At 72.7% G+C, this 47287-nt stretch carries 40 protein-coding genes (1 of these 40 only partly in view); 33 read left to right on the top strand and 7 right to left on the bottom strand.

The window, feature by feature from the left end:
- Nucleotides 1-70: 70 nt before the first annotated feature.
- Nucleotides 71-718 carry a TetR/AcrR family transcriptional regulator gene (locus IEY78_RS25610; protein ID WP_189102116.1) on the bottom strand — a complete coding sequence of 216 codons (648 nt, stop codon included), beginning with the start codon at nt 716-718 and terminating at the stop codon, nt 71-73.
- Between the two features lie 162 nt (nt 719-880).
- Between IEY78_RS25610 and IEY78_RS25605 the strand changes: the two genes are divergently transcribed.
- The 5 genes from IEY78_RS25605 to IEY78_RS25585 all read left to right on the top strand — a co-directional run bounded on the left by IEY78_RS25605 (nt 881) and on the right by IEY78_RS25585 (nt 6966).
- The gene (locus tag IEY78_RS25605; RefSeq protein WP_189102115.1) at nt 881-2107 is read left to right on the top strand and encodes an acyl-CoA dehydrogenase family protein; all 1227 of its coding nucleotides are present in this window, start codon (nt 881-883) and stop codon (nt 2105-2107) included.
- A 346-nt stretch (nt 2108-2453) separates the two neighbouring features.
- The gene (gcl, locus tag IEY78_RS25600) at nt 2454-4235 is read left to right on the top strand and encodes a glyoxylate carboligase (protein ID WP_189102114.1); all 1782 of its coding nucleotides are present in this window, start codon (nt 2454-2456) and stop codon (nt 4233-4235) included.
- Nucleotides 4236-4460: 225 nt separating this feature from the next.
- Nucleotides 4461-4688, top strand: a complete 228-nt coding sequence (locus IEY78_RS25595) for a hypothetical protein (protein ID WP_189102113.1) — start codon at nt 4461-4463, stop codon at nt 4686-4688.
- A 248-nt stretch (nt 4689-4936) separates the two neighbouring features.
- The gene (locus IEY78_RS25590; protein ID WP_189102112.1) at nt 4937-6460 is read left to right on the top strand and encodes an AlkA N-terminal domain-containing protein; all 1524 of its coding nucleotides are present in this window, start codon (nt 4937-4939) and stop codon (nt 6458-6460) included.
- Nucleotides 6457-6966 carry a methylated-DNA--[protein]-cysteine S-methyltransferase gene (locus tag IEY78_RS25585; RefSeq protein WP_189102111.1) on the top strand — a complete coding sequence of 170 codons (510 nt, stop codon included), beginning with the start codon at nt 6457-6459 and terminating at the stop codon, nt 6964-6966. Before IEY78_RS25590 ends, IEY78_RS25585 begins: the two co-directional genes overlap by 4 nt.
- A 60-nt stretch (nt 6967-7026) precedes the next feature.
- On the opposite strand, the gene IEY78_RS25580 is transcribed toward IEY78_RS25585, so the two are convergent.
- Both IEY78_RS25580 and IEY78_RS25575 read right to left on the bottom strand, forming a co-directional pair.
- Nucleotides 7027-7791 (bottom strand): SDR family NAD(P)-dependent oxidoreductase, encoded by a 765-nt coding sequence (locus IEY78_RS25580; RefSeq protein WP_189102109.1) that lies wholly within the window; start codon nt 7789-7791, stop codon nt 7027-7029.
- Between the two features lie 96 nt (nt 7792-7887).
- A complete protein-coding gene (locus tag IEY78_RS25575) occupies nt 7888-8853 on the bottom strand; it encodes a ScbA/BarX family gamma-butyrolactone biosynthesis protein (protein ID WP_268240326.1) in 966 nt (321 codons plus the stop codon).
- Nucleotides 8854-9039: 186 nt separating this feature from the next.
- Here IEY78_RS25575 and IEY78_RS25570 point away from each other — a divergent pair, with 186 nt between their 5' ends.
- The 17 genes from IEY78_RS25570 to hypE all read left to right on the top strand — a co-directional run bounded on the left by IEY78_RS25570 (nt 9040) and on the right by hypE (nt 27972).
- Nucleotides 9040-9714: a ScbR family autoregulator-binding transcription factor gene (locus IEY78_RS25570; protein ID WP_189102105.1), complete on the top strand. Its 675-nt coding sequence runs from the start codon at nt 9040-9042 to the stop codon at nt 9712-9714.
- A 730-nt stretch (nt 9715-10444) separates the two neighbouring features.
- Nucleotides 10445-12901 (top strand): MFS transporter, encoded by a 2457-nt coding sequence (locus IEY78_RS25565; protein WP_189102103.1) that lies wholly within the window; start codon nt 10445-10447, stop codon nt 12899-12901.
- Nucleotides 12902-13506: 605 nt separating this feature from the next.
- On the top strand, nt 13507-14229 hold the full coding sequence (locus IEY78_RS25560) for a DUF4232 domain-containing protein (protein ID WP_189102101.1): 723 nt from the start codon (nt 13507-13509) through the stop codon (nt 14227-14229).
- A gap of 279 nt (nt 14230-14508) precedes the next feature.
- The gene (locus IEY78_RS25555) at nt 14509-15597 is read left to right on the top strand and encodes an NADH-quinone oxidoreductase subunit B family protein (RefSeq protein WP_189102099.1); all 1089 of its coding nucleotides are present in this window, start codon (nt 14509-14511) and stop codon (nt 15595-15597) included.
- A gap of 101 nt (nt 15598-15698) precedes the next feature.
- Nucleotides 15699-17483 (top strand): nickel-dependent hydrogenase large subunit, encoded by a 1785-nt coding sequence (locus tag IEY78_RS25550; protein WP_189102097.1) that lies wholly within the window; start codon nt 15699-15701, stop codon nt 17481-17483.
- The gene (locus tag IEY78_RS25545) at nt 17480-18088 is read left to right on the top strand and encodes a NifU-related iron-sulfur-binding protein (protein ID WP_189102094.1); all 609 of its coding nucleotides are present in this window, start codon (nt 17480-17482) and stop codon (nt 18086-18088) included. Before IEY78_RS25550 ends, IEY78_RS25545 begins: the two co-directional genes overlap by 4 nt.
- Nucleotides 18085-18747 (top strand): DUF5947 family protein, encoded by a 663-nt coding sequence (locus IEY78_RS25540; RefSeq protein ID WP_373294244.1) that lies wholly within the window; start codon nt 18085-18087, stop codon nt 18745-18747. The genes IEY78_RS25545 and IEY78_RS25540 overlap by 4 nt, the downstream gene beginning before the upstream one ends.
- Nucleotides 18744-19451 (top strand): DUF6084 family protein, encoded by a 708-nt coding sequence (locus IEY78_RS25535; RefSeq protein ID WP_189102093.1) that lies wholly within the window; start codon nt 18744-18746, stop codon nt 19449-19451. Before IEY78_RS25540 ends, IEY78_RS25535 begins: the two co-directional genes overlap by 4 nt.
- Nucleotides 19448-20869 (top strand): hypothetical protein, encoded by a 1422-nt coding sequence (locus IEY78_RS25530; RefSeq protein WP_189102091.1) that lies wholly within the window; start codon nt 19448-19450, stop codon nt 20867-20869. Before IEY78_RS25535 ends, IEY78_RS25530 begins: the two co-directional genes overlap by 4 nt.
- Nucleotides 20866-21429, top strand: a complete 564-nt coding sequence (locus tag IEY78_RS25525; RefSeq protein WP_189102089.1) for a hydrogenase maturation protease — start codon at nt 20866-20868, stop codon at nt 21427-21429. The genes IEY78_RS25530 and IEY78_RS25525 overlap by 4 nt, the downstream gene beginning before the upstream one ends.
- The gene (locus tag IEY78_RS35190; RefSeq protein ID WP_372509262.1) at nt 21423-21527 is read left to right on the top strand and encodes a DUF6893 family small protein; all 105 of its coding nucleotides are present in this window, start codon (nt 21423-21425) and stop codon (nt 21525-21527) included. The genes IEY78_RS25525 and IEY78_RS35190 overlap by 7 nt, the downstream gene beginning before the upstream one ends.
- Nucleotides 21528-21653: 126 nt before the next feature.
- Nucleotides 21654-22034, top strand: a complete 381-nt coding sequence (locus tag IEY78_RS25520) for a hydrogenase maturation nickel metallochaperone HypA/HybF (protein WP_189102087.1) — start codon at nt 21654-21656, stop codon at nt 22032-22034.
- Between the two features lie 3 nt (nt 22035-22037).
- Entirely contained in the window at nt 22038-22931 is an 894-nt protein-coding gene (gene hypB, locus IEY78_RS25515; RefSeq protein WP_189102085.1) for a hydrogenase nickel incorporation protein HypB, read from the top strand.
- A complete protein-coding gene (gene hypF, locus IEY78_RS25510; RefSeq protein ID WP_189102083.1) occupies nt 22928-25354 on the top strand; it encodes a carbamoyltransferase HypF in 2427 nt (808 codons plus the stop codon). The genes hypB and hypF overlap by 4 nt, the downstream gene beginning before the upstream one ends.
- Nucleotides 25355-25404: 50 nt before the next feature.
- The gene (locus tag IEY78_RS25505) at nt 25405-25749 is read left to right on the top strand and encodes a HypC/HybG/HupF family hydrogenase formation chaperone (protein ID WP_189102082.1); all 345 of its coding nucleotides are present in this window, start codon (nt 25405-25407) and stop codon (nt 25747-25749) included.
- Entirely contained in the window at nt 25746-26870 is a 1125-nt protein-coding gene (hypD, locus tag IEY78_RS25500) for a hydrogenase formation protein HypD (protein ID WP_189102080.1), read from the top strand. Before IEY78_RS25505 ends, hypD begins: the two co-directional genes overlap by 4 nt.
- Nucleotides 26863-27972 carry a hydrogenase expression/formation protein HypE gene (gene hypE / locus IEY78_RS25495; RefSeq protein WP_373294243.1) on the top strand — a complete coding sequence of 370 codons (1110 nt, stop codon included), beginning with the start codon at nt 26863-26865 and terminating at the stop codon, nt 27970-27972. The genes hypD and hypE overlap by 8 nt, the downstream gene beginning before the upstream one ends.
- 64 nt (nt 27973-28036) lie before the next feature.
- Here the strand turns inward: hypE and efeB are convergent, their stop codons facing one another.
- Nucleotides 28037-29296: an iron uptake transporter deferrochelatase/peroxidase subunit gene (gene efeB, locus IEY78_RS25490; protein WP_189102078.1), complete on the bottom strand. Its 1260-nt coding sequence runs from the start codon at nt 29294-29296 to the stop codon at nt 28037-28039.
- Nucleotides 29297-29601: 305 nt separating this feature from the next.
- Here efeB and IEY78_RS34615 point away from each other — a divergent pair, with 305 nt between their 5' ends.
- The 4 genes from IEY78_RS34615 to IEY78_RS25470 all read left to right on the top strand — a co-directional run bounded on the left by IEY78_RS34615 (nt 29602) and on the right by IEY78_RS25470 (nt 34232).
- Entirely contained in the window at nt 29602-30048 is a 447-nt protein-coding gene (locus tag IEY78_RS34615) for an acyl-CoA carboxylase subunit epsilon (protein WP_268240324.1), read from the top strand.
- A 465-nt stretch (nt 30049-30513) separates the two neighbouring features.
- On the top strand, nt 30514-32160 hold the full coding sequence (locus tag IEY78_RS25480) for an APC family permease (RefSeq protein WP_373294242.1): 1647 nt from the start codon (nt 30514-30516) through the stop codon (nt 32158-32160).
- A gap of 191 nt (nt 32161-32351) precedes the next feature.
- Complete coding sequence (locus IEY78_RS25475) at nt 32352-33185, top strand: PP2C family protein-serine/threonine phosphatase (RefSeq protein ID WP_189102076.1); 834 nt, start codon at nt 32352-32354, stop codon at nt 33183-33185.
- Between the two features lie 63 nt (nt 33186-33248).
- Nucleotides 33249-34232, top strand: a complete 984-nt coding sequence (locus IEY78_RS25470) for an MASE1 domain-containing protein (protein ID WP_189102074.1) — start codon at nt 33249-33251, stop codon at nt 34230-34232.
- A 24-nt stretch (nt 34233-34256) separates the two neighbouring features.
- Here the strand turns inward: IEY78_RS25470 and IEY78_RS25465 are convergent, their stop codons facing one another.
- Nucleotides 34257-35318, bottom strand: a complete 1062-nt coding sequence (locus tag IEY78_RS25465; RefSeq protein WP_189102072.1) for an ATP-dependent DNA ligase — start codon at nt 35316-35318, stop codon at nt 34257-34259.
- A 102-nt stretch (nt 35319-35420) separates the two neighbouring features.
- On the opposite strand from IEY78_RS25465, the gene ligD reads away from it, so the two are divergent.
- The 4 genes from ligD to IEY78_RS25445 all read left to right on the top strand — a co-directional run bounded on the left by ligD (nt 35421) and on the right by IEY78_RS25445 (nt 39884).
- The gene (ligD, locus tag IEY78_RS25460) at nt 35421-36434 is read left to right on the top strand and encodes a non-homologous end-joining DNA ligase (protein WP_189102070.1); all 1014 of its coding nucleotides are present in this window, start codon (nt 35421-35423) and stop codon (nt 36432-36434) included.
- 167 nt (nt 36435-36601) lie between these two features.
- On the top strand, nt 36602-38221 hold the full coding sequence (locus tag IEY78_RS25455; protein ID WP_373294241.1) for an MFS transporter: 1620 nt from the start codon (nt 36602-36604) through the stop codon (nt 38219-38221).
- On the top strand, nt 38218-39444 hold the full coding sequence (locus IEY78_RS25450; RefSeq protein WP_189102067.1) for a PP2C family protein-serine/threonine phosphatase: 1227 nt from the start codon (nt 38218-38220) through the stop codon (nt 39442-39444). Before IEY78_RS25455 ends, IEY78_RS25450 begins: the two co-directional genes overlap by 4 nt.
- 155 nt (nt 39445-39599) lie before the next feature.
- A complete protein-coding gene (locus IEY78_RS25445) occupies nt 39600-39884 on the top strand; it encodes a hypothetical protein (protein WP_189102065.1) in 285 nt (94 codons plus the stop codon).
- A gap of 58 nt (nt 39885-39942) precedes the next feature.
- Here the strand turns inward: IEY78_RS25445 and IEY78_RS25440 are convergent, their stop codons facing one another.
- Nucleotides 39943-41493: an AMP-binding protein gene (locus IEY78_RS25440; RefSeq protein ID WP_189102063.1), complete on the bottom strand. Its 1551-nt coding sequence runs from the start codon at nt 41491-41493 to the stop codon at nt 39943-39945.
- Between the two features lie 423 nt (nt 41494-41916).
- On the opposite strand from IEY78_RS25440, the gene IEY78_RS25435 reads away from it, so the two are divergent.
- Together IEY78_RS25435 and IEY78_RS25430 are read left to right on the top strand one after the other, a co-directional pair.
- A complete protein-coding gene (locus tag IEY78_RS25435; protein ID WP_189102061.1) occupies nt 41917-44001 on the top strand; it encodes a SpoIIE family protein phosphatase in 2085 nt (694 codons plus the stop codon).
- Between the two features lie 313 nt (nt 44002-44314).
- Nucleotides 44315-45769 (top strand): APC family permease, encoded by a 1455-nt coding sequence (locus IEY78_RS25430; protein WP_229700167.1) that lies wholly within the window; start codon nt 44315-44317, stop codon nt 45767-45769.
- A 57-nt stretch (nt 45770-45826) separates the two neighbouring features.
- On the opposite strand, the gene IEY78_RS25425 is transcribed toward IEY78_RS25430, so the two are convergent.
- Nucleotides 45827-46165: a hypothetical protein gene (locus IEY78_RS25425; RefSeq protein ID WP_189102059.1), complete on the bottom strand. Its 339-nt coding sequence runs from the start codon at nt 46163-46165 to the stop codon at nt 45827-45829.
- Between the two features lie 450 nt (nt 46166-46615).
- On the opposite strand from IEY78_RS25425, the gene IEY78_RS25420 reads away from it, so the two are divergent.
- Nucleotides 46616-47287, top strand: the 5' portion of a protein-coding gene (locus tag IEY78_RS25420) for a SpoIIE family protein phosphatase (RefSeq protein ID WP_189102057.1). The gene runs 2037 nt beyond the window's last position; the window shows 672 of its 2709 coding nt (coding positions 1-672); it begins with the start codon at nt 46616-46618; the stop codon falls past the right edge of the window.

The following is a 47287-nucleotide window of genomic DNA, read 5'->3' as shown; positions in this document are numbered from 1 at the left end:
CCGTGGGCCGCGGCGGCGGGGGCCGCCGGCCGCTGAGCGACACCCGGCCCGCCCCCGCACGGGCCGCAGCTCAGAAGCCGGGGCCGCCCGCCCGGTCCTCGACCGCGGCCAGCTGACCCCAGAGCAGATCGGCCAGCTGTGTGACCAACTGCTCACGGGTGCACGGGCGTTCGCGCAGCCACCAGTCACCTGCGCCGTGCATCATGCCGACGATGCCGTGTCCCCAGACCCGTGCCGTCAGCTCGCCGCCCGGCCCCAGGTCCAGCCGGTCGGTGATCACCTTGGCCAGCTCCTCGCCGAGCCGGCGCAGCAGCGGGGCGGAGTGCCGTCCCACGTCGAAACCGGTCTCGGGCGCGGTGTCCCCCTCGGCGGGGTGCATCAGGAAGCGGTAGACCTGCGGCTGGCTCTCGATCGCGAGCAGGTAGGCGTCGAGGGTGGCCTCGACCCGGTCGCGGCGCAGGACGGGGGCGTCCAGCGCGGTGGCCAGATTGGCCAGCAGGGCGTCGGTGTGCCGCAGGGCGAGCGCGCGGTACAGCCCGCCCTTGTCCCCGAAGTGCCGGTAGAGGATCGGCTTGGTGATGCCGGCCTCGGCGGCGATGGCGTTCATCGAGGCATCCGGGCCGTCGCGCAGCACAATGCGCTCGGCGGCTTCCAACAGCTCCCGCCGCCTGTGCTCGGTCGTCGACTGCTGGCGGCCGCTGCGCTCGGTGCGTTCCATGGTCGTGCTCCCCACCCTTGTGAATCTGTGGCGCTGGCGCAACGTAACACCCGTTCTCCGCGGCGAATTCGTCCGCAGGGGGAGTTGACATCCCCTACTGGCGAGTAACACACTGCGGGTTACCGCTAGTAACATCGTACGGCGTGCAGCACTGGAGGGGACATGGCCGAGTTCACCATGGAGCTCAACGATGAGCAGAAGGAAGTCCGCGACTGGGTCCACGGCTTCGCCGCGGACGTCATGCGCCCCGCCGCCGCCGAATGGGACGAGCGCGAGGAGACTCCCTGGCCGGTGATCCAGGAGGCCGCCAAGATCGGTCTGTACTCGCTGGACTTCTACGCCCAGCAGTTCTTCGACCCCACGGGCCTGGGCATCCCCATGGCCCTGGAGGAGCTGTTCTGGGGAGACGCCGGGATCGGCCTGTCGATCGTGGGCACCGGACTCGCGGCCGTCGGCGTGCTCGCGAACGGCACCGAGGAGCAGATCGGCACCTGGGTCCCGCAGATGTACGGCGATGTGAACGACGTGAAGGTCGCCGCCTTCTGCTCGTCGGAACCGGACGCCGGCTCGGACGTCGCCTCGATGCGCACCCGCGCGGTCTACGACGCGGCCAAGGACGAGTGGGTGCTCAACGGCACCAAGACCTGGGCCACCAACGGCGGCATCGCCGACGTCCATGTCGTCGTCGCGGTCGTCGACGCCGAGCTGGGCTCCAAGGGCCACGCCTCCTTCATCGTGCCGCCGCGGACCCCCGGCCTCTCCCAGGGGCAGAAGTTCAAGAAGCACGGCATCCGTGCCTCGCACACCGCCGAGGTCGTCCTGGAGGACGTCCGCGTTCCCGGCCACTGCCTGCTCGGCGGCAAGGAGAAGCTCGACGAGCGCCTCGCCCGCGCCCGCGAGGCGGTCAAGAGCGACGGCGAGCGGGTGAAGAACGCCGCGATGGCCACCTTCGAGGCCTCGCGTCCGGCCGTCGGCGCGATGGCGGTCGGCACCGCCCGCGCCGCCTACGAAGAGGCCATGGAGTACGCCCGGACCCGCACGCAGTTCGGCCGCCCGATCATCGACAACCAGGGCGTGGCCTTCCAGCTCGCCGACATGCGCACCCAGATCGACGCGGCCCGGCTGCTGGTCTGGCGCGCCTCCTGGATGGCCGCGACCGGCAAGCCCTTCACGTCGGCCGAGGGCTCCATGTCCAAGCTCTTCGCCAGCGAGGTCGCCAAGAAGGTCACCGCCCAGGCCGTGCAGATCCTCGGCGGCAACGGCTTCACCCGCGAGTACCCGGTCGAGCGGATGCACCGCGACGCCGCGATCTACACCATCTTCGAGGGCACGAGCGAGATTCAGCGACTGGTGATCGCCCGGACGCTGGCGGGGGTGCCGATTCGCTGACATAGCGTCAATTTGTCGTGCCGCCGGTGCACTTGACCTCTGAGGGAGGTCGGGGGCGCCGGCGGTTTCGTGTGTGGGGGTGCTGTGCGTCCGCCTCCAGGGCGGTGGCGTCCACGGTCGCCGCTCAGCCGCGTAGCGGGCCTCTGCCCGTGCGCGGCTTTCGCGTTTTTGGTGCCGGTTCGGCGGCGCCGCTCGCCGGGTGCCTCTTGCGGGCCACCTCTTGACGGGCGGTACGCCTCGCTCTACGTTCCTTCCGTAAAGCAAAATATGTATTCCGCTATACGGAATTATGGACTCTGGCCCCGTGCCGGAGCGTGCCCGTGACAGGTCGATGCAGGAGTACGCGATGCCTCGAATGACAGCCGCCCGCGCCGCGGTGGAGATCCTCAAGCGGGAGGGCGTGCGCCACGCCTTCGGTGTGCCGGGCGCCGCGATCAACCCCTTCTACGCGGCGCTCAAGAGCGCCGGCGGGATCGACCACACCCTCGCGCGGCATGTCGAGGGCGCCTCGCACATGGCCGAGGGCTACACCCGGACCCACCCGGGCAACATCGGCGTCTGCATCGGCACTTCCGGCCCGGCCGGGACGGACATGATCACCGGCCTCTACTCCGCGATCGGCGACTCGATCCCGATCCTCTGCCTCACCGGCCAGGCCCCGACCGCGGTGATCCAGAAGGAGGACTTCCAGGCCGTCGACATCGCCGCGATCGCGGGGCCGGTCACCAAGGCCGCGACGACCGTGATGGAGGCCGCGCAGGTCCCCGGTGTCTTCCAGCAGGCGTTCCATCTGATGCGCTCCGGCCGCCCCGGCCCGGTCCTGATCGACCTGCCGATCGATGTCCAGCTGACCGAGATCGACTTCGACCCGGAGACGTATGAGCCGCTGCCGGCCTTCAAGCCGGCCGCGACCCGCGCCCAGATCGAGAAGGCCCTCGCGCTGCTCGCCGCGTCCGAGCGTCCGCTGATCGTCGCCGGCGGCGGGGTCATCAGCGCCGACGCATCCGAGCTGCTGGTCGAGTTCGCCGAGCTGACCGGTACGCCGGTCGTCCCCACCCTGATGGGCTGGGGCGTCCTCGCCGACGATCACGAGCTGCACGCCGGGATGGTCGGCCTGCAGACCTCGCACCGCTACGGCAACGCGAACTTCCTGGAGTCCGACTTCGTGCTGGGCATCGGCAATCGCTGGGCCAACCGCCATACCGGCAAGCTGGACGTCTACACCCGCGGCCGCACGTTCGTCCATGTCGACATCGAGCCGACCCAGATCGGCAAGATCTTCGCTCCGGACTACGGCATCGCCTCGGACGCCAGGGCCGCCCTGGAGCTGTTCGTCGAGGTGGCCAAGGAGCACAAGGCCGCTGGCGCGCTGCCCGACCGCGGAGCCTGGGCCGCCGCCACTCAGGAACGCAAGGCCCGGCTCCAGCGCCGTACGCACTTCGACGATATCCCGATGAAGCCGCAGCGCGTCTACGAGGAGATGAACAAGGCCTTCGGCCCGGAGACCCGCTATGTCACCACCATCGGCCTGTCCCAGATCGCCGGCGCGCAGATGCTGCACGTCTACCGGCCCCGCCACTGGATCAACTGCGGCCAGGCCGGGCCGCTCGGCTGGACCCTCCCGGCCGCGCTGGGGGTCGCCACCGCCGACCCGGCGACGCCGGTCGTCGCGCTCTCCGGTGACTACGACTTCCAGTTCATGCTCGAAGAGCTGGCGGTCGGCGCCCAGCACCGGATCCCGTACATCCACGTGCTGGTGAACAACGCCTATCTGGGGCTGATCCGCCAGGCCCAGCGCGCGCTCGACATCGAATTCCAGGTGAACCTGGAATTCGAGAACATCAACTCGCCGGAGCTGGGCGTCTACGGCGTGGATCACGTCAAGGTCGTCGAAGGGCTGGGCTGCAAGGCCATCCGGGTCACCGACCCGAGCGAACTGGGCGCCGCCTTCGAGGAGGCGAAGAAGCTGGCCGCCGAACACCGCGTCCCGGTCGTCGTCGAGGCCATCCTGGAGCGGGTCACCAATATCTCCATGGCGGCCGCGGAGATCGACAAGGTGAACGAGTGGGAAGAGATCGCGACCGAGCCCGGCCACGCCCCGACGGCGATCAAGCCGCTCAAGGTCTGACGGGGGGTCGGTCGGGTGCGGTGGGTGGGCCCGCGGCTCTGCCCCCTCCGCCGGAGTGACCGTCGTCACGTCACCCCCGTGGAACGCCCCTGCTCTGTTTACCGTTCAATTGAGTGTGGGCGCTGAAGAAGCGCTCACCCGCGAGCCCCGACCGGTCCCCCCGTCCGGCCGGGGCTTCCGCGTGTCCGGCGTGCGGGAGCGCGGAGCCCGGCGCAGGCTGGAGGCATGACCGAGCATCCGCCTGTCATCGTGCACCCCCCGACGCCGTCCGGCGGGCGGCGGGTGACCGTACGTGGGCAGATCGTCGGCCTGGCGCACGGCCGCGGCGATGTCGCCGAGTTTCTGCGCCGCGCGGGCGTGGCCGGGCAGGCCGAGGACATCGCGCTCGACGACCCCGGCCTCGTCGAATGGCGCGGTGGCTCACTGGACGACTGGCCGATGCCGCCCGCCTGAAGCGGCCGGTCACCGAGCACATCAGCGCGCCCGACATGCCTGCCATGTGCCGGGCGCTTCGTCGTCAATGGGCTTGCCGGCGACGGGCGTTGGCCGCGGATTCCGTGCCGCCGGCCCGTACCTGATCCGGTCCGTGCTCGGGAGCAGTCCCCACGCCTTGGCGGTCGGCGCACGCCCGCCCCGGCCCCCGGAGCGCCACGTCCGATTTCCGCCAGCGCCCCGCCCTGACCTGCGGCACAGTGGACACCGTGAGCAACGAGGACAGCAGGTACGAGGCGGTACGCAGCAGGGACGCCAGATTCGACGGCGCCTTCTTCTTCGCGGTGTCCACGACCGGCATCTACTGCCGGCCGAGCTGCCCGGCCACCACGCCCCGCCGCCGCAACGTCACCTTCTTCCCGACCTCCGCCGCCGCCCAGGGCTCGGGCTTCCGTGCCTGCCGGCGCTGCCGCCCCGACGCGGTCCCCGGTTCCGCGGAGTGGAATGCCCGCGCCGATGTCGTCGGGCGGGCGATGCGGCTGATCGGTGAAGGGGTGGTCGACCGGGAAGGGGTCAGCGGGCTCGCCGCCCGGCTCGGCTACAGCGCCCGGCAGGTGCAGCGGCAGCTGAACGCCGAGCTGGGCGCGGGCCCCGTCGCCCTGGCACGGGCCCAGCGCGCCCATACCGCCCGGGTCCTGCTGCAGACCACCGGCCTGCCGGCCGCCGACATCGCCTTCGCGGCCGGCTTCGCCAGCGTGCGCCAGTTCAACGACACCATCAAGGAGATCTACGCCCTCACCCCGAGCGAGCTGCGCGCCGCCCGCCCCGGGAGGACCACCCGGTACGGCCCGGTCGCCCCGAGCGTCACGGCGGGCACGCTGCCACTGCGGCTGGCCTTCCGCGGCCCGTATGCGGCGCGGCCGCTCTTCGACCACCTCCAGCGGCGTGCGCTCACCGGCATCGAGGAGGTCAGCGGCGAGCCCGGCGCCCGCACCTACCGGCGCACCCTGCGGCTGCCGCACGGCGCCGGAATCGCCGAGGTCGACGAGGTGACCGGCGACGGCTGGCTGAACTGCCGGCTGCGCCTGACCGAGCTGCGCGATCTGACCACCGCGAGCCAGCGGGTGCGTCGCCTCTTCGATCTGGACGCCGACCCGTACGCGGTGGCCGAGCGGCTCGGCCGGGACCCCGTCCTGGCGCCGCTGGTGGAGCGGTGTCCCGGCCTGCGGGCACCGGGCACCCCCGACCCGCACGAACTCGCCGTCCGCGCCGTGCTCGGCCAGCAGGTCTCGGTCGCGGCCGGCCGCACCCTCGGCGGCGCACTGGTCGCCGCCCGCGGCGAGCCGCTGCCGGAGCCGTCCGGTGCGCTCACCCACCTCTTCCCGCGGCCCGAGGACCTGTCACAGGCCCCGCTCACGGAGCTCGGCATGCCGGAGTCGCGGCGGGAGGCCCTGCGCACGCTCGGTGCCGCGCTCGCCGACGGCACCGTCACCCTGGACGCCGGAGCCGACCGGGACCGTACGGAGCAGGCACTGCTCGCCCTGCGCGGCGTCGGCCCGTGGACCGCCGCCTACATCCGGATGCGCGCGTTGGGGGACCCCGATGTCCTGCTGAGCGGCGATGCGGCCGTACGCGCCGGCATGCGGCGGGCCGGGATCCCGGCGGACGCCCTGGCGGCGCACGCCCATGATTGGCGCCCCTGGCGCTCGTACGCGATGCACCACTTCTGGAACACGCCGGCCACGGATCCGGCGACCGACCGACCATCCACTACGGAAGGCACAGGATCATGACGCTCTACACCACCCTCGACAGCCCGCTGGGCGAACTCCTGCTGGTGGGCGAGGAATCGGCCACCGCACCGGGCGGCACCGCGCTCGCCTCGCTGTCCCTGCCCGGCCAGAAGGGCGCCGCCACCGTCCAGGACGGCTGGACGCGCGACCCTGACGCCTTCGCCGCGATCGCCGAGCAGCTGCGCGCGTACTTCGACGGCACGCTGACCCGCTTCAGCATCGAACACCTCACCCGGGGCACGGACTTCCAGCAGCGGGTCTGGAAGGCCCTGGAGGCCGTGCCGTACGGCACCACGACCACCTACGGGGGGATCGCCGCCGAGATCGGTGCGGCGCGCGGCGCGGTGCGCGCCGTCGGCACCGCGATCGGCGCGAACCCGCTGCTCATCATCCGCCCCTGCCACCGCGTGATCGCCGCCGACGGATCCCTCTCCGGCTACGCGGCCGGCCCCGCGCCCAAGCGAACACTCCTCGGCATCGAGGGCGCCGCCCCGGACGCCGCCTGAGCTGAGGCTGGGCCGGCCGGCGCCCTGGCCGGACACTCTGCGAGACCGGCCCGAGACGCCTCAGAGCATGGAGCCACCGGTGACGTCGATGCGCTGGCCGGTGATCCAGCGGGAGTCGTCCGAGGCCAGGAACGCGGCGACGTCCGCGATGTCCGTCGGCCGGCCGATCCGGTTGAACACCGAATAGGCCGCCAGCGCGGCCCGGCCCTCGGGGGTGGCCCTGCGCGACGCGGTCACATCGGTCTCGACCCAGCCGGGGGCGAGGGTGTTGACGGTAATCCCGCGCGGGCCGAGGTCCTTGGCGAGGGCGAGCGTGAGGGTGTCCAACCCGCCCTTGGAGACGCTGTAGGCGATCTGCGCCGGGTGCGCCGTACTGGTCACCGCCGACGAGATGTTGATGACGCGCCCGCCGTCCCGCATCCGGCGCAGACCGTGCTGGGCGAGGAAGAACGGGGCCCTGATGTTGACCGCGAGGGTGCGGTCGAACTCCTCGTAGGTCACCTCGTCGATGCGCCCGGGAAAGTTGAGCGCCGCGTTGTTGACGAGGATGTCGAGGCCGGGTTCCGCACCGGCGGCCGCGAGTTCGGCGTCGAAGGCGGCGAAGAGGGCTTCGACGGCGCCCGGAGCGCCCAGTTCCGCTCCGACCATGAAGGCCCGCCCGCCCGCGCCGACGATGTTTTCGACGGTTTCCTTGGCCGCGGTGTCATTGCTGCCGTAGTGGACGGCGACCAGCGCGCCGTCCCCGGCGAGTCGCTGGGCGATGCCCCGGCCGATGCCCCGGCTGGCTCCCGTCACCAGTGCGGTCTTTCCCGTGAGGTCACCCATGATGTGAGGGCCTTTCGTGTACTGAGGAGAACGTGCTGCCGCCCACCGGGGGACGGGGGCGCGTGCGGCGGCCGTCGGCGCCGGCGGGCGGTCGTTTCAGGGGCGTGCGTCGAGCGCCGTGAGGGTGGAGTGGAACACCGGTTCGCCGTCCTGGGAGCCGGTGACCTGGACGGTCGTGGTGCGGGGGAGCGCGGACGGGACGCGTCGCGCCTCGATGACGCAGGGGGTGCCGTGTTCCGCGTAGCGGCGGAATTCCGTGCCGAAGGCGTACGGGATTAAGGCCTGGGGCGCGGCCAGCGTGCGGGCGGCCTGCTGCGCGGCGTCGAGCAGCAGCATGCCCGGGATGTGGTCATTGGCGGGGTTGACCATCGCGGCGTGGCCGGGCGGGATGCGCAGCTGCCACCGGGCGGGCCGGCCCGTGGGGGCAAGCAGGACATCGCTGTCGTGGGCGCTGCCGGTCAGCTGGTGCGGGATGGGCGTGGCGAGCGGGGCGGGGGCGTGGCGGGCGGTCAGCCGCGCACCGCGGATCCGGCGGTAGACGGCCGGGGAGGTGACGGTGACGTCGGAGTGGCCCGTCGCGACGATCCGGTCCGCCCTGCGGAGGGTCATGTCGAAGTGGCCGCTGGTGAGCGTGCCGGACCGGAAGCGCATCCGGCTGCAGCGGACCTCGACCGTCAACCTGGTCGGTCCCTCGCCAACCGCCAGATGTTCGGGATGAGTTGTGTACACCAGGTCACCGAGGATGAAATGGTGCCCGACCGGAACGCCCAGCTCGGTGTGGCACAGCAGCAGCCCGGCCTGGCGGATGGTCTCGCCGGTGAGAATGAGGTGGTGGCGGCCGTGCACCGGGGTGAAATACCCGTGGTCGTGGGGCCATCGGGCGGTCAGCGAGAAATGGGAGGCGTCCCGCCGGCGCCACGAGGTGACCAGAATGTCGTCGACGCGCGGGCGGTGCACGAACTCCCGGGGAACACAAGGGCCTCGGTGGTCTCCGGTTGCGGCATGGTTCCGGGCCAGGGGTGTCTGATGTGCCCTGGGTGGAACAGCGCCGCTGACGTGCATCGTGTCGCTCATGACTGCCCCCAGGCGTCTCAATGGGATGAGGTCCGGCGCTGTTAAGATACGTACCATCCGGTTTTATTTTCAATGCCGGGCGGCGAAACGGAGCAAGTAGCTGGCTCAGCGGCGACTTGAGCGGTAGCTAACTGATGCGGAACGTGAAAAACATCAAGAGACAGGAGGCGTCCTGTGGCACAACAGGACCGCGCTATCCGGACCCGGCGACTGATCCTGGAGGCGGCCGCTTCGGTCTTCGACGACCTCGGCTACGACCGTGCGACCATCGCCGAGGTCCTCGAGCGCGCCGGCGTGACAAAGGGCGCCTTGTATTTCCATTTCGCCTCGAAGGAACAGCTCGCCCTGGCCGTACTCGATGAGCATGTGACGGATATCGCCGTCGAGCCGCAGAAAATCAAACTCCAGGAATTCGTCGACGCGGGCCAGGTGCTGGCGTACCGGCTGCGCAGCGACCCGATCCAGCGCGGAGCGGCCCGATTGGCGGTCGAGCAGGGGTCCAACCACCTTGACCGCAAGCAGGGGATGATCGCGTGGACGCGGTTCGTCGAAACCCTGCTGAACCAGGCGAGGGATCGCGGTGAGGTGCTGGAGAGCGTCGCGGTCACCGAGACCGCCGAACTCTTCGTCGGCGCGTTCGCCGGTCTGCAGCTGATGTCGAACGCCCTGACCAACCAGGCCGATCTCAGTCACCGCCTGACGGTGTTCTTCCAACACACCCTTCCCAGCATCGCGGTGCCGGCCGTGCTCGCCAAGCTCAAGCTGGATCCGGAGCGCGGCGCGGAACTCGATGCCGCGCTGCAACGCAAGGGCCGCCCGGCCGTCGAGGCCGAGGTCGCGGTGAGTTGAGCAGCCGCGTCGACCGGTGCCGGCGGGGGCGGGGCGACAGGTGCGGACCGGGGTGATTCGGTTCAGGGCGGGCGGTTCGGGGCGTGTGGGGCGTGCGGCGCATTCAGGGGGCGGGAAAATACCGCGCAGTCGGTGTTGTGCGCCGGCTGTGTGGTCGAGTCGTGTGCGAAGTGTGCAGGTCGTTGGGGTATCGGCCGGAGTGGGAGGCGTCGCGGAAGAACCGCGGCGCCTTTCGCCGTTGACGGGTCTGCCAGTGGGCGCTGCCAACCGGAACGCGGGCGCGAGGTACGGCGATCGCTGTCCGGGCGGGACTGTCAGTGGTGTGCGGTTCACTGGTTGTGCGGGGTCGGTGGATTCCGCGTTCACGACGAGGCCGGGGGAGGCCCGATGAACGGGGCGGGGGAGAGTGCGGGGCGCTGCCGCGTGAGGCAGATCACGGCCCTGTGGGCGAGATTCCGGCCGGAGTGGCGGAATAGTGCTCCTGGATAACGCGTTCGTCATGCACGTATCAACGGCCTGACCGCACCGGCGTCCGAGGGCGCCCCCCACACCCCGCAGGCCCGCCGCCTACCCCTGCCCTCCCACCACCGCCACTCGCCCCTGCTCATCCTGCTCGCCTTACGCGATCCCGCCCGATCCTCCCGATCCGCCTCACCCTGCTCATCGTGCTCACTTCGCTCTGCCACGCCTGAAGACTCCGCGCCCCTCTGCCGCCCTGGAGGCCACCCGCATGACCCGGACGACGACGGACCAGCCAGCCGGAAGGACGGCGCCCCTCGCCGCAGCGCCCCCGATGCCCGACCGGGCCGCGGGCGGGCAGCGCAGAGCCGGCGGAGCCATCGTCCCGGTGCTCGCCTTCGCCGGCATCACCGTCGCGGTGATGCAGACGCTGCTCGTGCCGGTCATCAAGGACCTGCCGGTGCTCCTCAACACGGCACCCAGCAACGCCACGTGGGTCCTGACCGCCACGCTCCTCGCCGGTGCCGTCGCGACGCCGATCATGGGGCGCCTCGGTGACCTGAACGGCAAGCGGCGGATGCTGCTGGCCAGCCTCGCCATCATGGTCGTCGGCTCGCTCATCTGCGGATTCACCGACGACCTGGTCACCATGATCGTGGGCCGGGCGCTCCAGGGCTTCGCCATGGGCGCCATACCCCTCGGTATCGGCATCATGCGGGACGAACTGCCGCGGGAGCGGCTCGGCTCGGCGATGGGGCTGATGAGTTCCTCGATCGGGGTCGGCGGCGGACTCGCGCTGCCGGTCGCGGCCCTGGTCGCCCAACACGCCGACTGGCACACCCTGTTCTTCGGCGCCGCCGGGCTCGGCGTGCTGTCGATCGTGCTCACCCTCCTCGTCGTGCCGGAGACCGCGGTCCGTGCCCAGGGGCGGTTCGACGTGGCCGGTGCCCTCGGGCTGTCGGCCGGGCTGGTGGCCCTGCTGCTGCCCATCACCAAGGGCGGCGACTGGGGCTGGGGTTCGCCCACCACCCTCGGATTGTTCGGCCTCGCGGCGCTGATCCTGGTGCTGTGGGGCGTGATGGAGCTGCGCCTGCCCGATCCGCTGGTCGATCTGCGGACCACCGCCCGGCGCGAGGTTCTGCTGACCAACCTCGCCTCGATCACGGTCGGTGTGGCGTTCTACGCGGTCTCCCTGGTCATGCCGCAGCTGCTCCAGCTGCCCACGTCCACCGGATACGGGCTGGGCCAGTCGATGGTGGTGGCCGGGCTGTGCATGGCGCCGCTGGGGCTGACGATGATGTGCGTCGCCCCGCTGTACGCGCGGATCGCCGCCCGGCGCGGCCCCAAGGCCACACTGCTGCTGGGCATGCTGGTCATCGCGATCGGCTACGGCGCGGGCCTGGGCCTGATGAGCGCCGCCTGGCAGACCGTCATCATCGCGGTGGTCCTCGGCGCCGGAATCGGTCTGGCGTACTCCTCGCTGCCCGCACTGATCATCGGCGCCGTCGACCCGTCCGAGACCGGCGCGGCCAACGGCCTGAACACCCTGATGCGTTCGATCGGCACCTCGGTGTCCAGCGCGGTCATCGGCATGGTGCTGGCCCATATGTCCACGAGTGCGGGTCGGGTCACGATCCCGACGATGGCCGGCTTCCGGGTCTCCTTCCTGATCGCCACGGCCGCGGTCCTCGTCGGCGTCGCCCTGGCGTCCTTCCTGCCCTCGCAGGGGAAGACGTCCCGCCCGGCCCTGGTCGCGCAGGGCACGGACGGTACGGCGGACGTGGAGCACGAGGAGGCTCCGATCAGCCGGCGGCGTCCGGAGGGTGTGGCGACGGTGCCCCACGCGGGTGAACGGCAGGCCGCCCCCGTGGCCACTGGTTCGTCCGTGGCGGGTTCCTCCGGGGGTGGTTCCTCCGCGCCTGGTACGCCCGTGGATGTCGGGGTGGCCGAGCGCGTGGCCGGATTCCACGGCCGGGTGGCCGACGCGTCCGGCGCGCCGGTCCCGGGGGCGAGCGTCACCCTGATCGACCGTCAGGGCCGCCAGGCCGGTGTCACCACGGTCGGCGCCGACGGCCGTTATGCGCTCGACGCGTCCACGGCCGGCACCTACGTTCTGACCGCCGCCGCGCCCGGCCACACCCCGCACGCGGCCTCCGCCACCAGCCGCGGCGCGCAGGCCCGGCACCAGGTCGACCTGATCCTCACGGCTACCGGCCGGCTGCACGGCACCCTGTCCGGCGGCCCGGACGGCAGTGCGCTGGGCGACGGGAGCATCGTCGTCACCGACGCCCGGGGCGAGGTGGTGGCCCGCACGGTCTCCGACGCCGAAGGAGGCTGGGAGGTCACCCAGCTGCCGCCCGGCTCGTACACCCTGGTGCTCGGCGCCCCGGGGCACCGGCCGCAGGCCCGTGCGCTGGACCTGTCCGGCAGCGCCCCCGAACGGCAGGATGCCCGGCTTCAGCCGGCCGCGACGGTCCGTGGCACGGTGCGCGGGCCGGGCGGTGAGCCACTCGCCGACGCCGCCGTGACCCTCGTCGAGGACGGCACGGTCGCCGGGCACACCGTCACCGGCCCGGACGGCGTCTTCGCCTTCGCCGAGCTGAGCGGCAGTCACTACACCCTCACGGCAGCCGGATACCCGCCGCACGCCGCACCGATATCCCTGGCCGGCGGCGCCGACGAGTCCCTCGACCTGGAACTCACCCAGCCGTCGTCGGCCACCGCCTGACGCAGGCGCAGGCGCAGGCGAGCCGGGGCCCGGCTCCGACAGCGGCCCGATCACCCTGCGGGCCAGCCCCCTCCCGGCCCCGGTCCGGGAGGGCGGCCTGCCGCCGCCCATCAGCCTCGTCGCCCGGGGTGCCGGTCGGCGCCGGGGCGCGCGGTCGTGCGCCCGTTCCCGGGACCCGGGGCGGGCGTGCCCGTCCCCGGGCGGGGTGAGTGGCACCTGCGCGGCGATCCGGTTCCCGGTCCGCAGAACACCGGTGTCCGCCGGGGACGGGGGACGTAGCGGAACCGGCCATCGGACGAGGCCCCGGGGCCGATGGGGCGGTCGGGGGCGGTGGGGCGGAGGAACCCGTTCCGCGGAACGGCCGAACCCGGTGGTGCCCTGTCCGCAACTCGGGGGTTTTCTGCGAGTCTGAGCGGCACGCCCGCAATCCGGGCTGGTCACGGCCGGTTGCCGGGTCATCGGCGTGCCGGGTACACGGAGTCGTTAGCGGTGTGTTAGTGCCTCGTTAGCGGACCAGCAGTGACCGGGGCCACATTGGAGAGAGGCAACGGACGGACCGCACACCTTCCACGACCGCTCGCACCTACCAGACGAGGGGGACACTCATGTCGCTCACCATCAAGAAGCCCGGCCGCGGCCGCCGTGTCGCCGCAGGATCGCTGATCGCCGTCGCCGCGCTCGGGCTCTCCGCCTGCAAGGGCGGGACCGATGCCGCATCCCGCCCCTCGTCGGCCGCCTCCGCCACGTCCAGCGACACCGGTCAGGGCAGCGGCGCCCAGGCGTCCGGCGGACAGTCGCCCGGCGCCAAGCCGCAGTCCTCCACCCCGGGCGGCCACCGGCCCCCGGCCGCACCCAGCGTGACACCGAAGGGCACGGTCCCGCGCACCACCCAGTCGCACAGCTCGGCGATGGGGGCGTCGGACCGTTGCACCGCCGCCGCCATGTCGCTGCGGCTGGGCCGCGCCGACGCCGGTGCGGGTAACATCCGTTACCCCCTCATCTTCACGAACAAGGGCAAGAAGGCCTGCACGCTGCGCGGGTTCCCCGGGGTGTCGCTGATCAACCGGGACGGCTCGGCGGTCGGCAAGCCCGCCACCCGCGCGGCCGGCGCCGGCGGCGTCGTCCGGCTCCAGCCGGGGCAGAGCGCGCACGCCGTGCTGCACACCGTCAACGAGGGGGTCACGGATACCCCGTGCTGGGCCAAGTCGCAGATCGTCTACGTCTACCCGCCCGGCTCCAAGGAGCCGATGACCACGGGCAGTGACGGGCTGCGGGTGTGCGGCGGCCGGTTCGACGTGACCGCCGTGGAGCCCGGAGCCCTGGGCTGACGACCGCAGGGCAGGAGCAGGGCGCCCGACGGCCTCCCCGCACCACGGCCCTCCCGCACGACAGCACGCCCCCGGCGCACGAGACGCCGGGGGCGTGCTGTCGTCCGTCATCGACCAGAGGCCATCGACCAGCGCCCGCCGCCCGCCCCCCCCCGGCGGTCGGGTGGCACGTCACCGCAACGGCCCCTTGCGACCGCCCCTTCCCTCGGGATCGGTGTTACCAAGGTGGATGGAAGCCTTGAATGAGTGCTTTTGTTGCATATCTGCCTAGGAGACTCCATGTCCGCAGCTTCGCGTGCGGCCACTCAGGTCGCTGCCAACGGAAAGCCGTCCGCCGAGGACGAGTCCCCGATCCACGTTCTCTGGATCAACGCCGGCCTGAGCTGCGATGGTGACTCCGTGGCGCTCACCGCCGCGACCCAGCCGAGCATCGAGGAGATCGCGCTCAGCGTGCTGCCGGGACTGCCCAAGATCGCGGTCCACTGGCCACTGATCGACTTCGAGTGCGGTCCGGTCCAGGGCGCGGACAACTTCATCGAGTGGTTCTTCAAGGGCGAGCGCGGCGAGATCGACCCGTTCGTGCTGGTCATCGAGGGGTCCATCCCCAATGAGTCGATCAAGCCGGAGGGCTACTGGTGCGGCTTCGGTGACGACCCCGAGACCGGCCAGCCGATCACCACCAGCGAGTGGATCGACCGCCTGGCGCCCAAGGCCCTGGCCGTGGTCGCGATCGGCACCTGCGCCACGTACGGCGGTATCCACGCGATGGCCGGTAACCCGACCGGCGCCATGGGCGTGCCCGACTACCTCGGCTGGGACTGGACCTCCAAGGCCGGGATCCCGATCGTGTGCGTGCCCGGCTGCCCGATCAAGCCGGACAACTTCTCGGAGACGCTGACCTATCTGCTCTACCAGGCGGCCGGTTCGGCGCCGATGATCCCCCTGGACGACCAGCTGCGGCCGACCTGGCTCTTCGGGTCGACCGTGCACGAGGGCTGCGACCGGGCCGGCTACTACGAGCAGGGCCAGTTCGCGACCACCTACGACTCGCCCAAGTGCTCGGTGAAGCTCGGATGCTGGGGTCCCGTGGTCAAATGCAACGTGCCCAAGCGGGGCTGGATGGACGGCATCGGCGGCTGTCCGAACGTCGGCGGTATCTGTATCGCCTGCACCATGCCCGGCTTCCCCGACAAGTTCATGCCGTTCATGGACGAGCCGCCCGGCGGCAGGGTCTCCAGCACCGCCAGCGCCGCGTACGGCAGCGTCGTCCGCCGGCTGCGCGGCCTCACGGCCAAGACCGTCGACAGCGAGCCCAAGTGGCGCCATCGCGGCGATCAGCTGACCACCGGTTACCGGAAGCCCTGGTGACCGCGCACCCGTAGCCGTCCGGACACCTGGACGCCCCCGGACGCCCCGGATTCTCCGTACGACCCCCATTCCCGCGCGCAGAGAAGGGCACGGCATTCACGATGGCACCGAAGACGAAAGCGGCCGGTGACGGCAGCGGTCTGACGGAGATGTCCTGGGATCCGATCACCCGGATCGTGGGCAGCCTCGGCATCCACACCAAAATCGACTTCAAGCAGAAGCGGGTCGCGGAGTGCTACAGCACCTCGTCCGTCTTCCGCGGCTACAGCGTCTTCATGCGCGGCAAGGACCCGCGCGACGCCCACTTCATCACCAGCCGGATCTGCGGCATCTGCGGCGACAACCACGCCACCTGCTCGGTGTACGCGCAGAACATGGCCTACGGGGTGAAGCCCCCGCACCTGGGGGAGTGGATCATCAACCTCGGCGAGTCCGCCGAGTACATGTTCGACCACAACATCTTCCAGGAGAACCTGGTCGGGGTCGACTACTGCGAGAAGATGGTCCGCGAGACCAACCCCGGGGTCTGGGAACTCGCGAAGCGCACCGAGGCGCCGCACGCGGCCGAGCACGGCTACCGCACCATCGCCGACATCATGAGCTCCCTCAACCCCCTCGAGGGCGAGTTCTACCGTGAGGCCCTCCAGGTCAGCCGCTACACCCGGGAGATGTTCTGCCTCATGGAGGGCCGCCATGTGCACCCCTCCACGCTCTACCCGGGCGGCGTCGGCACCGTGGCCAGCGTCCAGCTCTTCACCGACTACATGAGCCGGCTGATGCGCTACGTCGAGTTCATGAAGCGCGTCGTCCCGCTCCACGACGACCTGTTCGACTTCTTCTACGAGGCGCTGCCCGGCTACGAGGAGGTCGGCCGGCGGCGGGTGCTGCTGGGCTGCTGGGGCGCGCTCAACGACCCGGAGCACTGCGACTTCACCTACCGCAACATGACGGACTGGGGACGAAAGATGTTCGTCACCCCGGGCGTCATCGTGGACGGCAAGCTGGTCACCAACGACCTCACCGAGATCAACCTCGGCATCCGCATCCTGCTGGGCAGCTCCTACTACCAGGACTGGGAAGGCCAGGAGCGGTTCGTCACCCATGACCCGCTCGGCAACCCCGTCGACCCGCGCCACCCGTGGAACCAGCACACCATCCCCGCACCCCAGAAGCGGGACTTCGACGACAAGTACAGCTGGGTGATGTCGCCGCGCTGGTTCGACGGCAAGGAGCACCTGGCGCTGGACACCGGCGGCGGCCCGATCGCCCGGCTGTGGTCCACCGCGCTGTCCGGGCTCGTCGACACCCCGTACGTCAAGGCCACCGGCCAGAGCGTCGTCATCGACCTGCCCCGCTCCATGACCAAGCCCGAGGCGCGCTTCGAGTGGAAGATCCCGAAGTGGAGCAACGCCCTGGAGCGCAACCGGGCCCGCACCTACTTCCAGGCCTACTCGGCCGCGATGGCGCTGCACTTCGCCGAGCAGGGCCTGAACGAGGTCCGCGCCGGGCGCACCCAGACCTGGGAGAAGTTCGAGGTCCCCGACGAGTCCATCGGCTGCGGCTTCACCGAGGCGGTGCGCGGCGTCCTCTCGCACCACATGGTCATCCGGGACGGGAAGATCGCCAACTACCACCCGTACCCGCCCACCCCGTGGAACGCCAGCACCCGTGACACCTACGGCACCCCGGGCCCGTACGAGGACGCCGTCCAGAACACCCCGATCTTCGAGGAGAACTCCCCGGAGAACTTCAAGGGCATCGACATCATGCGCGCGGTGCGCAGCTTCGACCCCTGTCTGCCCTGTGGCGTCCACATGTACGTCGGCGACGGCAAGTCCGTCCAGAAGATGCATGTGCCCACCGGTCTGAGCGGACTGGGCGGATGACCGCCCGGGCCACCGCGGCACCGGCCGCCGCACCGCGGGCCGGCGTCCCCCAGGGCACCGCGTCCCACGGCACCGCACCGAACGCCGAGGCCACCGGCCGACGCGTCGAGGACGTCCTGGACCGCCTCGCCCGGCGCGGCGACGGCGAGACCACCGCCGCCGCGGAGGAACTGGTCAGCGTCCTGATGGACTTCTATGGCGCCGGACTCGCCCGGATCATGCACCATGTCGGCACCGGCGACGACGGCCCGCGACCGGCCCTGCTGCGCGACGAACTCGTCACCAGCCTCCTGGTGCTGCACGACCTGCACCCCGAGGACACCGCCACCCGCATCGACCGCGCCCTGGACAGCGTCCGCCGCCAGCACGCCGCGCAGGTCACGGAGTTCGACGCGGGCACCGGCGCGCTGCGGCTGCGGGCGGGCGACTCCGGCGGCTGCGGCTGCCCGAGCACGGCCGAAGGGGCCCACCAGACCGTCGAGGCCGCCGTCGCCTGCTACGCGCCCGAAGTGACCTCCGTGCAGTGGGAGACGGCGGGCGACGGGCCCGAGCCGGCGCTGCTGCAGATCACCCGCCGGCCCCCGACCGGCGCCGGCGCCCCGTGAGCGGCCCGGCGCCCACCCGCCTGGGGCCGCAGGCCGCCCACCGCGGGCTGCGCCGCTTCCGCGCACCGACCCCGCCGGCCCCGGAACGCTGCGAACTGTGCGGGGTGGTGCTCGCCGAGCACAACCACCGCCACCTGGTGGACACCAAGCGCCGGGCGCTGGCCTGCGCCTGCACCCCGTGCGCGCTGCTCTTCGACCGGCCGGGCGCCGGCGCCGGACAGTTCCGCACCGTCCCCGCCCGCTTTCTCGTCGACTCCGACCACACCCTGGACGACGCGGCCTGGGAGCTGCTCCAGATCCCCGTCGGGGTCGCCTTCTTCCTGCGCAACGCCGACCTGGACCGGCTGGTCGCGCTCTACCCCAGCCCGGCCGGCGCCACCGAGAGCGAACTCGACCCGTCGACCTGGCAGACCGTGCTCGGCGCCAGCCGGCTCTCCGCCCTCCTCGAACCCGACGTGGAGGCGCTGCTGCTGCGCCGCTTCGAGGGCCGGATCGAGTGCTACCTCGTGCCCGTCGACGTCTGCTATGAACTCGTCGGCCGGATGCGGCTGCTGTGGCAGGGCTTCGACGGCGGCGCCGAGGCTCGCGCCGCGCTCGCCGACTTCTTCGCGACGGTCGCCCGCCGGGCCCGCGAGGCCAAGGGGGACGACCGGCCGTGACCGAGCTGTCCTTCGAGTGCACCGGCGTACGGGCGGACCGCTACGCCGCCGCGCCCACCCTCCTCTTCCGCCTGCGCCTGACCGCCCCCGAGGCCACCCGGGTGCACGCCATCGCGCTGCGCTGCCAGCTCCGCATCGAACCGGCCCGGCGCGGCTACCGGGCCGACGAGGCCGAGGCGCTGTCCGACCTGTTCGGCGAGCGGGCCCGCTGGGGCAGCACCCTGCACCCGCTGCAGTTCGCCCAGGTCTCCCAGGTCGTCCCCGGATTCACCGGGGAGACCGAGGTGGACCTCGCCGTCCCCTGCGGCTACGACCTGGAGGTCGCGGCCGGCCGCTACTTCCGCGCGCTGCACGACGGCGAGGTGCCGCTGCTGCTGCTGTTCTCCGGCACGGTGTTCGCCGGCGCCGGCGGCTTCCAGGTCCAGCCGGTGTCCTGGGACAAGGAGGCGGCCGTGCGGATGCCGGTGGCCGTCTGGCAGGAGATGACCGAGGCGCACTTCCCCGGCTGCGGCTGGCTCCGGCTGCCCACCGAAACCCTCGACGCCCTGCTCGCCTACCGCTCCCGCCGCGCCCTTCCCTCCTGGCAGGCGGCCGTCGAGTCGCTGCTGGCTTCCGCCGGGGACACCGGCCCGGCCACCCCGGACGCCCGGCTGCTGCGCGGCGCCGCCCGTGCCCGTACCGCCGGCGAGAGGACCGCGCCATGACGACCGATGTCCGGCCCGACGAGACGGCGGACCCCTTCGCCACCGCCCGGCAGGTGGCGGACGCCGTGCTGTTCGAGGGCTATGTCCTCTACCCCTACCGGGCGTCCGCCGCCAAGAACCGACTGCGCTGGCAGTTCGGCGTCCTCGTCCCGCCCGCCTGGGGAGCGGACAGCGCCGAGCACCCCTTCCAGCGCACCGAATGCCTCATGGAGCCCCGCTCCGGCGCCCGGCTCTCGGCCGAACTGCGGTTCCTGCACGCCCAGCGGCGCACCGTCCAACGCGTCCGCCCCGACGGCGGGTTCGACACCGTCGAGCGACTCGAACTGCCCGACCGGGTGCTCGTCCCCTGGGACGAGGGCGCCGAGGAACGCGTCACGCTCGTGGCCGATGTCTCCAAGCTGACCGGCGAGGGCGTCACCGTGCCCTTCACCCGGCCCGCGCGGGAGGAGACCGAGCCGGTGCACGACGCCGAGGGGCGGCTCGTCGGCCGGCTGGTACGCCGCTGCGCGCGACTCGACGGCCGGGTGCGGCTGACCGCCCGTCCGATCGACGGCCCCTACGCGGCGCTGCGGCTGACCGCGACCGTCGAGAACACCAGCGGCTGGGAACCGGACGCGCCCGGCGCCGACCGCACCGCGGCGCTGCCCCACTGCCTGGTCGGCGCGCATCTGCTGCTCGGCCTGAGCGCGGGGTCGTTCCTGTCCATGACCGACCCGCCGGAGTGGGCCCGGGGCGCCGTCGCGGCCTGCCGCAACGAGCACGCCTGGCCGGTGCTGGCCGGCGCCGGCGGACGCGCCGACGTCCTGCTCTCCGCCCCGATCATCCTGGAGGACCACCCGGCCATCGCCCCCGAGAGCCCCGGTGCCCTCTACGACGCCCTGGAGATCGACGAGATCCTCGCCCTGCGCACCGCGGCCCTCACCGACCAGGAGAAGCGCGAGGCCCGCGGCACCGACCCGCGCGCCGCCGAGGTCATCGAACTCGCAGACACCATGCCCCCCGAGGTGCTGGAGCGACTGCACGGCGCGGTCCGGGCGCTGCGCGAGGTCACCGACCCCGGACCGGCCGCGCCCGACGCCTTCGCCCCCGACGTGCCGGGCCTCCGCCCGGACACCCCCTGGTGGGACCCGGAGAGCGACCGCAGCGTCGACCCCGTGCGCGACCGGATCACCGTCGACGGGCGGTCGGTCGGCGCCGGCAGCCGGGTGCTGCTGCGGCCGGGGCTGCGGCGCACCGACGCCCAGGACCTCTTCCTCCAGGGCCGTACCGCCCAGGTGGAGGCGGTGCTGCACGACGTCGACGGCGGGGTGCACCTCGCGGTGACCGTGGACGGCGACCCGGGCGCCGACATCCGGCGGGAGCAGGGCCGCTTCCTGTACTTCCAACCCGACGAGATCGCTCCCCTGGAGGACGCGTGAGCGCGAACGCGGCCGGCAAGCCGCCCGTCAAGACGCTGATCGCCGGCGTCGGCAACATCTTCCTCGGCGACGACGGCTTCGGCGTCGAGGCCGTCCGGCGGCTCGGGGAGCACGAACTCCCCGAGGGCGTCGAGGTCGTCGACATCGGCGTCCGCGGCGTCCACCTCGCCTACCGGATGCTCGACGGCTACCACACGGTGCTCCTGGTGGACGCCGCCGCCCGCGGCGGCGAGCCCGGCACCGTCCACCTCCTCGACGCCACCGACCCGGCCACCGCCCGCCCGCAGACCACCGCGCTCGACGGCCACCACATGACCCCCGACACCGTGCTCGCGCTGCTCGACACGCTCAGCGCGGGCACCGGCGGCCGGCGCCCGGACCGGGTGCTGGTCGTCGGCTGCGAACCCGCCGAGGTCGCCGAGGGCATGGGGCTCAGCGCACCGGTCGCCGCCGCGGTCGACGAGGCCGTGGCACTGATCCTGCAACTCGTCGGCGCCGCGGAGCCCACCCCGTCGGCCGCCGGACCGCACACCAGTGAGAGGAACTCGACACCATGCTGAAGCTCGCCATGAGCGGGGTGCTCGCCGCCGCGCTCGCCGTCGTCATGAGGGCCGTACTCCCCGACATCAAGCGCTACATGCGGATGCGCGCCATGTGACCGGGCGGCGCTGCACCGAACGGTGTACGCCACAGCGCCGCCCGGCGAGGCACCCCGGCCGGCCTCTGGACGCGCCGTCTAATGAAGCCGAGCAGCCCCGGTCGTCCCCGTACCAGAGAGGGACCGATGCACGAGATGTCCATCGCGCTTGCGGTCGTGGACCAGGTCGCCGGCGCCGACCGGCCGGACGGGGCCGGCACGGTCCACAGCGTGCGGCTGCAGGTCGGCGAACTGGCCGGCGTGGTCTCCGACGCGCTGGCCTTCTCCTTCTCCCTCGCCTGTGCCGGAACCGTGCTGGAGGGCGCGGAACTGGTCACCGAGCCCGTGCCCGCGCGCGCCCGCTGCGGCCCCTGCGCCGACACCTGGCCGGTGGGCATGCCCCCGCGGCTGAGCTGTCCGGGCTGTGGCGGGGCGAGCGCCGAGCTGCTCTCCGGCCGGGAACTGCAGATCGTCAGCGTGTGCTGGAACGACGCCCCGGCACACCCACCGACTCACGAGGAGCGCTGAACCATGTGCCGTGTCGTCGACCTGCAACAGGCGGTCCTCGCCAAGAACGACGCCTGCGCCCACACCCTGCGCGAGGACCTCGCCGCCCGCGGCACCGCGCTGGTCAATCTGCTCTCCAGCCCCGGCAGCGGCAAGACCGCCCTGCTGGAGGGGGAACTCACCCTCGCCCGCAGCCGCCACATCCCGGTCGCCGCACTCACCGCCGATCTCGCGACGGAGAACGACGCGGTACGGCTGGCCCGCTCCCGGGTCCCCGTCAAACAGGTGCTCACCGACGGGCTGTGCCACCTCGAGGCGGAGATGCTGGGCGGGCACCTGCACGGCTGGCTGCCCGCCGACACCCGGCTGCTGTTCATCGAGAACGTCGGCAACCTGGTCTGCCCGGCCTCCTACGACCTGGGCGAGACGCTGCGCGTCGTGCTGGCGTCGGTCACCGAGGGCGAGGACAAACCGCTGAAGTACCCCACCGCCTTCGGACTCGCCCATCTGGTCGTGGTCACCAAGATGGACATCGCCGACGCGGTCTCCTTCGACGAGGCGGAGTTCCGCGCCAACGTCGAACGCATCAACCCCGGTGTCGAGGTCGTGCTCACCTCGGCCCGCGGCGGCACCGGCGGCGGGGTGCTGCTGGACCGGGCGCTGGCGGCGCGCGACGGGGCGCCGGTCCACATCCCGGTCATGACCCGCACGTCCCACCATGTGCACGACGTCGAGGACGGCCGGCCGTACGAGGCGGGCCACCCCCACGACGGCGGCCATCCGCACGAGCACCCCCACGACGGCGGCCACACCCACGACGAGCACGCCCACGACGGCGAGCACAGCCACGCACCGCGGACACCCGGCGGCCATCCGCACCCGACCGGCTCCGACACCGTGGCGTCGAGCCGCTCATGACCACAGGGCAGGTCGACGGGGCCCTCGCCGCGGCCCCCGCGGCAGCCGCCGCCCGCCGCCGGATCACCGTGCGCGGCGTCGTCCAGGGCGTGGGCTTCCGCCCGTTCGTCCACACCCTCGCCACCGAGCTGGGTCTGACGGGCCATGTCACCAACACCGGTGACGGCGTGGTCGCCGAGGTCGAGGGCGCCCCCGCCGCGCTCGCCCGCTTCACGGAACGGCTCGGCACCGAGGCGCCCCCGCTGGCAGTGGTGGAGGCCGTCGACGGCACGGACCTCGCGGTGGTCGGCGGCACCGGGTTCCGGATCCTGCCCTCCCGCGCCGACGGACCCTCGCGCACCCTGGTCTCGCCGGACGCCGCCACCTGCGACGCCTGCCTCGCCGAGCTGACCGACCCGGCCGACCGCCGCCACCGGCACCCCTTCCTCACCTGTACGCACTGCGGGCCGCGCTTCACCATCGTCACCGCGGTGCCCTACGACCGGGCCCACACGACCATGGCCCGCTTCCCGATGTGCGCCCGCTGCGCGCGCGAGTACGCGGATCCGACCGACCGGCGGTTCCACGCCCAGCCCATCGCCTGCCACGACTGCGGCCCCCGGCTGCGGCTGCTGACCGCGGACCCCGACGACCGCACCCGCCCGCCGCACCCGGCGCCCGGCCCCGACCCGGTCGCCGACGCCCGCCGGCTGCTCGCCGACGGCGCGATCGTGGCCGTGAAGGGCCTCGGCGGCTACCACCTGGTCTGCGACGCCGCCGACGACACCGCCGTCAGCACACTGCGCCGCCGCAAGTCCCGCGGCGACAAGCCCTTCGCCCTGATGGCCCGTCAACTCGACGACATCGCACACCTGGTGCGGCTGCGGGACGAGGAGCGCGCGCTGCTGACCGGGCCGGCGCGCCCCATCGTGCTGCTGCGCCGCGCCCCGCACCCCGCCCCGCCGCCCGGCGCGCCCGCGCTCTCGGCCGCCGTCGCCCCCGGCAGCCCCGACCTCGGCGTCATGCTGCCCTACACCCCGCTGCACCATCTGCTGCTCGGCCTGCCCGGCGACCCGCCCGGCCCCCGGCTGCTCGTCATGACCAGCGGCAACCTCGCGGGCGAACCGATCGTCACCGACGACGACGAGGCCGTTACGCGGCTGGCGCGGCTGGCGGACGCCTGGCTGACCCACGACCGGCCGATCCACCTCCCGTGCGACGACTCCGTGGTCCGACTCAGCGACGGGGAGCCGCTGTTCGTCCGCCGCTCGCGCGGCTACGCGCCGCTCCCCGTCCCGCTGCCGGTGGCCGTGCGGCCCGCACTCGCGGCCGGCGGCGACCTGAAGAACGTGCTCTGCCTCGCCGAGGGCCGCCGCGCCTGGCTGTCCGCGCACATCGGCGACATGGACGACCTGGCGACCCAACTCGCCTTCGAGAAGGCCGCGTCGCATCTGGAGACCGTCACCGGGGTGCGTCCCCAACTCCTCGCCGCCGACCGGCATCCCGGCTACCGCTCCGGCCGCTGGGCCGAGCGCCACACCGCCGGCCGGGCGCTGGTGCGCGTCCAGCACCACCACGCGCACATCGCCGCGGCCATGGCCGAACACGGCCTCGGCGACCGCCGCCCGGTCATCGGCGTCGCCTTCGACGGCACCGGCTACGGCGACGACCACGCCGTGTGGGGCGGTGAGATCCTGCTCGCCGACTACGACGGATACCGCCGCTTCGGGCAGCTCGCCTATGTGCCGCTGCCCGGCGGCGACGCCACGGTACGGCGCCCCTACCGGATGGCCCTGACCCATCTGCGCGCCGCCGGCCTCGACTGGGCCACCGACCTGCCGCCGGTCGCGGCCTGCCCGCCGGAGGAACGCCCGCTGCTGGCACGGCAGTTGGAGCGCAACCTCAACTGCGTGCCCACCTCCAGCATGGGGAGGCTCTTCGACGCCGTCTCCTCCCTGGCCGGGATCTGCCACCACGCCGGATACGAGGCCCAGGCCGCCGTCGCCCTGGAGGCCGCGGCGCTCGGCGCGGGTGACGACCACGGCCCCGGCTACAGCTTCGCGCTGCACGACGCACCGGCGGACCGGGGCGGCGCCGACACCGTCGCCGACCCGGCTCCGGTGTTCGCCGCCATCGTCGAGGACCTCCGTGCGGGCACCGCCCCGGCGCTGATCGCGGCCCGCTTCCACACCGCGGTCGCCGACCTCGTACGGCGCTGCTGTGTGCTGGCCCGGCAGCGCAGCGGCCTGACGACCGTGGCGCTGACCGGCGGCGTCTTCGCCAACACCCTGCTGGCCGAGGCCACCGCCCGCCTCCTGCGGGACGACGGGTTCACCGTCCTGCGCCACCGCCGCGTCCCGCCCAACGACGGCGGACTGGCGCTCGGCCAGGTCGTCGTGGCGGCCCGCACGGTCCCCGTGTTCGGCGGGGTGGGCGTGCCCTGAGCGGTGCCCCGACGAGGCAGACGCAACGCACCCACGACGAGGAGAGGCCCATGTGCCTGGCGGTACCCGGCAAGGTATTGGACATCGAGGAACGGGACGGCACCCGCATGGCCACCGTCGATTTCGGCGGGGTGGTCAAGGAGGTGTGCCTGGAGTACGTCCCCGATCTGCGGGTCGGCGAGTACGCCATCGTCCATGTCGGCTTCGCGCTGCAGCGCCTGGACGAGGAATCCGCCCGGCACACCCTCGCCCTGTTCGAGGAACTCGGCCTGCTCCAGGAGGAGTTCGGCGACCCCTGGGAGGCGGCGACCGCTTCCCGGGTCGATGACGGGGCCGTCGTCGCGGGCGCACCGGCGGCCGGGCCCGCGGACGGCGCGACGGAGGCGAACCGGTGAAGTACATCGACGAATTCCAGGATCCGGAGCTGGCCCGCCGGCTGCTCGACGACATCCGGGACACGGTGACCCGGCCCTGGGCCCTGATGGAGGTCTGCGGCGGCCAGACTCACACCATCATCCGGCACGGCATCGACCAACTGCTGCCCGACAACGTGGAGTTGATCCACGGACCGGGCTGCCCGGTGTGTGTGACACCGCTGGAGGTCATCGACAAGGCGCTGGAGATCGCCTCCCGCCCCGACGTGATCTTCTGCTCCTTCGGCGACATGCTCCGGGTGCCCGGCAGCGACCGCGATCTGTTCCAGGTGCGCAGCCACGGTGGCGACGTGCGCGTCGTCTACTCGCCGCTCGACGCCCTGAAGATCGCCCAGCAGAATCCGCACCGCGAGGTGGTGTTCTTCGGCATCGGCTTCGAGACCACCGCACCGCCCAACGCCATGACGGTCCATCAGGCCCGCAGGCTCGGCATCCCCAACTTCAGCATGCTGGTCTCGCACGTCCGGGTGCCGCCCGCCATCGAGGCGATCATGACCTCGCCCAGCTGCCGGGTCCAGGCCTTCCTGGCCGCCGGCCATGTGTGCAGCGTGATGGGCGTCCAGGAGTACCCGGAGCTGGCCGAACGGTTCAAGGTGCCGATCGTGGTGACCGGCTTCGAGCCGCTGGACATCCTGGAGGGCATCCGCCGCACCGTGCGGCAGCTGGAGCGCGGCGAGCACACCGTCGAGAACGCCTATCCGCGCGCGGTACGCCCCGAGGGCAACCCGGCGGCCCAGGCCATGCTCGCCGATGTCTTCGAGGTCACCGACCGCGCCTGGCGCGGCATCGGCACCATCCCGGCCAGCGGCTGGCGGCTGTCGGAGCGCTACCGCGACTACGACGCCGAGTACCGCTTCTCCGTCGACGGCATCACCACCCGCGAGCCCGCCGCCTGCCGCAGCGGGGAGGTCCTCCAGGGGCTGATCAAGCCGCATGAGTGCGAGGCCTTCGGCGCCACCTGCACCCCGCGCAGCCCGCTCGGCGCCACCATGGTCTCCAGCGAAGGGGCCTGCGCCGCGTACTACCTCTACCGCCGACTCGGCATCCCGTCCACCCCGCAGGAGGCGAGCCCCGTTGCCTGACACCACCCGATCCGCCCACGGAGCCCCCACCCCGGCCGAGCGCGGCCTGCCCACCGTCGACATCTCCGGCTGGACCTGTCCCACCCCGGTCCGCGACCAGCCCCGGGTCGTGATGGGACACGGCGGCGGCGGCGCGCTGTCCGCCGAACTCGTCCAGCAGATCTTCGCCCCGGCCTTCGGCGGCGAGATCCTCGCCCAGCTCGGCGACGCCGCGGCCGTCTCCCTCGGTGGCGTACGCCTGGCGTTCTCCACCGACTCCTACGTGGTGCGGCCGCTGTTCTTCCCGGGCGGCTGCATCGGCGACCTCGCCGTCAACGGCACGGTCAACGACCTCGCCATGTGCGGCGCCAGGGCCGCCTATCTCTCCTGCGGCTTCATCCTGGAGGAAGGCGTCGAGATGCCGGTGGTCGCCGGGGTCGCCGATGCCATGGGCGCGGCCGCGCGGGCGGCCGGTGTCGAGGTGGCTACCGGCGACACCAAGGTCGTCGAGTCCGGTCACGGCGACGGCGTCTACCTCAACACCGCCGGTATCGGGCTGATCCCGGCGGGCGTCGATCTGCGGCCGCAGCGGGTCGTCCCCGGCGATGTGGTGATCGTCAGCGGTGACATCGGCCTGCACGGCGTGGCCATCATGAGCGTGCGGGAGGGCCTGGAGTTCGGCGTGGAGATCGAGAGCGACTGCGCGGCGCTCGGCGGCCTCGTCGAGTCCATGCTCGCGGTCACGCCCGATCTGCACGTACTGCGCGACCCCACCCGGGGCGGACTGGCCGCGGCCCTGTGCGAGATCGCCACCGCCTCCTGCACCGGCGTCGTCATCGAGGAACGCGCCGTTCCCGTCCCGGCGGCCGTCGCCAACGCCTGCGCGATCCTCGGCCTGGACCCGATGTACGTCGCCAACGAGGGCAAGCTCGTGGCGTTCGTCCCGCGCGCTCATGCCGACGCGGTGCTGGACGCGATGCGTGCGCACCCGCTGGGCGCCGGCGCCGCGGTCATCGGCGAGACCGTCGAGACCCACCCCGGCATGGTCGTCGCCCGTACCCCGCTGGGCGGGACCCGGGTCGTCGATCTGCCGCTGGGTGAGCAGCTGCCGCGGATCTGCTGAGGCGGCTACCACGGAGGGCGGTGCCCCGGCGTCACAGCCGCCGGGGCACCGCCCTCCGTGTCGCTCAGGCCTTCTCCAGCAGCCGGGAGCCGAACCAGTCGTTGGCGTCCCGCACCCCGGGCAGGTTGAAGAAGTAGCCGCCGCCGATCGGGGTGACGAACTCGGACAGCGGCTCGTGCCGCAGCCGCCGCTGCACCGTCGCGAACTGCCGCTGCGGGTTTTGCTGGTAGCCGCAGAAGACCAGCCCGAGGTCCATCTTCCCGCTGCGGTCGAAGCCGGCGTCGTAGTTGTAACTGCGGCGCAGGAAGCGGGAGTTGTCGGTCTTCTCGGTGCGGGGATTGGCCAGCCGGATGTGGGAGTCGAGCGGGATCTTCTCGCCGTTCGGATCGTCGCGGTAGCGCGGTACGTCCGACTCGTTCTTGCCGTCCAGCGGAGCACCGCTCGCCTTGTGGCGGCCGAAGATCCGCTCCTGGCGGGTCACCGGCAGCTTGTCCCACTTCTCGATGTGGAAGCGGATCAGCCGCAGCACCTGGTAGCTGCCGCCCAGGGCCCACTCCGGCTCGCCGCAGGGCGGGGTCACCCACATCAGCCGGTCCATCTCCCGCGCCGATCCGGTGTCCGGGTTGACGATCCCGTCCTTGAAGCCGATGAACGTACGGGGCGACCCCGAGGGCCGCGAGGGGTTGAGGAAGGCGTCCGCGCGCCAGCGGGGCCGCAGCAGCCCCTCCGTCTCGCGGGTCAGATCGCGCAGCACGTGGACGATCGCGTCGGGGTGCTGGGCGCAGATCTGCAGCGACAGATCGCCGTGGCAGCGGGCCGGCTCCAGCCGGTCGTCGGGGAAGGGCGGCATGGCCTTGAGATGCCGGGGCTTGTGTCCCGAGAGACCGAACCGGTCGTCGAACAGGGAGGCGCCGACGCCGAGGGTGATGGTCAGCGAGTCGGGCGTCGGGGCCTCCTTGGCCACCTGCTCGTCCCGCGGCTTCACCCCCGCCACCAGGGTGCGGGTCCGATGGGTGAGCCGCTGGAACAGCTCGGTCAGCCGCTCCCGGTTGTCGGCCAGCACATCGAAGCCGACGAACCCGGCGAAGAGCTGCTGCGGGGTCACGATGCCGGCCTGGTGCTGCCCGTGGAAGGGGATCCGGTCGGGCAGCTGCCGGTCGTCGGGCAGCGCGGTCGCCGGGCGGGCCGCGGGGACGGCGCCGGCCTCCCCGCCGAGTCCCACGGCGGCCGCCGCGCCCGCCATCCCCGCCGCGCACCGCAGAAAGCCCCGGCGCCCCTCGTCCCGCGTCGGCGCCCGCCCGTCGTCGGCCTGGTCACGTCTCATCGTCCCGCCATCCTGACTGCGTCATTCGGCAGCCGCGTGCCTGCACATCCCTGGGCGCGATGCTCGTCGCCCGGGATGCGGGGGCCGGGAGCAACACGGTCCCGGCGCCGGATATCACGCCTGGGACGGCGGCGGGGTCGTCCGAATGGCGCAGGCGGAAAGGCCTCCCGCGCGACACCGCCCCGGGGCGCTCGTAGCGTCGGGACGGTGACCTGTCCGTACGCGGCACCAGCGCGACGCCGGGGCGGCCCGTCATGCGCCACGCACCTGCGCCACGCACCGTCGCCTAGCCCATGGACCCGCACATGAGCACCACCACGGACGCGAGCACCGTCACCGGCGAGACCGGCCCCGCCGGCCCCGGCGCCCTGCTGGCTGCCGCCACCCCCCTCGTGGAGCAGCCGCCCACCGCCGCGGGCGCGGCCGCCGCCGGTGCGGGCACCCCCGCGGACGGGCGCACGCCCCGCGACGGGAGCGGGCCCGCCCAGGGGCACACGGCCCTCGACGGCACCCCGCTCGCCGACGGCTCTCCGGTGTCCGAGGAGCCGCCCGGATCCTGGCTGCGCATCGAGAAGGGCAGCGCCGATCCGGAGGAGATCGCCGCCCTCACCGTCGTGCTGTGCGACCGGATCGCCGCGCTGCGTGCCCTCGCCGCACCCGCCGACACCGGCGAAGAGCCCACCGGCCGACTCCACGGACGGCGCCACCGCCCGCACCGCTCGGCCTGCTGGTCGGGCTGCTGGAGCTGCTGAACGCGCCCGGACTGGGCGGGACTTGGGGCCTTCGCTCGCCTACTGGTGGCCGGTCAGCCGAGGAGTGCCAGCAGCACCGACAGCACCGCGACGGTGGCCGCGCCGATGACGAACCCGGCTGACGGCGAAGCGGCATCCCCGTGCGCCGACGCGGCCTCGGCGAGAGATGCCTACGGGCCGATCCGGTGCGGCGGCCGAACCGCCTCCCGTGCGCCGGGCCGCTCCCTGTGCACCGCGGTCCGCCCGCCCTGTGAATTCTGTGTGTCGGCTGCGCCCCACGCGGCCGCTCCTTCCCCCGCCCCCGTGCGTCCGGTCGTGGCCCTCCCGGCCGGGCGCCGCACGCTCCGGCGCCGTGGCGGCACGCCGTGTGGAGGAAGTGTCCGCTGGTGGAGCAGGACATTTCCGTGCGCCGCCGGTCGAGTAGGGTCCGGCGAGCCGGAACAGTGAATCAAGGAGGCCGTTTCCGTGACGGAGCGTCAGGTATCAGCCGGAGGCGAGGGCGCCGGCGCGCCGGATGTGCAGGTGCAGGAGCGTCGATTGCGCCGTGACCTGGGCTTCTGGGGGCTGACCGGCATCGGCTTCTCGAATATCGTCGGCTCCGGCTGGCTGTTCGCCGCCATGTACGCGGCGCAGACCGCCGGCCCCGCCGCCCTGCTGTCCTGGGTGGGGGCGGGCGTGCTGTGCGCACTGGTCGCCCTGGTCATGATCGAGCTGGGCGCGACCCGGCCGGAGGGCGGCGGCACGGTCCGCTGGCCGCTGTTCGCCAGCGGCCGGCTCGTCGGCACCCTCATCGGCTGGTCCACCCTGCTGTCGGTGGGCGGCACCGCAGCCGAGATCAGCGCGATCATGCAGTACGCCGCGCACTACCTCCCGGGCATCTACAACGGCCACACCCTCACCCTCTCCGGGCTGGCGCTGGCCACCGGGCTCAGCGTGCTGCTGACGGTGCTGAACTGGTTCGCGGTGCGGATGTTCGCCAAGCTCAACAACCTGGTCTCGGTGTTCAAGATCGTCGTCCCGGTGGTCACCGTGATCGCGCTGATCGCCTCCGGCTGGCACTCCGGCCGGCTGACGGACCACGGCGGATTCGCGCCGTACGGCTATGTCGCCTGCCTGACCGCGCTGGCCGGCGGCGGCATCGTCTACTCCGTCAACGGATTCCAGGCGCCGCTGGACTTCTCCGGCGAGACCCGCAACCCCCGCCGGACCATCCCCGGCGCCGTCCTCAGCGGGATCGGCCTCGCCGTCCTGATGTACCTGGCGCTGCAGCTGGCGTTCCTCTTCACCGTCCCCGAGAACCTGCTCGGCCACGGCTGGCAGGGCGTTTCCTTCGACTCGCCGTTCGGACAGCTCGCCCTGATCCTCAATCTGCACTGGCTGTCCAGCCTGCTCTACGCGGACGCGGTGGTCTCGCCCGGCGGCTCGGCGTACGTGGGCGTGGCGATCGACGCCCGGCACACCTACGCGCTCGCCAAGAACGGCACGATCCCCCGGTACTTCATGAAGGTCAACCAGCGGTTCGGCATCCCGCGCCGGGCCCTGGCGATCAACCTCGTCGTCATCGTGGTCTTCCTGCTGCCGTTCGGCGGCTGGCAGGACATCGTCAGCGTCATGGGCGACATGTATCTGCTGATCTATGCCGCCTCCGCGGTCGCGGTCGCCGTCTTCCGCGCCGAGCCGGGCGGCCGCACCGCGGGCTGGGTCCCGGGGCTGAGCTGGATCGCGCCGGTCAGCTTCGTGGTGTCCAGCGAGTTCGTCTACTGGTCGGGCTGGCAGGACCTGCGGCTCGCGCTGCCGCTCGTCCTCGGTGGCCTGCTGATCTTCCTGGCCATGCACCGCCCCGGCGCCCGCGCCGACCTGGACGCCCCGGAGGCCGACGGCGCCGGCCCGCGCCGCCCGCTCGGTGCCGAACTGCGCACCGGCGCCTGGCTGGTGGTCTACCTCGTCGCCCTGACGCTGCTCTCCTGGCTGGGCACCTTCGAGGGCTCCGGCCGGCTGCCCGCCCCGTACGACTCCCTCACCGTCGCCGCCCTCGCGCTCGCGGTGTTCTTCTGGGCCGTACGGTCCGGCGTCCGGCACCTCCAGGCACCCCGCCCGGCGGCCACCGCCTGAGCCCGGCGGGGGCGGCGGGTCCGCCCCCGCCGGACGGCCGTCAAGCGGAAGTCGGACCGCAGAAATAAGATGAACCGGACAGGCGGGACTCCCCAAGGGTCCCATCAGGCCAGGTCAGACGGCCCACGCGGAGCACCGCACGGAGCGTGGCCCCGCGGCGGCTCCTGCACCGACGCACCTTGGAGCGATCCATGCTGCGGCGTCGTCCCCCGCGGTCCGCGAGCGCCGACGATCTGCTGACCACCCTCGGCCGGCTGACCGCCCAGGCGCGGGAGGGCGCCGAGAAGCAGCGGGCCCGGGTGGAGCTGGCCGAGGCCCTCCAGCACGACATGCTGCCGACCGTCCTGCCCGTGGTACCCGGCCTGCGCGCCGCCGCCACCTACGCCCCCGCCCGGCACGGCCTGGACATCGGGGGCGACTGGTACGACGGCTTCCCGCTGCCCGACGGATCGCTCGCCTTCTGCATCGGCGATGTGCAGGGGCACGATGTCGAGGCGGCCGCCTTCATGGGACAGATCCGCTTCGGGCTGCGCGCCGTCGCCGGCCACGCCGCGGACCCGGGGGAGGTGCTGCGGCGCGCCAACGACCTGCTGCTGTCCGTCGACTGCGGGCTCTTCGCGACCTGCACCTTCGTCCGCTTCGACCCGGTCGCCTGGGAGCTGTCCAGCGCCCGGGCCGGTCATGTGCCGGGCATCTGGGCCACCACCGACGGCCGGCACGGCCTCGCCGACGACCCCGGGGGCCTGCCGCTCGGCATCGTCGCGGGGGAGGACTATCCGGTCACCCGCCGGCGGTTCGCCACGGCGGGCGCGTTCGTGCTGCTCACCGACGGGGTCGTCGAGGGCCCGTCGTTCCCGATAGAGGCCGGACTGGCCCAGGTGACCCGGCTGGTCAGCGCCAACGCCGGCGGCGACCCGGCCACGGTGGCCGACGTGGCGATGAGCGTGGCCGAGTTCACCGGGCACACCGACGACTCCGCGGTGATCGTGCTGCGCTTCGACGCGGCGGCGCCCAGAGCGGGGTGAAGCGCGGGCCGGGCGTGCGTGTCGCGGCCGGGGCCCGGCCGCCGGCGTTGTCTGATGGCCGGTGTGGTGCGCACCGAGGAACTCCGCCGTCTCGCACCGGCAGTCCTGACGATCCTCGTCCTCGCCGGCGTCTACTACGCGTCCGCACGGATCGGCCTGCTGGAGCAGGTGGTGATCGCCGGCGCCCAGGTCACGCCGCTCTGGCCGCCCACCGGCATCGCGCTGGCCAGTCTGCTCCTGCTGGGCCTGCGGACCTGGCCGGGCATCGCGCTCGGCACCTTCCTGGTCGTCGCCTCGATCAGCGAACTCCAGCCCTCCGTCATCGGCATCATGGCGGGCAACACCCTGGCCCCCGTGTGCGCCTGCTGGATGCTGCGCAAGGTGGGCTTTCGCCCCGCGCTCGACCGGCTGCGCGACGGGGTGGCGCTGGTCGCCCTCGGCGCGTTCGCCGGCATGCTGATCAGCGCGACGGTGGGCACCGGCACGCTGCTCCTGAGCGGGGTGCTGCCGGCCGGCGGCTTCTGGAAGACCTGGGCGGCGTGGTGGGTGGGCGACGCGATGGGCGTCCTCGTCGTCACCCCGCTGCTGCTCGCCTGCCGGACGCTCCGCCGGCCCCGGGACGTGCCCGGCTACCGCTGGGCCGAGGCGGCGATCCTGCTGGTCGGCTCGGTCGGGGTCACGTATGTGGCGGTCAGCAGCGAGCTGTCGCTGCTGTTCCTGGTCTTCCCGCTGATCGTGTGGGCGGCGCTGCGCTTCCAGCTGGCGGGCGCGGCCCCGATCGTGCTGCTGGTGTCGGTGCTGGCCATCACGGCGGCGAACGGCCGGCGGGGACCGTTCCAGGGCCAGAGCCTGCTGGAGGCGATGATCAACCTCCAGGCGCTCAACGCGTCCGCGGCGCTCACCGCGCTGCTGCTGTCGGCGATCATCGCCGAGCAGTACAGCGTCCGCCGCAAGATCGAGTACGCCTGCCGGGAGCTCGCGGAGGTCGTCGACCGCCTCGCACCGGGGGAGACCCGGCGCCGCTGGCCCCCGGAGTCCGACCGCTGAGCTGCGGCGGTCCGCCCCGTGCGGTCAGCCCCGCAGCAGCTCCCCCAGGTCGTAGTGCACCGGCTCCTCCAGCTGGGCGTAGGTGCAGCTCTCCGGCGTACGGTCCGGGCGCCAGTGGCGGAACTGGGCGGTGTGCCGGAACCTGTCGCCCTCCATGTGGTCGTAGGCGACCTCGCACACCCGCTCCGGACGCAGCGGCACCCACGACAGGTCCTTGCCGCCGCTCCAGCGGCTGGGCCCGCCCGGCATCCGCCGCGAGGCATGCGCCGCCTCGTCGGCCCACTCGCCCCACGGGTGCCCCGCGACGTCCGCCATCCGCAGCGGCGCCAGCTCCTCGATCAGTGCCTGCCGCCTGGCCATGGGGAACGACGCGCACACCCCGACGTGCTGGAGGTGCCCGGCCTCGTCGTGCAGGCCGAGCAGCAGGGAGCCGACCACCGGACCGCTCTTGTGCAGCCGGTACCCCGCGACCACGCAGTCCGCGGTCCGGGCGTGCTTGATCTTGAACATCGCGCGGTCACCGGGCCGGTACGGCAGATCGAGCGGCTTGGCGACCACCCCGTCCAGCCCCGCGCCCTCGAACTGGGTGAACCAGCGGCGCGCCAGCTCCTGATCCGTGGTGGCGGGCGCGGTGTACACCGGGGCACGGGCCGGGCGCAGCGCCTCGACCAGGGCCTCCCGGCGCGCCGTCTGCGGCTCGTGCATCAGCGTGGCGGAGTCCAGCGCCAGCAGGTCGAAGGCGACGAGCGAGGCGGGCGTCCGCTCGGCGAGCGTACGGACCCGGGAGTCGGCCGGGTGGATGCGCTCCAGCAGCTCCTCGAAGTGCAGCCGGCCGTCATGCGCGATGACGATCTCGCCGTCCAGGACGCAGCGCCGCGGCAGCTCGGCCCGCGCCGCCGCGACCACTTCGGGGAAGTAGCGGGTGAGCGGCTTCGTGGTCCGGCTGGCGATCTCGACCTCGTCGCCGTCACGGAAGACGATGACGCGGAAGCCGTCCCACTTGGCCTCGTACTGCATGCCGGCGGGGATCTTGGTCACCAGCTTCGCGAGCATCGGGGAGACCGGGGGCATCACGGGCAGGTCCATGCCCCGATCCTGACCGCCGATGGCGCTTCGCGCGCGCCGGAGCCGGGCGGCACACCGCTCTCCCGGCGCGCGGCGGCGCGGCACGGAACCTAACGTGGAGTCATGGCCGGAGGCGGAGCTGTCGAGCTGGACGTCGCGGGGCGCACGGTGCGCCTGTCGCACCCCGACAAGACGTATTACCCGGAGCGCGGCTTCACCAAGATGGACGTCGCGCAGTACTACCTCGCCGTCGCCGACGGGGTGCTGCGGGGCCTGCGCGACCGGCCCACCACCATGCAGCGCTTCCCCGACGGCGTGGAGGGCGAGTTCTTCTACCAGAAGCGGGCGCCCAAGGGACTGCCCGACTGGCTGCCCACCGCCCGGATCGCCTTCCCCAGCGGGCGGTTCGCCGACGAGATGTGCCCCACCGAGCCCGCGGCCGTGCTCTGGGCGGCCAATCTGGGGTGTCTGACGTTCCATCCGTGGCCCGTCCGCCGCAACGACACCGAGCACCCCGACGAACTGCGCATCGACCTCGACCCGCAGCCCGGCACCGATTTCGCCGACGCCGCCCGGGTCGCCCACGCGCTGCGCGAGCTGCTGACCGAGCACGGGCTGCGCGGCTGGCCCAAGACATCCGGCGGCCGCGGGGTGCACGTCTATGTGCCGCTGCGTCCCGACTGGACATTCACCGAGGTCCGGCGCGCCGCCATCACCGTGGCCCGGGAGCTGGAGCGCCGGATGCCGGAGCAGGTGACCTCGGCCTGGTGGAAGGAGGAGCGCGGCGAGAAGGTCTTCGTCGACTACAACCAGATGGCCCGGGACCGGACCATCGCCTCCGCCTACTCGCTGCGCGCCCGGCCGCGGGCGACCGTCTCCACCCCGCTGCGCTGGGACGAGCTGTCCGACGCGACGCCCGAGGACTTCGACCTGCGGACCGTGCCCCCGCGGTTCGCGGAACTCGGCGATGTACACGCCGACATGGCCGACCACGCCTTCGGCCTGGAATCCGTCCTGGAGGCCGCGGACCGGCAGGAGCGGGACGAGGGGCTGGGGGACATGCCCTATCCGCCCGACCATCCGAAGATGCCGGGGGAGCCGTCCCGGGTGCAGCCCAGCCGGGCCCGCAAGCGGTGAGCCGCGGCCGGCGCCGGACCGCCTGACCCGGACCGCGTGACCCGAACGGCCGTACCCGACCGCGCCGCCCGCGGGAGCGCACCCGCACCGCCACCCGGGGCGCCGAGGACCGCCCGGCCCCCGCCCCCGGCATGCGCCCGCCCGGCCCGGACGGGAACATGTCGCACGTGGCGCACGACAGGAACGCACCGGAGGCGACAGCCCGGCGCGCGCCGGAGGCCCAGCGGGACGCCGGGACGGGAGCGGCGCACCGGACGCTCTCGCTGGCGGCCGTGCTCTTCGCGGTGTCGATGACCTTCATCGACCAGACGCTGGTGTCCATCGCGGCGCCGCGGATCGCCGAGGACCTGGGCCTCACCCCTGCCGGCATCCGATGGGTCGTCAACGCCTATCTGCTCGCCCTCGCGGCGTGCTGCGCGCTGGGCGGGCGGCTGGCCGAGCTGCTCGGCCACCGCCGCATCATGCTCGTGGGCACGGTGGTCTTCCTCCTCGCCGCCGCGCTGTGCGGCGCCGTGCCGCACGGGGATGCCGCACTGGCCTGGCTGATCGTGTGCCGGGCCGGGCAGGGCGTCGGCGCGGCCCTGATGTTCCCCGCGGCGCTCGCCGTGGTGGGCATGGTCGTGCCCGCCGCGCGCCGCAGGCGGTCCCTGGCCCTGTTCTTCGGGCTGTCCGGCGTGCTGACCGCGATCGGACCGGTCCTCGGCGGCTGGCTCACCACCTGGACCTGGCGGGCCGTCTTCTGGGTCAATGTGCCGGTCGCGCTGGCCGCCGTCGTGCTGACGCTGCTGGCGCACCTCCCCGACGACGCCCGCCGCGGACACCTGGACGGGCGCGGCGCGCTCCTGCTCGCCGCCGGTACGGTCCTGAGCGTGCTGGGCCTCCAGCAGGCCGGCACCTGGGGCTGGGCCGCCCCGGCGACCTGGGCGTGCACCCTCGGCGGGCTGCTGGCGCTGGTGGTCTTCGTCCGCCTCGAACTGCGCACCCGCCACCCGCTGCTCGGCCTGCGGGTGTTCCGGGACCGCGCCTACGTCGCCGATGCCGTCGTGCTCTTCTTCGCGATGGCGGCGTTCGTCCCGGTGTTCTTCTTCGCCTCGGTCTACGCACAGGTCGCCCTCGGCTCGTCGCCGAACGAGGCCGGGCTGTATCTCCTGGTCTTCTTCGCGGGCTTCGGCGTCGCGGCGCAGTTCGGCGGCCGGCTCCTCGACCGGTACGGCGCCCGGACGGCGCTGCGGCTCGGTACCGCGCTGGCCGCCGTGGGCTTCGCACTGTGGGCGCACGAGATGACGGACCTGTCGCTGACCGCCCAGTGGCCCTGGATCGTGCTGGCCGGAGCCGGCATCGGACTGCTGCTCGCGCCCGCCTCGACCGACGCCGCAGGCCGGGCGGCCGGCACGGCCCGCGGCGAGGCCACCGGCGTCACCCGGACCGTCCGCGGTTACGCCGCCGGCCTGGGCCTGGCCGTCCTGGGCACGGTGCTGGCGCACACCACCACCGACCGGATCGTCGAGAGCCTCAAGGACCGCGGGCTGTCCACCGCCACCTCCCGCGAACTGGCCCACGGCCTGACCGGCACGCCGGCGGGCCAGGGCGGCCGCCCGCCGGCCGGCGACGCGGCCTCGCGGCTGCCGCCCGAGGTGCTGGACGCGGTGCGCGGCGACTTCGCCGAGGGCAACCGGGCGGTCTTCTACGCGATGGCCGCCGCGCTGGCCGTGGCCTTCCTCTGCGCCCACCTGCACCCCGGGACCCGGCGCACACCGGCCCCGCCCCCGGGCGCGGGGCGCACATGAGCCGCGTGGAGATCGACTACGCGGCGGTGTTCCAGGCGCTGCCGGGCGGAGTGCTGCTGCTCACCCCGGAGTTGGTGATCGCCGAGGTCAACGAGTCGCTGCTGCAGCGGGCCGGACGGGAACGCGGCCAGCTGGTCGGCCGCTACCTCTTCGACGCGTTCCCCGACAATCCGGACGACCCCGCCGCGACCGGGATACGCAACTTCCGGGCGTCCCTGGAGCGGGTACTGGCCACCGGCCGGTGCGACACCATGGCGCTGCAGCGCTACGACATCGAACCGCCCGGCCGCCCCGGCGTGTTCGAGGAGCGGTATTGGAGCCCGGTCAACGCACCGGTGCTCGGCCCCGACGGACGGGTGCGGCTGATCGTGCACCGGGTCGAGGAGGTCACCGACATCGTCCGGGTCGGCGCCCGCCACCACGGCGGCGACCGGGAGCGGATGGAGGCCGAGCTGTTCGGCCGAGCCCAGGAACTCCAGGAGGTCAACGACCGGCTGCGGCGCTCCCACGACCGGGAGCGGGAGGTGGTGCTGGCCCTCCAGGAGGCGATGCTGCCCGCGCCGCGGCTCGTCGGCCACCACCGGGCCGCGGTGCGCTACCGGCCGGCGGTCGGCGCGCTCAATGTCTGCGGCGACTGGTACGACCTGGCCGAACTGTCCGGCGACCGGATGGCGGTGTCCGTCGGCGATGTGGTCGGCCACGGGCTGGACGCCGCCTGCGTCATGGGCCAGCTGCGCAGCGCGCTGAGCGCCGCCACCCTGGTCACCGAGGGCCCGGCCCGGGCGCTGGAGGTGCTCGGCATCTACGCCCGGTCGGTGGAGGGCGCCGAGTCCACCACCGCGGTGCAGGCGGTCGTCGACTGGCCCACGCACACCCTCGCCTACAGCAGCGCCGGCCATCTGCCGCCGGCTCTGCTGCACCCGGACGGCACGGTGGAGCTGCTGGACGGGGCGACCGACCCGCCGCTGGGCGCGCGCCCCGAGCACGTGGCCCGCCCCGAGGCGGGGGTCGCCTTCGAGGACGGGGCGGTGCTGGTCCTGTACACCGACGGGCTGATCGAGCGCCGCCACGAGGACATCGACGTCGGACTGGGACGGCTGGCGGCGGCGCTCACCCGGCACCGCGGCGCCGGCGCCGAGGAACTGGCCGACGCGCTGCTGGTGGAGCTGCTGCCGCCCGGCGGCGCCACCGACGACGCGGCCCTCGTCGTCCTCCTGCTGTGACCGGCGCGGCGGGTGGGGCGGACGGCCCTGATTCGTTAGCGCGACTGGAGCAATTTCGGGGGCCGTTCGAGTGGCTGTTCGTCGTGTCTGCGGGGTTTTGGGCGGTGCGCGGTACTCATCGACTGTCCGATTTCCTGCCAAACAGGAGAAACGCAATGCGCAAGTTCATAGGTCGCTCCGTGGCTGCTGCGGCGATTGCCGCCGCCACCGTCGTCCCGCTCGCCGGCATCGCCTCTGCCGCCCCCCAGGCCGACCACGGCCGCAACCACCACCGCCAGAACTGCCACCACCGCGGCTTCGACCGCGGCTTCGACGGCGGTCGCCGCGGTGGTTTCGGCCGTGGCGGCTTCGGCAACTTCGGCGGCTTCGGCCGTGGGGGCTTCGGCTTCGGCGGTCTGTTCGGCTTCCCGTTCGGCTTCGGTCTGCTGGGCATTCTCTGACCGGAAGCAGAACAGACGGGCCGTCGTGGCGCTCAGCTGCGGCGGCCCGTCGCTGCGGTCATCCGGCGGTGCCGGACTCCTGCTCGGCCTGCCGGCGCAGTTCCTTCTTGTCCGGCTTCCCGGCGTCGGTCAGCGGCAGCGCCTCGACGAAGGTGAGGCGTGCGGGCTCGTACATCGCGCCGCGCTCGGTCCGCACCATCGCGCCCAGCTCCGCGGCGTCGACGGTGCCGCCCGGCGCCCGGACGACGACGGCGTGCACCCGCTCCATGCGGTCGGCGTCGCGGACCCCGAACACCGCGCTCTGCAGTACCTGCGGGTGCGAGTTCAGCAGGTCCTCCAGCTCCGTGGTGTACACATGGCCGCCGACCACGACGATCATGTCCTTGATCCGGTCGACGATGGTCAGGTACTCCTCCTCGTCGAGGAAGCCGATGTCCCCGGTGTGCAGCCAGCCGTCCCGCAGCACCTCGGCGGTCAGCTCGGGCTGCTTCCAGTACCCCTGCATGATCATGTCGGAGCGGACGCAGACCTCGCCGTGCTCACCGGCGGGCAGGTCGCGGCCGGCCTCGTCGCGGATCGCCACCTCGACCTCCGGCAGCACCTTGCCCGCGGACCGCAGCCGCTCGGGGCGCTCGGGGTCGTGGTCCTCCGGGGTGAGCATGCTGATGCCGCCGGCCTCGTTCTGCCCGTAGCCCTGCATCAGCACCGGGCCGAACATCCGGATCGCGTCGGCTATCCGCGCCGGGGACGCCTGGCAGCCGCCGTACGTCACCATCCGCAGGCTGGAGGTGTCGGTGTGCTGCGCGTCCGGGTGGTCCATCAGCTGGTAGAGCAGCGGCGGCAGCAGGAACAGTTCGGTGATGCGCTCGCGTTCGATGGCGGCGAGCGCGGTCGCCGGGTCGAAGTCGTCGAGCAGGACGACCGTGCCGCCGGCGTGCAGGGTGCTGTCGGCCATCACGCCCGCGGCGTGCGCCAGGGTCGTGCAGACCAGCTGCCGGCGCCCGGACTCCGGCTCCTGCCGGAGCACCCCGTGGAACCAGCGGGCCTGTGTGAAGGTCGTGCAGATGCCCTTGGGGTGGCCGGTGGTGCCGCCGGTGTGGCGGATGGTGCACACGTCGTCGGGCCGGGCCCGGCTGGCGAACGGCTCGTCGGACTCGCCGGCCGCCAGCTCCAGCAGGTCCGCGCCGCCCGTCTTGGCCGGACCGAGCACGAGGACGTCCGGCACCGGCGCCAGCGCGGTGACCTCGGCGGCCCGTTCGGCCAGGCGCGGGTCGACGATCAGGGCGCGGGTCTCGACATCGCGGACGATGTCGGCCTGGGACTCGGCGGAGAGCTTGTTGTAGAGGAAGTTGACCCGGGCGCCGAGCAGATTGGCGGCGTAGCGGGCGGCGAGTGTCTCCGGGAGGTTGCCGCTCAGCAGGGTGACGGTGGTGCCGCGGTCGACGCCGCGGGCGCGCAGGGCGCGGGCCAGGCGGTGGACGAGGGCGCGGAACTCACCCGCGGTGACGCGACGGCCCTGGTGGACCAGGGCCTCGCGCGCCGGGTCGGCACTAAGGACATCGAGGTTCTCCTCCACGTACGTGCGGAAGGTCGGGGCGGTGCTGGGCATGATGTCGGGCTTCCTCCTGACGCCGGCGGGCGCAGCCTGTGCGCCGGTGCGGTCTCGCGGCAGTTGGTTGCTACAGGCAACCAAGGGTTCTCAGCGTAGACCCTGTAGATCAAGAACTCCAAGTCGCAACGGGCGCACACCCGTCCCGTGCGGGGCGCCGGCGGCCCGCACGCCCCTTCGCGCCGCACAACCCGGCCGGAAACCTCGCTGTGAATATCGTCAACACGGTCGCCCACCTGCGAACGGCGTCGGATAATGCTCGCTCGCGCACGGATCGCGGCCGGCCTGCGGATCTCGCTCTCCCTGCAGGTCCGTCCCGTGTCGAGAGATGATGGAGAACAGCGGAAGCACAGTGAGATTCGGCCGATGTACGGAGAGCGCCACGGCTGTCGGTCCGTGATGACCGGCGGAAGGAGTGCCTGGATGGGTGCGACCGACGCGTTCCCCGAAGGTGCGGCCCGGGTAGGGGCCGCAACGGGGCAGCCAGGCGGCCTGCTGGACGTGCTCGGCGTGGCCGCCGTGATGCTGGACGCGGACGGACGGATCACCCTGTGGAGTCCGCAGGCCGAGGCGCTGTTCGGCTGGAGCGCGCAGGAGGCGCTCGGCCGGTCCGCCGCGCAGCTGCTGGTCGGACCGGAGCACTTCGATCTGGTGCTGAACCTCTTCACCGAGGTCATGTCGGGCGGCGAGAGCTGGGCGGGGGTGTTCCCGGTCCAGCTCAAGGACGGCAGCACCCGGCTCGTCGAATTCCGCAACATGCGGCTGCTGGACGAGCGCGGCGAGTCCTACGCCCTGGGCATCGCCACCGACCAGGCCGTGCTGCGGCGGGTGGAGCGCGATCTGGCGCTGTCCGTCCGGCTGGTGGCCCAGTCGCCGATCGGCCTGGCCGTCCTGGATACCTCGCTGCGCTTCGTCATGGTCAACCCCGCGCTGGAGCGCATCAACGAGCTGCCGGCCGACCGGCACATCGGCCACGAGGTCCGCGAGGCGCTCTCCTTCCTGGACACCGACACCATCGTGGCCAGCATGCGCGAGGTCCTCGACACCGGTACGCCGATGCTCGACCAGTTCACCCTCGGGCGTACCGCCTCCGATCCGCACGCCGACAAGGCCTGGTCGGTGTCGTATTACCGCCTGGAGGACGCCCACGGCCGGGTGCTGGGGCTGGCCACCTCGGTCGTGGACGTCACCGAGCAGCACCGGGCCGCCACCGAGGCGGCCCGCGCCCGCAGGCGGCTGGCCGTCATCGCCGACGCCTCCGCCACCGTCGGCACCACCCTCGACGTCGACCAGACCGCGCACGAACTGGCCGACGTCATCGTCCCCGAACTCGCGGACCTGGCCGCCGTCGACGTCCTCGACGCCGTATTGGACGGGCGGCGCCCGACCTCGCTCGCCCGCGGCGGCCCGGCCCGCTTCCGGGCGCTCGCGGTCTCCACGGCCTACTCCACCGAGGCCGCCCGCGCCGCCGACCCCACCGGCCAGATCGCCTCCTACGAGGCCGACCGGCTGATCACCCGCTGTGTGACCGAGGCGCGCCCGGTGCTGGTCTCCCAGGTGGGCGAGGAGGACCTGCCGCACATCGCCGCGGACCCGCAGGGGGCCGCCCTGCTGAAGAAGGCGGGGCTGCACTCCTATCTGGCCGTCCCGCTGATCGCCCGCGGTGAGGTGCTCGGCGCGCTGTCGCTCTACCGCGTGCGCAATCCGGAGCCGTTCGACGAGGACGACGCGGTGCTCGCCGTGGAACTGGCCGCCCGGGCGGCGGTCTGCATCGACAACGCGCGTTCCTACCAGAGCGAACGCCGCACCGCGCTCACCCTCCAGCGCCATCTGATGAACCACCGGCCGACGCAGCCCACGGCCATGCAGATCGCCTACCGCTACCAGCCCGCCCAGGCGGCCAGCGAGGTCGGCGGCGACTGGTTCGACGCGATACCCGTGGCCGGGGACAAGACCGCGCTGGTCGTCGGCGACGTCATGGGCAGCGGCATCAACGCCGCCGCCACCATGGGACAGCTGCGCACCACCGCCCGCGCCCTGGCCGACCTCGACCTCGACCCGGACGAGGTGCTGCGCCACCTCGACCACATCGCCGGCGGCCTCGACCCGGCCTTCGCCACCTGCCTGTACGCCGTGTACGACCCGCACCGCACCGAGTGCCGGGTCTCCGTCGCCGGGCATCTGCCACCGATCGTGCTGCGGCCGGACCGGCCGCCGGAGCTGCTGGACCTGCCCACCGGCGCGCCGCTCGGCGTCGGTGGCGTCCCCTTCGAGCGGACCACGGTCCCGCTGCGCGACGGCGATCAGCTGGTGCTCTACACCGACGGGCTGATCGAGACCCGCGACCAGCCGATTGACGCCCGGCTGGACACCCTGCTGGAGCTGCTGGCGGAGCCCGAGCAGGACCTGGAAGTGCTCTGCGACCGCCTGCTGGCCGCCCTGCGCGACGAGCACGACCACGACGACGTGGCGCTGCTGATCGCCCGGGTGCACACGCACAAGGGGTGACGCGGCGGGCACGGATCCGCCGGGACCGCTACGGATTCGGCGGTGCCCGCGAGCCTCTCCCGCTGCCCCGTCCGGCCGCGATATCCGCTTGGATTCTGTCCCTGGATCGTGGATAAGCGTTCCAAGTGGCGGGCGATGCTGCGGATTTCGTTGTCTCACACCGTTAACGGGGTCTTGACGGGAGTCGTCGGCGGGGGTTGTATTCGGTCACCAAAGCGGAAACGCGGTTGTCCGGGTTCGCGCCGCTTTACGGCGTTCCCCCCACATGCAGCACCCCTCATGCCGCCAGCACCGATGGGATACGGATACCGAGATGCCCTACACGCCTGTTGCCCCCGCAGCGCCTGAGCGGGACACCCGCGCGGTCACCGAGGGGGACACCGCGACCAGCCCCAAACTCACCCGGTCGATCGGTGTGGTCGGCGGCACCCTGCTCACGCTGTCCTGTCTGACCCCGGCGTCCTCGCTCTTCGTGATCGTTCCGGACTCCTTCGCCACCCTGGGCACGGGCACCGCGCTGACCATCGCCGTCGCGGCGCTGCTGTGTGTCGGGGTGGCCTTCACCTACTCCGAACTCGGCACGCTGATACCGAGTTCCGGTGGCGAGTACGCCATGGTCGGCACGCTCATGGGCCGCCTCGCCGGCTGGCTGGTTTTCATACTCTCGCTGATCGTCGTGATGGTCGTGCCGCCCATCATCGCGCTGGGCACCGCCGAGTATCTGGCCCCGATCGTGCATCTCGATCCGCAGTGGACCGCCGCCGCGGTGATGCTGCTGGCCACCGCCATGGGCCTGCTCGATCTGCGCGCCAACGCCTGGATCACCGGCATCTTCCTGGTGCTGGAGGTCGTGGCCAGCGCGGTCGTCGCCTTCCTCGGCTTCACCCACACCCAGCGGCCCGCGTCCGTCCTGGTCCACCCGGTCATCGACGCCGGGAACGGGCACAGCGCCGCGGTCACCGGGGGCCTCATCGTGGCCGGGCTGGCCACCGCGCTCTTCATCCTCCAGGGCTTCTCCACCGCCGTGTACCTGGCCGAGGAGATGGACAACCCCCGCCGCAACGTCTCGCGCACCGTGCTGTGGACCCTCGCCATCGGCGCGGCCGTCGTCCTGATCCCGGTCGTCGCCATCACCCTGGGCGCCCCCGACCTGAAGACCCTCGGCGCAGGTGACGTCGCCGGCATGGTGCAGGAGTGGAGCAACTCGGGCGTCGGCACCTTCGTCAGCCTCTGCATCGCCCTGGCGATCATCAACGCGGCGATCGTGATGGTGATCCAGAACTCCCGGGTGGTCTTCTCCTCGGCGCGCGACGCCGCCTGGCCCACCCCGGTCAACCGCGTCTTCTCGCACGTCGGCCGGCGCTTCGGCTCCCCCTGGGCCGCGACCCTCGCGGTCGGCGTGCCCGGGGCGGCCCTGTGCTTCGTCAACCTGGACACCCTCAGCGAGGTCACCGGCGTGGCCGTCGCCGCGATGTACGTCTTCGTCGCCCTGGGTGCCCTGGTCTCGCGCCGCGGTGAGCACAAGCACCGGCTGGCCTGGCGGATGCCGCTGTGGCCGGCGATCCCGGCGCTGCTGATCGTGGTGCTGGCGTGGGTGCTCTACCAGCAGAGCGTCAAGAGCCTCGCCATCACCGGCGCGATCGTGCTGGCCGCCGCCGGGTACTGGGCCCTCTACCTGCGCCCCCGCCAGGAGACGCACTGGGTGATCTCGGTGCCCGAGGACGAGCAGGCCCCCGCCATGGCGGCGGCCGCCCCGCAGTCCTCATAAGGCCGCACGGCCCCGGAACCCGCCCGCCCGGCGCGCTTGCCCGGGCGGGCCTTCCGCTTACTGCCCGGAGAGCCGGGAGAGCGCGAGCGCGTCCAGCAGAAGGCATACGTGGTCGACGGCGTCCCGGCCGGCGGGGCTGTCGGCCACCGCCGCGTCGTCGAGCAGGCGGGCGGTCCCGTCCAGCAGCGTCAGCAGCCGCTCGTGCAGCCCGGCCGGCGGTTCCGCGTGCGCAAGGGCGGCCCGGATCTGCTCGCTCGTGAGCGGCACACCGGTTTCGAGGAAGCGGTACAGCGACACGGCGGCCCGCCGGTCGGCGTCACTCGGCTTCCACAGCCCGAGCGCGTGGTGGTCGATGAGCGCGGCCGCCTCGGTACGGATCTCCTCGGGAACATGCATGCCCACGAACGTCTCATACCGTCCGGCCCGCCCCCGTCACGGCAGGGGGCATCCCCTTACCACCCCCGGGCCGGATCCGCTCGCCTGGCGAGCGCGGCTGACCAGGCATATCGTGCTTACGCCGGACTCACACGGGCGCCCGGTGCCGATCAGGCAAGCGTCCGGCCCTGTGGGAAGAGTTACATGAACCGCCCGGACCATGGGCGATTTGTTCCCCGAGCCGCGGCGCCTCGCGAGCGCCGTGTATGTCCTCTTCGTCGAAGAGGTTCGCATATGCGTACCAGTAAAACCTACCCGCGAGACTTTCCGCCCTCTGGCGCCCGGCCCCGGATCACGGGACGATCCTCTGACAGCCCGTGAGGCCGCCCGGCAGCAGCGCGGGCGCTCGCTGCTGCTGCGCTCCGCATCGCGCGGCTCGCCCACCGTATGCGGGAGGTGTACAAAGAGGACATGGCCGGACGCTACGGCCGCCCGCGTTCGGTTCTCAGGATGCGAACTGTCGCAGGTCAGGTCTTTCTCCTGCAGGTGGCGATCGTGGTGTTGCTCGTCGCCGCCGCCATCGCGGCCCTCGTGCTGCAATCCAGGGCCGACGGAGACCGCGAGGCCCGCAACCGGTCGGTCGCGGTCGCCGAGGCCTTCGCGAACGCGCCGGGCATCGAGGCGGCCCTGCGGAGCGCCCATCCGACCGCGGTACTGCAGCCGCGGACGGAAGCCGCACGCAAACGCTCCGAGGTCGACTTCATCGTCGTGATGAACACGCAGGGCATCCGCTACACCCACCCCATCCCCAACCGCATCGGCAAGAAGTTCGTAGGCACGATCAAACCGGCGCTGGCCGGCGGGGTGGTCACCGAGCGGATCACCGGCACCATCGGGCCCCTGGTGCAGGCCGTCGTGCCGGTCTTCGGCAGCAACGGCAAGGTCATCGGGCTGGTCTCGGCCGGTATCACCGTCAATCGCGTCAGCGGCGTCGTCGACAACCAGTTCCCGCTGCTCTTCGGCGCCGCGGCCGGCGTCCTCCTCGTGGCCACCGGCGGCACCGCACTGGTCAGCAGGCGCCTGCGGCGTCAGACCCACGGCCTCGGCCCGGCCGAGATGACCCGGATGTACGAACACCACGAC

The sequence above is a fragment of the Streptomyces kronopolitis genome (assembly GCF_014646275.1).
Lineage (GTDB): Bacteria > Actinomycetota > Actinomycetes > Streptomycetales > Streptomycetaceae > Streptomyces > Streptomyces kronopolitis.
The sequence above is the reverse complement of the archived record's forward strand: the minus strand, read 5'-3'. Positions and strand labels throughout refer to the sequence as shown.

Bases quoted from the DNA above. Each gene is read 5' to 3' on its own strand.
- IEY78_RS25430 (WP_229700167.1), top strand. From the start codon at position 44,315: ATGCCCTACACGCCTGTTGCCCCCGCAGCGCCTGAGCGGGACACCCGC.
- IEY78_RS25560 (WP_189102101.1), top strand. From the start codon at position 13,507: ATGTCGCTCACCATCAAGAAGCCCGGCCGCGGCCGCCGTGTCGCCGCA.
- IEY78_RS25585 (WP_189102111.1), top strand. From the start codon at position 6,457: ATGACGCTCTACACCACCCTCGACAGCCCGCTGGGCGAACTCCTGCTG.
- IEY78_RS25605 (WP_189102115.1), top strand. From the start codon at position 881: ATGGCCGAGTTCACCATGGAGCTCAACGATGAGCAGAAGGAAGTCCGC.
- efeB (WP_189102078.1), bottom strand. From the start codon at position 29,296: ATGAGACGTGACCAGGCCGACGACGGGCGGGCGCCGACGCGGGACGAG.
- hypB (WP_189102085.1), top strand. From the start codon at position 22,038: ATGTGCCGTGTCGTCGACCTGCAACAGGCGGTCCTCGCCAAGAACGAC.
- IEY78_RS25435 (WP_189102061.1), top strand. From the start codon at position 41,917: ATGGGTGCGACCGACGCGTTCCCCGAAGGTGCGGCCCGGGTAGGGGCC.
- IEY78_RS25550 (WP_189102097.1), top strand. From the start codon at position 15,699: ATGGCACCGAAGACGAAAGCGGCCGGTGACGGCAGCGGTCTGACGGAG.
- IEY78_RS25440 (WP_189102063.1), bottom strand. From the start codon at position 41,493: ATGCCCAGCACCGCCCCGACCTTCCGCACGTACGTGGAGGAGAACCTC.
- IEY78_RS25580 (WP_189102109.1), bottom strand. From the start codon at position 7,791: ATGGGTGACCTCACGGGAAAGACCGCACTGGTGACGGGAGCCAGCCGG.
- IEY78_RS25465 (WP_189102072.1), bottom strand. From the start codon at position 35,318: ATGGACCTGCCCGTGATGCCCCCGGTCTCCCCGATGCTCGCGAAGCTG.
- IEY78_RS25595 (WP_189102113.1), top strand. From the start codon at position 4,461: ATGACCGAGCATCCGCCTGTCATCGTGCACCCCCCGACGCCGTCCGGC.
- IEY78_RS25530 (WP_189102091.1), top strand. From the start codon at position 19,448: ATGACGACCGATGTCCGGCCCGACGAGACGGCGGACCCCTTCGCCACC.
- IEY78_RS25445 (WP_189102065.1), top strand. From the start codon at position 39,600: ATGCGCAAGTTCATAGGTCGCTCCGTGGCTGCTGCGGCGATTGCCGCC.
- hypF (WP_189102083.1), top strand. From the start codon at position 22,928: ATGACCACAGGGCAGGTCGACGGGGCCCTCGCCGCGGCCCCCGCGGCA.
- IEY78_RS25545 (WP_189102094.1), top strand. From the start codon at position 17,480: ATGACCGCCCGGGCCACCGCGGCACCGGCCGCCGCACCGCGGGCCGGC.
- IEY78_RS34615 (WP_268240324.1), top strand. From the start codon at position 29,602: ATGAGCACCACCACGGACGCGAGCACCGTCACCGGCGAGACCGGCCCC.
- IEY78_RS25505 (WP_189102082.1), top strand. From the start codon at position 25,405: ATGTGCCTGGCGGTACCCGGCAAGGTATTGGACATCGAGGAACGGGAC.
- IEY78_RS25520 (WP_189102087.1), top strand. From the start codon at position 21,654: ATGCACGAGATGTCCATCGCGCTTGCGGTCGTGGACCAGGTCGCCGGC.
- ligD (WP_189102070.1), top strand. From the start codon at position 35,421: ATGGCCGGAGGCGGAGCTGTCGAGCTGGACGTCGCGGGGCGCACGGTG.
- IEY78_RS35190 (WP_372509262.1), top strand. From the start codon at position 21,423: ATGCTGAAGCTCGCCATGAGCGGGGTGCTCGCCGCCGCGCTCGCCGTC.
- IEY78_RS25450 (WP_189102067.1), top strand. From the start codon at position 38,218: ATGAGCCGCGTGGAGATCGACTACGCGGCGGTGTTCCAGGCGCTGCCG.
- IEY78_RS25425 (WP_189102059.1), bottom strand. From the start codon at position 46,165: ATGCATGTTCCCGAGGAGATCCGTACCGAGGCGGCCGCGCTCATCGAC.
- gcl (WP_189102114.1), top strand. From the start codon at position 2,454: ATGCCTCGAATGACAGCCGCCCGCGCCGCGGTGGAGATCCTCAAGCGG.
- IEY78_RS25475 (WP_189102076.1), top strand. From the start codon at position 32,352: ATGCTGCGGCGTCGTCCCCCGCGGTCCGCGAGCGCCGACGATCTGCTG.
- IEY78_RS25555 (WP_189102099.1), top strand. From the start codon at position 14,509: ATGTCCGCAGCTTCGCGTGCGGCCACTCAGGTCGCTGCCAACGGAAAG.
- IEY78_RS25575 (WP_268240326.1), bottom strand. From the start codon at position 8,853: ATGCACGTCAGCGGCGCTGTTCCACCCAGGGCACATCAGACACCCCTG.
- IEY78_RS25610 (WP_189102116.1), bottom strand. From the start codon at position 718: ATGGAACGCACCGAGCGCAGCGGCCGCCAGCAGTCGACGACCGAGCAC.
- IEY78_RS25565 (WP_189102103.1), top strand. From the start codon at position 10,445: ATGACCCGGACGACGACGGACCAGCCAGCCGGAAGGACGGCGCCCCTC.